Genomic DNA, 42,216 nt, shown 5'->3' on the forward strand with positions numbered 1-42,216 from the left:
CAACAATGTGAGGAGCTATCAAGAAAAATTGCATAAAAAGTTCGACTTTTTGTGTCTAAAATATTGACATCGATCCATATTTAAATTGTTTCTTCAATACTATTACTTCATTCACAAGCTGGTTTAAGGAAGATTTTCCTCCATTTTATTACGGAAAAGGGGATATACATTTAAAATTAAGTAGGTACAGAGAGACTTTTTACTTGAATCTATAGGATTGCGAATCTAGGCATAAGCACCTGTAGTTACCAATTTATTTTCTGTGATATTTTTATCTATTTTTGATATAATAACTGCTTGTACCCATAAAATAATTAATATAATTCCAATAATAGTTAATAGAAATGTTTTTAGTACATAAACAGAACCAACTCTAAAGTATGACATGTGGCTTGAATCTTTCATTGGGCAACCTCCTTCCTATTTAGAAAATTTCAAATGAACAATTTTATTATTAAAGCAATTTTTAAAGGCTGGAATTAGAGCTGGAGTGCCTATCCAGTGTCATCTATCTTTATGGTAATTGAAACAATTGCATTCTTCAATAAATTTAATTTTACTATTATAACTTTTCATTTTTTTTCCGTTTGTTATGCCCCAGTTAAATTTAACTCCAAGTTTGCTTGCAGTATCATGATACTTGCTCATTTTGACAATCATAGGCGTATAATATAATTTTATAACTGAGATAATTATTACAACGATATTTTTAGCTCCACCATCATATAAATATATTACGATGTGTGGATTGACTTTTTATTTCTAATTATAGCTTTCGTTGCAATACTTATGAGTGGCTTGTAAAAAAGAATACCTATATTTTTCACATGCTCCTATATATTATACTTTTTTATTGTTATAATATTTAAAAACAGATTTATTATAGAAGGCATGTTTGAAACTGTAATTTTTATAATAAGTGTTTTATCATTAATATGGGGGTGGAAGGCTTTAAAAAATCAGGATATATAAATTTTATCTTAGGGAGGAAAGCGTTTTGAAGAAACCAATAAGAGTAAATATATTTTTTCTTATACTTATTTTATTGCAAATTTACGGTGGATATTTATTAAAACCAATTGCTAAAGTTATCAAATTTAATACGGCAAGTCTTTTATTAACAACTCAAATCCTGTTTTTAATAGTGCCAGTTATAATTTATTTAATAGTAACCAGACAATCTATAAAGGAAACACTTAGATTTAATAGATTAAAAATAAGAAGCGCTTCTTTAATTGTTGTAATGGGATTTTTATTTATACCTGTAGCGATGTTCCTTTCTCAAATAACAAGTTTTTTCTTTTACAATAATGTTCAAGATGTCTTTAAGAAACTTCAAAATTTACCTTTGGGATTGATGATTGGACTAGTAGCTCTTACACCAGCTTTGTGTGAAGAAATTACAATGAGGGGTGTAGTGCTTTCAGGATATAATGGCAGCAAAATTTGGAAAGCAGCTCTCATAAATGGATTTCTTTTTGGTATACTTCATCTTAATCCGCCACAATTTTTATATGCTTTTGTTTTAGGAGTGATGCTTGCTTATGTAGTGAGAATTACAAATTCTATTTTTGCATCAATGATTATACACTTTATATTTAATGGGACTAACACTGCAATGAGTTGGGTAGTTATGAGGATGTCTTCTGATGTACTTAAGAAAAGCCAGCAAAATGCAAATAATGTGACTGTGAAAATTATGTCAGTAGTATTTTTAGGTGTGATTTCTGCTATAGCTGTAGTTGCAATAATAACTTTAATGAAAGAACTTATTAAAGATAACAAAGGGAATAATATAAATTTAAGATTAGAAGGTTCATCAGAAGTAATGCTAGTTAAGGATAAAATTATAGCAGCAGTGCCTATTATAATTTCAGTAGTAATATACTTTTTACTTGTGATGAAGAAAATATAAAGCAAAGTAACAATGCCTTGTCGCATTAAAAAAGCCCTATAAATCTAAGATTTATTAGGACTTTTTTAAATCATTCCTTCAGCATTGCTACTTCGCTTCCACGGTAGTACAAGGAAAAAAATCATCCTTCATTGTGCATTGTGAACTGTGAGTTAACAAAAGTGACTTAAGTAATTTTATTAATTACTTATAGTACTATGAATAAACTATATTATTTAATAAAATATAGATATAAAGTTTCCTAAGGGGGTAACAAAATGGTAGAAGTAATAGGAATCACTAAGCAATTCAAGAAAGTTAAGGCTGTAGATGAAGTGAGCTTTAATGTAAATAATGGAGAAATAGTTGGACTTTTAGGTGAAAATGGAGCTGGTAAAACAACTACTTTAAGAATGCTTGCTACAATGCTGAAAATTTCATCGGGAAAGGCCATTGTAAATGGATATGATATTGCAAAAGAACCCGATAAGGCAAGAGGTGAGATTGGCATACTTTTTGGAGGAGATGTAGGACTTTATGATAGGCTTACTGCAAGAGAAAACATGATGTATTTTGCAAAGCTTAATGGAATGTCAGATGAAGAAGCTAAAAGTAGTATAGAAAATCTTGCAGGTCAATTGGAAATGGAAGAATATATAGATAAAAGAGTTGGAAAGTTCTCAAGAGGAATGAAGCAAAAAGTGTCTATAGCTAGGTCTATTGTTCACAATCCATCTGTTGTATTATTTGATGAACCAACTACAGGCTTAGACGTAAGTGCTGCAAGGATAGTTCAAGATTTTATTTTAAACTGCAAAAAGGAAAATAAAGCTGTAATTTTTTCTAGTCACAGTATGGCTGAGGTTGAAAAACTTTGTGACAGAGTAATTATAATACATAAAGGAAAATTAATAGAACAAGGAACTATAGATGATTTAAAGCGAAGATATAATAACAGTGACCTTGAAGAAGTATTTGTAAGTCTTATAAATAGAGGTGAAAGATATGAAGGTTAATACAACGATTTTGGTTTTTAAAAAAGAAATTACGGATATGTTCAGAGATAGAAAAACAATAATAATGAGTGTACTTATTCCAATTATATTATTACCACTTTTATCCCTCCTATTAGGTACATTTACCAATAGAGAGAAAAATATAAAAAATAATGTTAAAGTAGCTATAGTAGATAAGGGAAACAGCAATTTTGGAAGGTTATTAAAAGCTCAAAAGAATATAAAGATAGTTCAATCCAGTAATATTAAAAAAGATATAAAAGATGGGAAAATATTAGTTGCGGTTACTATTCCAAGTGATTTTGATGAAAAACTAGAGAGTGATTTAAATACAAAAGTAACTTTAAGCTATGATAATTCAAGTACAGATGCGCAGGTAGCCTCTGACGTTGTAAATTCTTATGTTGATGCTTATTCAAAGCAAATAGTGGCTTCAAGACTTTCAAAGAAAGATATAAATCCACAAATACTTACACCTATTAATATAGTAAAAGATGAAACACAAAAGGACGGTGGAATTGCTGCTCTATATGTAACTATGCTTATACCACTTTTGTTAATGCTTTATAGTGCGACAAGCACAATTGCACCTTCTGTAGATTTGGGTGCAGGGGAAAAAGAAAGAGGAACACTTGAACCACTTCTTACTACCAAAGCAAGCAGAATGTCAATTTTATGGGGTAAACTTATAGCAATCAGTACTATGGGAATAATAATGTCACTGGCATCACTTCTTGGAGTTTATATTACAATGAAGCAGAAAAATGGAATGTTTGGTGATGGTAAAGATTTAAGTTTATCGGCAGGAACCTTTATTCTTATAATGATTTTACCAGTACTTACAACAGTGGTTTTTGGAGCAATAGAGCTTGCACTCAGCATATATGCAAGATCCTTTAAAGAAGCTCAAACTTATTTAAGTCCTATAACTATTATAGCAATGGTTTTAGTTTATGCTGTTATGATGAAAGATCCTAAGAGTATAGAAACATTTTACTTTAGCATACCAATTACTAACGCAACCTGCCTTATGAAAGAATTTTTAGTTGGAATTCATAATTATACGCATATTGCAATAACCTTTGGATGGATGATAGTATATATAGTAGGAGCTCTTTTGTTTGCGAGATATATGTTTAGCAAAGAAGAGGTTATATTTAGATCCTAAAATTTGTTTCTAAAGAAGGGATTTTAATGGTTCTACTAAATGCAGTACAGGGCGTTTTAACTATTGTAATAATGATATCTATAGGATATGTGCTAACTGGAAAAGGATGGTTTAACGAAGAAATTTCAAAAAGTTTTGCAAAGCTTGTAACTAATGTATCATTGCCAGCTCTTATGCTTTCTGATATTATGGGAAATTTTACGAAAGACAAGCTTGTAAGTTTATCGAAGGGGCTTATAGCTCCTTTTTTGTCTATAGCCATATGCTACGTAATTGCAATTGCAGTATCAAAAATTTTTAAGGTTGAAAAGTCAAGGAAGGGGACGTTTCAGTCTATGTTTTTTAACTCAAATACTATATTTATTGGACTTCCAGTAAACATAGCATTGTTTGGAGGAAAGAGTGTTCCATATGTTCTCTTATATTACATAGCAAATACAACTTTTTTCTGGACACTTGGAGTTTACTGTATAAGCAAAGATGCTCCGGGAGAACATGGAAGCATACTCAGCAAATCTACTATAAAAAGAATTATATCTCCACCGCTTTTGGGATTTATAACTGCCGTGATTTTACTACTCTTAAGAATACAACTTCCATCCTTTATTATGAGCACATGTAAATATCTTGGAAATTTAACCACGCCTCTGTCAATGATCTTTATAGGAATAAGTATTCATTCAGTAAAACTTAAGGAATTAAAAATTGATAAAGATGTAATAGGCGTATTACTTGGAAGATTCTTAGTATGTCCACTTATAATGGTTATAATGGTTTTGCTAGTACCAGTTCCAACGCTGATGAAAGAAGTATTTATAATGCAATCTGCTATGCCGGTTATGACTAATGCTCCTATAATTGCCAAGGTTTATGGCGCAGATAGTAGATACGCAGCAGTTATGGTTACTTTAAGCACAGTTCTTTCAATGATTACAATACCAATATTTATGGTTATCATGTCGAAGTAACAATGCTTGACAATATTTTTTAGTGCGTCAGATTAATTTTGAAGATGGGCTATAATAAAAATGATAGCCCCTGAGGGTTTAAAGCTCAAGGGCAGTATTTAGACAAGTAAACAACCATGGTTATCTACTTGATTGCGAAATTGTTTTAAATGCAATTTCGTTTACTAAACGTGACAGCTAATAAAGAAGTTTCTTTTTCACTGCCACTTATAATATGTGCTATTTTTAATTTTTTATACATCAATTATTAACTAAATTTTTATATTGCAAGGTTTAGTTATCAAAAAACAAATCTTTAAAATCTATGCATCCATATCCTTGCTGCCACTTTGGGACATCTAATAATTTACATGAAGTTTTTATCATGGAAACTGCATCTTTATATTTCAAATCGGGATTTTTTTCAAAAAGCAGCGCGAGTATGCCAGTTGTAAATGCAGCAGCACATGAGGTTCCAGTATAAGTGGTATAAGCTTCCTTTAGTTCGCGAGGATATAATTTTATTCCGTTTCTTTCAGATACAAAGGAAGTATCACAATTAAGAGAAGTTAAATCCGTACATGCTGCACAAAGATCAGGTTTTTCAGGTTTTCCGCAAGGACCTGATGAAGAATAAGTATAAATTTTTTTTGGTATACTGGAAGTTACTCCAGATACAGTTACACAATTGCTTAAGGTTGATATTCCAATCATTGAATTTTTATCATTTTTATTGCTTCCAGAAGGAACTACGACAGCAAGGTTATTTTTATTTGCAAGGGTAAACAACCTTGAAAACATTGAATCAATAAATGAGTCTTGAAAAAAAGTTTCAAAAGGAAGACATATAATTCTAATATTATTTTCAGCACTTTCTTTTATTAGAATGTTTAAAGCTGCTAGTATTGATGATACATATGCTTTACCAGTTGCTTCAAAGGCTTTTATCATATATATTGAGCTTTCTGGTGCTATACCCATATATTTTCCTTTAGAACTTGAACCACTTGCAGCAATTAATCCGCTCATAAAAGTTCCATGACCGTTGTCATCATATGGGTAATTTAGCCCATTTATAAGGTCTAAAAATTTGTGTATTTTTGGAGTAGGATATTTTAAATCTTTATGAGGGTAAACACCAGTGTCTATAATTCCTATGCGTATTCCTCTACCTGTTAATTTTGAATTGTTTGCAAGGGTAGTTGAAACGTTGTTTGCTGAATGTACATTGTGGGCACATATACTTGCAAAGTTATCCAATGTTATATAATCAATCTCAGGATATTCAGTAAGTCTATTTATCATAAAAGAAGAAGCTGAAGCACAAATACAATTTAATGTATCTATAGTGTAATAAACAGTGCACTTATGGGATTTTAACCTTGAGGCAATTCTATTTATGAAATTTTTGCAATGTATAAGTATTCTAAAGCTTCTATGTTCATTTTTAACTGTTAGGTCGTAAAGATTTGGGTTGATTTTTCCTTTTAAAAAAAACATTATACACTCATTCCTTGTAAATAAAACTTTCAATAACAGTATATTATTTGTTAGAAGAAAATGTCCGTATTGTGTATAATAAAATTAAGTCACATTAGTAAAATAATATTAACTAATAAATTATATTTTAAGGAGAGGTAAGGATGAAATATTATGTTGTTGATGCTTTTGCTGATGAAGTATTCAAAGGAAACCCAGCAGGTGTATGTGTTTTAGATAATCCAATAGATGACAGCACAATGCAAAAAATTGCAGGAGAAAACAACTTATCAGAAACAGCTTTTGTAGTTAAAAATGGGAATAGTTATAATCTAAGATGGTTTACTCCAAGGGCTGAAATAGATTTATGTGGACACGCTACTTTGGGGACTTCTTATGTTATTTCTAATTATGTTGATATAGGAATTGAAAATATGACATTTAATACTGCAAGTGGAACACTTAAGGTTAAACGGAATGGCGATTTATACGAAATGGATCTCCCCTTGAGAGAACCAAAAAAAATGGAATTATCACATGAAATAATTTCGGAAGCTATTGGAGTCGGTCCTATTGAAATATATTTATCAAGAGATTTATTTGTAGTATTAGAAACGGAAAAGCAAGTAGAAGAATTAACCCCCAATTTTTCTAAAATGATAAAATTAGAAAACGGATTGGGTGTTATTGTTACAGCTAGAGGGATTGATGTAGATTTTGTATCTCGCTGTTTTTATCCAAAACTTGGTGTGAATGAAGACCCCGTAACTGGTTCAGCACATAGTAATTTAATACCATTTTGGTCACAAAGGCTAAATAAAGATGTAATGGTGGCTAAACAGTTGTCAGCACGTGGGGGAAAATTATACTGTAAAGTAGCTGGAGATAGAGTTAAAATAAGTGGAAAAGCTGTACCATATATGATGGGAAATATTAATATATAATTTATGTAATCTTATTTTGAACTTTTCAGCAGCATATATATATAGTGAAACTAGTTCCAAACTAAAAGAATTAAAAACAATATAACTTGTCATAATAATTATGAAGATAGGAAAACAAAAAGGAGAAAATTATTATGGGAAGAGCAGCTACGAGAGTTACTGATTTAAAAGATGCCTCACTAGATCAATTAAGAAATCTTGAAAAAAATTCAACAAATAAGTATTCACAAAATATTTTAAAAACCATTATTATGAGCTATTTAGGTGTACATATCTCTAAAATAGAAGAAATTGTAGGAGTTTGTAGGGCATCTATTTTGAGCTATATACACAAATGGAACGAATTTGGTCTTGAAGCAATTAAAGATTAACGTGGAGGTTCTATTAGTTCCTTCACTGATGAAATGCTTTCTTATATTGAAGATACTCTTATAAATAAAGATCCAAGAGAATTTGGCTTTAATGCTTCAACTTGGAGTATTGACAGAATGAGAGAACACATTCGAGATAAATATGGTCGACTTTACTCATATGAAAGAATGAGACAAATCATTAAGTCTCTTAATAATTCTTATAAACGTGCTGAATATCATCCTACTCTAGCAAATGCTGAAGCGCAAAAGTGCTTTAAAAAAAATCGCAAAATTGATAACCCTTGTAGAAAATTCTTCTGATAAAGTTATATATGTTTGTGATGAAACTGCCACGAAAGCCGAATCTACAAATAGAAAAACATGGAGTCCAGTAGGACATCCCCCTGTAATTGAGAGGAATGCTTCTTCTGTTGGCTTAAAGCTAATAGGTGCTACTGAAATAACCACAGATTTTCAATCTGTTATTGATGCATATCCGTATAAAGAGACCATAAATTCAGATAAATTTATCGAATTTCTACAACGCTTAATAGATATAAACGCAGGTAAGAAGGTCTTTGTTATTTTAGATAATGCAAAAATACATAAATCTAGTTCAATAGAAAATTTTGAACTTAGAAATATTGGGAAATTAGAATTAATATATCTTCCGCCATATTCTCCTGAGCTAAATCCTCAAGAAAATGTTTGGAATCTATACAAGGCCAGTATTTTCACTTATAAAGCTAAACATTCTATTGAGAATCTATATAAAGATACCCTATATTTCTATCAAAATTTTAATAAAAACATAGAAAATATTAAGAGGTTAGTGGCACCCCGTAAGTATTACTCATAATAGTTTTAGTTTGGATGTAGTTTCACTATAGTAAAACTAGCTCAACTACAAACTATATATGCACCATAATCCCTTGAAGATTATTATTTTGGAACATAAATAGTTTAAGTTTCGCAGTAGTTTCACTATACATACAGCTTGTAGAATGTGGTAAAATAACAATAATGATAAAATTTTTTAAAGTAGGAAGTGATTTAATTGCCTTTAATAGATTACAAATGTAAAAAATGTGGAAATGAATTTTTTGAAATAGTAACTAATGATAATGAAAAAATTGTATGCCCAAAATGTAAGGCTGAAGAAGTTGAAAGGCTTTATAAGGGAAAGTTTTACGGCAAAAATGGAGCTGGCTGCACTGGACATTGTTCAACTTGCGGAGGCTGCCACTAAAACAATAATTGGAGGTGATTACATACAAAACTTAAGTTGACTAGAATTTATTTATTATCATTTAAGCTTTATATAGAGTAGAGAGTACAGAGCACGGAGTACAGCAAAGGTTGATTTAATAATAGATAATTCGCAGTTCATAAATTACAATTGGGATTTTAGATGTATATATTGTAGATTTTTGGTAGCGTTAGTGGAGAAAAATCTACAATAACTGTACTCTGGTTTTAGATTTTTAATTTAAATACTATTATCCCAGCAATCATTAAAATCACGCCTATGTATTCATTAACCCCAAATGTTATTTTCTTAGAATCAAACATGCCAAAGGCATCTATTATAGCTGCTGAAGTTAGTTGAGCCACTAAAATAACAGAAATAGAGCAAGTTGGACCAAGAGTTGAAATTCCCTTCATTACTGTAAAGATTATTATTGCACCTAAAATTCCACCGGTTAGATAAAGTTTATTTACATTAAAAATATTTTTTATATGACCATTTCCAAATATTAAAGATACTATTAAAGTTATTACGAATGCGGAACCTTGAACCCAAGCATTTGTTTCCCATAGTCCTATTTTATCACTGAGTTTTGTATTAAACACGCCTTGAAAGGTCATACATATTCCTGCTACTATAGAAAATATTATACCAAGCATAAATTTCACCTCAGGAGTAGTTTAACCATATATAATAAAATTACGCTAAAAAGGTGCAGGAAATTTTCCTACACCTAAATTTTATTCTTAAAAATTAGAACTTTGCCTTTCGTGATTGAACTCATTTTTGCGTATGTATTCATTCTCAACTTCTAAATCTGAAAATCCTAAGTTTTTTCCAAGACTTAAAAAATCCTCTAAGAGAGTTATATAATGATCTTGTGATGAACAAATTACAAAATCATTAATATCTACATACAGGTCTAAAAACTGTTCTGTTATATTATAGTTAAATTTGGCTAGAGATGGATTAATATCATCAAAATTTTTATCAATACCTATACTAAGTATAAAATTTAAGCAGTCTATATATTCCTCAAGTATTATTTCTCTTTTAGCAGGTGATTTGTTGCTCCAATATTTAAAACATCTAGTTTCATCAGCCAATTTTCCCATTTGAACTTGTAATGCAAGAGATTTTTGAGAAAATAAAACCTCGTTTTTAAGATTGTGTTCTTCTATGATTTGTGCATCTAAATCCTTCTGTAAACGAAATAGTTTTTTAAAATCCATAGAAATGTGCCGCCTTTCTTTAACTTTGGTATATATATATTTTATATTAAAGTTAAAAATAAAGAAAGTTCCACTAAACGATTACATTAAAATTTATTAAAAAAATTTACTCAAAATTAATTATGTTATATAACAGAATCCAAAACTTAAATAAAAAAGGAAAATCACTAAGGATTTTCCTTTTTATTTATGTTATGATTTGTAAATGACATTGAATTAATAATCCTTTAAAGGATAGCTTTTAATTACAGATATTTTTTTATATCCTGTCAATTTGCATAATTTAAATCCCTGTATCTTAAAAAATGACGTTCCAACTGATTTCTCTAGTACATCAGCAGCAACTTGATCATTTTGCTGAAAAAAATTTTTTGTTTGATAATTACCATTTGCAATAGGAATATACAAATTGTAAAGATCTTCTGGATACTTACAGTGAAGTTTGAAACCATTATAGCTTAGTTTTTCGCATAAGTTTCTAATAATTCTTATTATGTACCCTTGTTGTTCTACTTTTAAAGCCACAGCTTTTTGGTCATTATCATACACAAGATTAGGTTCAACCTTTACCTTAAATTTTTTATATGGTTTTATTTGCTCAAGCATTATTTTATCTAATTTATCTAAATTAGGTTCATCCATGGTTTCTAGCATTATGTGAAGGTTTTGAAGTCTTTTATATAATTTATATTTTTTGCAGGCATAACGCTGTACATCTTCTATATTTGAATATGATTCTTTTGTAAATTCTGCGATTAGACAATATTTCATATTTACCCTCCACAAATTTAAATGTTTAACAATAGTTTTATTATATCATATAAATAAGTTTAGTGTTAGAATAATATTCTTATATTTTGCAATAATAAATTCGTAAGATAAAATTAAGGAGGGATCATTATGAATCATAATGACAGTATAGGTTGCACTGTAAGCGAATGTAAATTTCACTGTAAAGATGATAACTTTTGTACTTTAGAAAATATTATGGTTGTAAAGCATAACACAGAAGCACATGATGTTGAAGCTACAGATTGCGGAAGCTTTAAACATGAAGGACAACAATAATTAAAGAAACTGCGTATTTATTACGCGGTTTTTTTTAGTTATTAGAGTAACAATTTAATAAATTTATAAATATAAAATTTAAATCATATATTTGAAAATTTAGTGTCAAAATGTATTCTACTTATGTTATAATATTATTTGTAATTATTATAAATGAATTTAACAAAAAGTTTACATATATATAAAATAATTGGTAAGGATGGGTACGTTAATGGACAAGTTAGTTGTAAGAGGAGATAGAACTCTTAATGGAAGTATAGAAATTGGTGGAGCAAAGAATGCAGCTGTAGCTATATTACCTGCAGCTATAATGGCAAGTTCGGGAGTAAATATTATTGATAATATACCTGAGATAGAAGATGTTCAATGTTCAGAAAGAATAATAACAAGCTTAGGATGCAAAGTGAAAAGAAATGGAAATTCCGTTGAAATAGATAGTACAGAACTTAAAAGTACAGGTGCACAGACAGATGATTTTAGAAAAATGAGAGCTTCGTATTACTTTTTAGGGGCACTTTTGGGCAGATTTGGAAAAGCAAGAGTAGAACTTCCGGGTGGATGCCCTATAGGAGTTAGACCTATAGATCAGCACATAAAGGGATTTGAGGCTCTTGGTGCAAAGGTTAATATTAAACATGGTTCAATAGAGGCTATAGCTGATAAACTTATTGGAACAAATATATATTTCGATGTAGTGAGTGTTGGCGCAACTATAAATGTAATGTTAGCAGCAGTTTTAGCAGAAGGTACAACAATACTTGAAAATGCGGCTAAGGAACCTCATATAGTTGATTTGGCTAATTTTCTTAATACAATGGGTGCAAATGTAAAGGGAGCAGGCACTGATGTAATAAGAATAGTAGGTGTAAAGGAATTAAAAGGTTGTAATTACAGTGTTATTCCAGATCAAATAGAAGCTGCAACTTATATGATTGCTACTGCGGCTTGTGGTGGAAAAGTAATGATAAAAAATGTAATTACAAAGCATTTAGAGTCAGTTTCAGCTAAGTTAGTTGAAATGGGTGCAAAAGTTAAAGAAGGCGATGATTTTATAGAAATTGAATCGGATAGAAACCTTAAGGGTGTAAATATTAAAACATTACCTTATCCAGGGTTTCCAACAGATGCTCAGCAGCCAATGAGTACTCTTTTATGCACTGCTAAGGGAAGAAGCATAATAAATGAAAGTATATGGGAAAGTAGATTGAAGCATGTTGATGAGCTTAAGAAAATGGGAGCAAATATAAAAGTAGAAGGCAGAATTGCAATAATTGATGGTGTTGAAAAGCTAACTGGTGCAAGTGTAAAAGCTACTGATTTGAGAGCTGGTGCAGCAATGGTAATAGCAGCTCTTTCAGCAGATGGTGTTAGTGAAATATCATGTATAGAACATATAGATAGAGGATATCCTCATATTGAAGAGAAGTTTAGAAAATTAGGTGCGGATATAAAAAGGGTAAAGGCTTAATGTAAAGGAGTTAGTATGAAGTTTTGTTCGCTTTATAGTGGAAGTAGTGGAAATAGTATTTTTGTTGGTTCTGATAAATCAAGCATATTAGTTGATGCGGGATTATCCGGCAAAAGTATAGATAGTGCTATGTTATGTATTAATGAGGATCCTTCAAAAATTGACGGTATTTTTGTTACGCATGAACATTTGGATCATATAAAGGGAGTTGGAATTTTATCAAGAAAGTACAATATACCTATATATGCAAATGAACTTACCTGGAAGGCAATGATGGGAAACTTGGGTAAGATTAAAAACGAGAATGTGAAAATATTGCCATATAATGAGTGTGTAAGCATAAAAGATTTAGATATAATATCTTACAAAATACCTCATGATGCAGCTGCTCCATGTGGATATAAGGTTATAAATAAGAATAAATCTGTTTGTATAGCTACTGACTTAGGATATTTTTCAGATGAAGTAAAGAGTTCAATAAAGGATGCAGATGTAATACTTCTAGAAAGCAATCATGATGTTGAAATGTTGAAGTTTGGACCATATCCATATCCTTTAAAGTGCAGAATACTTAGCAATGTAGGACATTTATCTAATGAAGATTGTGGTAAGGCTATTGTAGATATAGTAGGATCAGGAAAACAAAAAAAGATTATTTTGGGACATTTAAGTAAAACTAATAATTATCCGGATTTAGCATATAAGACAGTTGAAAATGTATTAGTAGAAAGCGGTGTAAAAGTTAATAGTGATGTCTTTATTAGCATGGCAAAACGTGGGGAACCGAGTAATTATATGGAGATATAACCGATTTGTATTTATTTAAAGTAAAATGCAAGGAGAGGTTAATATGAAAAGGCTTATTGCTTTAGTTTTGGGGATTTCAATTGTTACTGCTTCGTCTATGACTTTTTCAGGCTGTGAAAAGAAGGATAAGTCAAGCATAAATACTACTGAAAAAATTAAGGAGTTAAAACTTTACAAAGAAAATAGCAATGTTGTAGATTTTAATTTGTATTTTGACTCTTCTAAAAATGAGCAGAAGGCTGAAGAGGCTAAAGAAGAAAGAATGATAAGCAAGAATGAGATAATTGGAGAGATAATAATTAATGAACTAATTAAAGGACCGGCTGTAAACAGTAAGCTAAAGCCAGTACTTCCAACAAACACGAAATTGCTTAGTTTTTCTATAAAAGATGGAATTGCTTATGTAAGTTTAAGCGATGAAGCTAAAGTTAAAATGACACCTGCTAAAGAAGAAGCTACTTTAAAAAGTATAGTTAAATCTTTAGGCCAATTGGAAGCTATAAAATCGGTCAAGATACTTATAGATAATAATGTTATTGACACTTTAGGTGGAAATTACGATATATCAAAGCCTATAAATAAGAATAGTCTTGAAAATTTGAAAAAAATTACAAAGTAGTATATTGTAATTAAAAATATATTATTTCTCATGTTGAAAATAGAGAAAAATATAGCTATAATATTATAGGTAAATATTTATTTAAAAGGAGAATAAGGAATTATGAGTCTATATAAAGATTGGACAGACATGATTGTAGACTATGTAAAGCATAGGGGAGAAGCAGCATTCTGGAAAGATTATGGTGAAATTGAAACTTCAATTTATACTAAGCTTCTAGCAAATCACAAAAAGGAATTAAAGGGCAAAGTAGAAGATTTAGCAAAAGAGTATAGTACATCTACAGTTTTTTATATGGGCTTCTTGGATGGTATAAATGATAGTTTAAAACAGCCTTTAGATCTTGAAAAAATTGAAGCTGATTCTGAAATAGAATTGGATATCGACTTTGAAAAGCTCTATTTTAATATGTTAGAAGCAAAAGCTGATTATTTATATAGTTTGCCTCAATGGGATGGTATTTTCTCACAAGAAAAGAGAAAAGAAATAAAGAAAAACTGGGGTGCTTCAAAAACTTATGTAAATAAGAACAAGGTAGGAAGAAATGATCCTTGTCCTTGTGGAAGCGGTAAAAAGTATAAAAACTGTTGTGGAAAAAAATAATACATAGTATTAAAACTCCTCGTCACTTAGATGGGGAGTTTTTGTATAAAGAAAAAACAGAGTAGAGAGTAAGAAGTAGAGAGTAGAGTGAAGGGTGATTTATCTTCCTTGTTTCAGGTAAATCTTTGAACTTATAAAATAGAAACAAATCATAAACTTAAGAAGATTAAACTTTATTTTACTTTTCATCTATGTTTTTTACTCTCATTAAAAGGAGTTAATAAAATGAATATAACGCTTATAACAGTTGGAAAACTTAAGGAGAAGTACTTAAAAGAAGCAATTGGGGAGTATTCAAAGCGTCTTAATAGGTACTGTAAGCTAGATATAATTGAACTTCAAGATGAAAAAACTCCAGATAATGCATCTGAGAAAGAGGAAAATTTGATTAAAGAAAAAGAGGGAGAAAAGATACTATCTGCAATTAAGGATAACATGTATGTTGTGGCCTTAGATTTGAATGGTAAAATGCTTTCCTCAGAGGAATTTTCAAACTTTATAGATGATTTAGGACTTTCAGGCAGCAGTAATATTGCTTTTGTTATTGGCGGCTCGCTTGGACTTTCAAAGTCGGTTTTAAATAGGGCAGATTATAAACTTTGCTTTTCAAAAATGACCTTTCCACATCAGCTCTTTAGGGTTATGCTTTTGGAGCAGATTTATAGAGGGTTTAGGATTAGTAGGGGTGAACCTTACCATAAATAACAGCGTCACTTTGGAAAATGAAATGGGTGAACTAAACATAAACATCATAAGCTTTTGTAAAAAAAAGTTACAATTTTTTTAGTTCAAACTATGAAACAAATCATAAATTTCATGATTTTCTGTATTTATTAAAAAATTACAGTTGTATTTGTCAAATTATAATATAAAAAATGTAATATTATAAAAGCTTATGAAAATCAATTTTGATTGTTTGCTTTTATAATGGATTATTATCTAGTTTCTAATCTATATTATAACCAATTATAGTTAGGTAATATGGAAAACTATTGAAAGAACTTTAATTTCAAATTATTTTTGATTTAAAGTTCTTTTTTATTATACTTTTTTAACCAAGATCTTACTAAAAACTATATTAATCGATATTTGAAGAAATTTAATTATAATTACAGAAGAGTTTCGTTAATTCTATACCGTTATTTATACAAGTAAATGTTAAAAATGTAAAAGTTAAATTTTGTAATTTATAAAATAAGAAGTTGGGTATTACATAGTTATATAGTTTGTCATATTAAGTTATAGTAATTGTATATAAAATATGGATAAATATATATTTAATATATATTATGTTAAAAATTAAGAAAAAATTAGGAATTTACATAAAACAATTAATTTATGATAGATAATTAGTAGAAATGGAAAATATTTAATGTTTTAATTTATGAGTATTTGAAGTAATATTAATACAAATAATGGGGAAGATGGAATTTGATGGCTGCAATTATTTTTAAGTTAAAAGATAATAAGTATAATATTATAGATCCCTACTATGGTGGAATTTGGGAATTTGAAGAGAAAGAACTTGAAATTTACTTGGAATTATTGAAACTCTTGGAAGAGAAAAATGTCAATGAAATATTAAAAGAAATTAATAGTGACAAATTAAAAGAAGTTATTAATTTTATTATAAAAGAGTCTATTCCCGTAGATACAACTTTTTTTCCAGAATTAATATTAAAAAAATTACATAAGTATAATATTGGCATAATTGTTCCTCCTGAAATAATATTGGAAGTAAGTCGTATGTGTAATTATAATTGTCCATGGTGTTATATACCATCTATGAAGCAAGAAGAAAAATTATTAGATGTTTCTGAAATAAGTAAAAAAATTATAGAACCATTTGTTTTACAAGGAGCGCGATGTTGGACTATAACAGGTGGAGAACCTTCATTAACAATTGACCGCACAATAAGCATAATTACTAAAATTAAAGAAACAACTAAAGACTTATTAAATAGGAAACCTAAAATAAGCCTTTTAACAAATGGATTTAAATTTTCTGAGTATGCAAATGATTATTATAATGCAGGAGTAAATACTGTTCAGATACAATTGTCTTCGCCAAAAGAAAAACAAGAATTACAGTTAAGAAATCCTAATAATAAAATAAATTCATATAAGTATGCTATTGATGGTATAAGAAGTGCAAAGAAACTTGGCATGTATACTGCTATAAATATGGTAATTGAACCTAAAGAAAATATAAATTCAATTTGTGAGATGATTGAGCTTGCAGATAAATTAGATGTTGATCTTTTGAGAATTACACCAGTAGTAACTTCGGGAAAAGCTAAGCAAAATAGTATAGATTTAAATATTAAAAACTATAAAAAGATTAAGGACATGGTAGATGATGGGAAAAAACGCTTAAAAAAAGATTCTAGAGTTAAGCTTTATTTGCCAGATTATGATTTGGAAAATGGAAGACCTATGCGCTGTGGTTTGGGATTTGTAGATTTTTATATTGATTACAGCGGTAAGGTGTATCCATGCAATAATTTAATTGATGAAAGTTTAGTATGCTCTGATGGTAAAAATAGTGACTATGTTGATATTTGGTATAATTCTAGTTGCTTTAAGATGTTTAGAAATTATAATGAGACTAATATAGGAGAAGAATGCGGGAAATGTGAATATAGAGGAATGTGTGTTGGAAATTGTATAGCTAGATGTTGGCAGAGATATGGCAAGTTTGATTTATTAAAAAAACCATATAAATGTTTTAAGGATTAAAAGGAGAATGATTAAAATGGCATTATCAATTTTTAAAAAAAACAATAATGAATTTCATATTGTTGATCCGTATTATGGTGGTATATGGAAAGCAAGTAGATATGAAATTGAATTGCTTTTAAATATAATTAAAGTTTTACAAACTAAAAATATAAATAACATTGATAACTTTCAAAATAGAGATCTTTATTTTAAATATAATGATGAAGAAATAAAAAATATGATTGATTTTATAAGAAATGAAAATATTTCCATGACTAGTACTTTTATTGCCGAATCAATATTAAAAAACATTGATACTTATCATGAGGGTATTATAACTACGCCAACTATTATTATGGAGGTTAACAGAATATGCAATTACAGGTGTCCATGGTGCTATCTGGAGTACATGGGCGAAAACAGAGGAAAATCATTAAATATTGAAGAGTATGAAAAAAAAATAATAGATCCTATGCTTCAATCGGGGACTAAAAATTGGGGATTAACAGGAGGAGAGCCTTCACTAACTTTAGATAAGACAACAGAATTAGCAAAGATCATAAATGATAAGACAATATCGATGTATGGTGTGCATCCATATATATTGTTGTTTACAAATGGTCATATGTTATCAAAATATGCTGAATATTATAAGAAATCTGGAATTACAGCTGTTCAGGTGAGCTTATCTTCTGCAGATCCAGAGCAAGAAAAAATTTTAAGAAGAGCACCGTTAGAAATAAATTCATATAATGAAGTTGTTAATGGAATAAAAGAATGCAAAAAAATAGGATTAAAAGTAATATTAAATTCTGTAATTACGTCTGATATTGGATATGGTTCTAATATTGAGAATATTCCATTATTATATGAACTAGTAAATGACTTAAACATAGATGAATTAGATATAAATTTAGCATGTCCATCTGGACAAGCTAAAAATAATAAAATAATATTTAGTAAGCAAGATTACAGTAGAATAACTACATTAATTAGCGAGTATTCTAAGAAAATTAAAATTGATAAAAAATATTATCCTCCAGCAGATGAATTGGAAAATAACAGAGATATTAGGTGTGGAGCTGGATTACTTGAATTTTATGTTGATTACAGAGGATACACTTATCCATGTAATAATTTAATTGATGAAAGATTAAGATGTAGTAATAATCCAGTTACAAAAGACAATATAAGTAATATATGGTTTGAGTCATCTGTATTATCTAATTTTAGAGATTATGAGTGCAATAATATTAATTCTGAATGTGCTAATTGTCACTATAGAGGATTTTGTATTGGTAGCTGTTTTGCAAGAATATGGCATCAATATGGTAAATTGAAAATGGATAAAAAGCCAACTAGCTGCTTTAAAGAATTAGCATAGATTATTATTAATAGATAGTTTATTTCCTTATCAAATAATAATTTGTATATATGTATATTTTTAATGTGCATTATAAATTTTATGATTAAGAATTAATAAATAAAAATTGGCATTAATTAATATTATATAATAATAAATTAATGTATATATAATATGCTAGGAGGTGATAGAATGAAGAGAATAAGGAAACAAAGTAAAAAAATGTCCGTGGTTTCATGTAAAGTAATTACGGGAGAAGAAATCACAATTTCCCCAAAGGTAAATAAAAATTAAATTTGTTGTTCAAAGGATATATAAATTTTTATATATCCTTTGACATTAGAGGTGCATGTTATGAAAATTGAATTTTTGCATGGAACTGAAAATGATTTAGATGATATTATCAAAATTGAATCTGAAGCATATAAAAAAATATCCAAAAACAATTTAAGTAAGAGAACATTTAAAGAAATTAAGATGTTTTATGAACAATGTCCAGATGGGTTTTTTGTTTCAAAATGCAATGATGAAAATGTAGGATTTATTTTTACAAGAAATTGGGGGACTATGGGATGGTCAGGACCTAGTGCTATTTATCCTGACTTTCAGAAAATGGGAATAGGAAAAAAATTATTAGATATGAGTTCAAATTTTTTAAATATAAATAAATGTAATTATTATGGATTTGAAACAATTCCACAAAATTTAAATATTTATACTAGATGCAATTCTATACCAACTACACCAACACTTATAATGAAAAAAAAATTAAAACTAGCTTCTTTAGAAAGTTCTAAAAAAGATCTAATAATTAGAAAAGCAAAATTTAAGAGTGATTATGAAAATATTTATAACTTTGCAGAAAAAATTATACATGGCATTGATTTAGCCAATGGAATTACGTTAGGAGAATTATATTTAAATTATAATGTGTTTTTGATAAATTATAATGATTATTTAAACGGTTTTTTTATAACCAAATTAAATGATAAAAATTCTCTATATATACCTATAATTATTTTGTCATTAAATCATGGGTTGAAATTCAAAGATTACATATCATTAATTGAAAGATATTTTTACGAAAATAAAATTTCGTCTTTGACTTATCCAATTAATTGCTCAAATATAAAATTGGTATTATTTATGAAGGAACATGGATATAAATCGGTGGCATATTCATTAAGAATGATTAATGACAAGTCAAAAGAATTTAACCCTAATAATGGAGTCTTTTTATATTTATGGGGTACTTAATATGTGGAGGAAGAATAAAATGAAAAATGAAATTATAAAAAATAAAGCATTCATGAAATTGTGGCTAGGAAGTACAGTCTCAAATTTAGGGGATTCTATGGATAATATTGTATTTATAATGTTAGCAATTAAATTAACTAATTCACCATCGGCTACTGGAATTTTAATGATGATAATATCATTACCAAATTTTATTTTTTCAATTCTAGGCGGAACAGTTGCAGACAATTATGAAAAGAAAAAAATTATGTTATATGCTAATTTAGGACAAGGGCTTGTTACATTAATAATACTTATATTAGTTATGTTTGACAAAATGACATTTTTAGCGTTATGTATTCTCCTGTTTATTGTAGAAAGTTTATCTAGATTTAATACTCCAGCATATATGGCATTACTTCCTAGCATAGTAGAAAAAAAGTTGTTTGTTAATGCAAGAGCGTTTTCTTTATCAACACAAAGTGTAATAGGAATGGTAGGACCATCTATTGCAGCTATACTAATTAATAATGGATACACTTTACCAATTGCATTTGATGCTTTTAGCTATATTTTTGCAGCATTTATGATAGGAATTACTTCTATAAAAGTTAGTATATTAAAAAAAACAAAAGTCAAAAATATTTTTACAAAAGAGTTTATGAATGATATTATAGACGGATTTAAGTACTTAAAATTAAATAAAAATTTATTAAGCATTTTTTCGTTGATTTTTTTTATTAATTTATTTTTAGGATTTTTTGATGTTGCATTACCTTTTTATGTAAAAATAAATTTAAGGTTACCTACTCAATATTATGGATATTTAAAAACTATGGCAATTGGAACATTTGTGTTTGCCAGTTTTATAATTACAAAGAGTACAATATTAAAACCAGGAAAAATAAGTGTATTATCAATTTTTCCAATGGGAATAAGTTTAATTGTTTTTGGTTTGTCTAAAAACTTTTTTATATCAAGTATATTCTGGATAGTTGCATCTATATTTAGATGCTTTATTGTTTTAATGTTAAATTCATTTTATGGTTTAATAGGAGATGATCAATATAGAGGAAGAATCATGGGAATGAGTACAATGTTATACGCTACGATAGTACCAATTTCTAATGGACTATCAGGAATAATGGTACAAAGTTTTACGGCATCAGTAATATTTATTTTATCAGGTTTTGGCTTATTATTAGTTGCAATAGTTTATCTATTTAATAGAAGTTTATTACAATATAAGATTAATTAAGTTGAGGAGGTTAATATGAACACTGAAGAAATAATGGATATTTCGCTTAAAATGTCTGGACTAAAAAAAATTCCTTGCGATTCAGAAATAATTGTTAGAGGAGATAACATAAATAGTATATTATTTGGGGTAGATGCAACTATTTCTGAATTATTAATGGCTAAACAATTATCAATTGATTGTGTTATAAGTCATCATCCCGTGGGAATAAGCTCAATACTAAATTTTTCTGGCATTTTGAATGCACAAATTGAATGTATGGTTAAAGCTGGTGTTCCAATAAATAAAGCCTGCAAATTATTAAAAGATAAGATAAATAAAATCAATTTTGAAAATGCAGCCATTAATTTTAGTAGAAATGCATCATCTGCAAAATTATTAAATATACCTTATATTAATATTCATACTCCAGCTGATATTATATCTGAAAAGATTGTTCAAAAACATTTGGATATGAAATTTAAATATAATTCAAAGGTGAGGCTCTACGAAATAATAGAATCATTACTTGAAATAGATGAATATAATAGATCACCTTTAAAACCTAGTATTAGAGTAGGTTCAAAAGATGATTTTGCAGGAAGAATATTAGTGTTAATGGCAGGCGGTACTATAGCTAGTGGAGAGGTTTTAAAAGCGTATTTTGATGCAGGAATAGGAACAATAATATGTATGTATTTACCAGATGATATTAGGATGGAAGTGGAAGAACAGAATATAGGAAATATAATTGAAGCCGGTCATATGGCAAGTGATTCTATTGGAATTAATAGGATAATAGACAAATTGGAAGAAGGTGGTGTTAAGGTAGTGAAAACATCAGGAATAATATAGCGTATTGATTTTATCATTTGCAATCCGTATCAACCACAATAATATTCATATATTATTATCATGAATAAATTTAATATATAAATAAGGAGCTTTAACTGCCTCAATAACAGGTGGTTAAAGCTTTTTTATTTACTAAAAAATAAAATTATTAGGAGGAAGTAAAAATGTCAATAAATAAAACAAAGGAAATGTCTAAGGAAGAAATTACAGAAAGTGAAGATCCAGTAGAAGAAAAAGAAAAATCTAATTTTCACAAGAAGGCAGTTGTATTTAATATAAGTGCAGAGGGTAAAAAAATCATTGATGAATTCAAGCAGTATCTTATAGAAAACAAGAAAGTTTCCAGCACTTTAAGGTCATACCTTTTTGATGTTAATAGTTTTATAGAATTTGTTGAAACTGATGGAACGGCATTTAATGGTAAATTTACTCTTCAAAATTATAAGGATTTTATAGAAATGCAAATAGATAAAAAATTTAAGATTAACACTATTAACAAAAGGATTAACAGCCTACAGCAGTTCAATATATTCCTATTATCAAAGGAGTATATGGACGGGGTGATTATAATTCTAAAGAAGGACAAGCTAACAGAAGAAAAGTAGAAATAAAAATAAAAGACTTAAAGCAATCAATTTAAATTTCAATTAACTATATATAAATAAATATAATATCAAAATACATAAATGATAGATGAATTAAGGTCTATCATTTTTTTATTTTGGAGGAAAAGAAAATGGACAATAAAGCAGATAACAAGACCTTAATTAGCAAATTTATTATGAAAGAAGTAGAGCAAATTTACATGAAATACAGTGCTATAGAAGAAGAGGAATTAAATATAGTTGCTGATTTCATAAAGTTGCTTGAAGAAAATAAAATAGATTTTGACCCTTATGTAGACTATAGAGCTATGAAGGCTATGTTAATTCAGAAGGAAAAGAAATTTTATACTGCTATAAAGATATATAGAAGAAGGGGAAAGATTAAATGTACATTATTCAAACAAAACAGGATTTAAATATACTAGAAAAATCAAAGGTCATGGAGGAAGAATTTATTAAATTACTTAAAGATAAATTTAACAGCTTATACGAGGATCTTTCAGAAGGAACACCTCTAAATGAATTTTCTCTTGAAGATAAAGGGTATATTGTAATATTGCATGAGGGTGACAACATAAGAAATTTATCAACGGTGGGATTAAATCCAAATGGGGGGCTTCTTTCTGCAATCCCCGAGTTTATAAATGAAATGATCCTTAATAAATTTAAGATATATGAAGTAATAGTAGTTTATAATAATGAATTCTGCATGACATTTTATATGTCAGATAAATTAATAAATGATGATGAAGTAAAGAAGTGGATAGAAGAATACAAGTAAAAGCTCTTAGCCTAAGTATATTGGTTAAGAGCTTTTTTTATATAAGAAATTATTGTTGTTATTAAGGAAGGTTTGATAAAGATAAGTATATTACAAGAGGAATAAATGCAAATATAAAAATGGAGATTCAATTATTAATATGATCATTAAAAATATATGTTTATTTTTATGAAAAATTTGATATAATATAAATAAGAAATGCAAAAAATAAAAATAGGGTGTTGGCGCACCCTATAGTATACAATATAGTTGCTTAGGCAACTGGCATCACTATTAAATTTGTAATTAAAAATAGTAGCTAACCATTGCGAACGGGGCTACTATTTTTTTGAGATTTTTTCTATAAGTAACACTATAAATGTTAATAGTGCTATTAAGAATATACCTGCTGTAAATAGTAACATTAGATTGTCGTTACTCATATATATCACCTCCCTTCATCAGGGATGAGTGATACCAGTAGCCCGCATTCAACTATAAATTGTACTAGAAAATTATATCATAGGATTTAATATAATTCTATAATAAAAATTGAAGTCATTGTTTAGTAACAATATAGAAAATAAATAATTAGTTCCTTTGGCTCATAGATATATTAAAAAATATAAGAAAATACTTATTCTTTGAAACTAACGCCGATAAGATAGTTACTGAGAACCGTATCATAAGTAAGGGGTGGCTACTGAAATTACATAATAAAACAATGTGAAGGAAATTAGAATACAATTTTAAAAATATATAGTGATTAGTGAATTATTCATTTATAAAATCAAGATAAGGAGATGTCCAATATGATTATATATCTAGTTAGACATGGTAAAGATGATGATAATTATCGTAGTGGCTGGAGTGATTTAGGATTAGTTGAAGAAGGCACAAATTAATCAAAGATATTAGCAGAGTATTTATATAAGAATAAAGAGAAATATAATATTGATACATTAATTAGCAGTGATTTTTAATATACAAAAATAAGAAGTCTGTAATATGGCAAGAAAAATCTTAAAGGATACTTCCATATCGATAATTACCAGTTGATAAATTCTAGAACTTACCTGCCTGGATGGAAAAAGATTTTTGTATCATATTTAAATTTGATGGTTTCATTATCACTGTCCCTTACTGTGTTACGTTGACGCACTATTTATTTTTTGTTAGTATTATATCACCAAGACAAAACATTAAATATTAAAATATTGTGTAAAAATATAGCAATATATCCAAGTAAGGATTTATATCACAGGTGAATATATGAAAAAGATTATGGATGAACAATTAATTTATGAAATACTTTCCGTTGTGGAAGAAATCCCAGAAGGGAAAGTGGCTACGTATGGACAAATTGCCAGCCTTATTGGTAGAGACAGAAATGCACGACTTGTAGGGAAGGTTCTTAGCCAAGCAGAACTTTATGGGAGATATCCATGTCATCGTGTGGTAAATCATGCTGGAAGGTTGGCACCGGGATGGCAAGAACAACGATTTCTGCTATTAGAAGAAGGTGTATCCTTTAAAGATTCGAATCATGTTGATATGAAGGAAAATCAGTGGGACTGTTACGATGCAGATTAAACATGAATGAAAGGAATTCTCAAAATAAAATGGTCAAGGAATGTATTTTCACCGCTAATGTTATTGATGGAAGAGAAGAATTTTAATGAAATATCAGTTATTGATATAACGCGTAAAGCTGGCGTCTCAAGAATCTCATACTATAGAAACTATAATTTAAAAGAAGAAATTATAACTGATTATATTGATGAAACATTACAGGATTTTTTACAAAAGCTGCAAAGTATCGAGTTCGATATATATAACAATATGCGTATGTTTTTTGAAAGTAACAGAAGAAACAAACAATTAATAATAAATTTAGTAAGATCAAATATGTGCAATCTATTATTTGAACGTTATAAAAACTATTTTCAGTAAATTAAGTAGTCATATAAGATAAAAAAGTTTATATTATAACCGTTACGGTGAGCCGCCTAATTCGCTTTATGTGGCTCATTTTTGTTTATGAATTAAGTATGAGGTTGTATGTAGAAATGTATTGATGTTATTATTGATGGATATAAAGAATGATTTTGAGAGGATGCTGACAGTGCAATATACTTATATTAAAGCTTATAAAGATAATGATAAAATGCGTAAAAGCCTTAATAAATTAACTGAAAAGACTTTTGGCTTTAATTTTGAAAACTGGTATTCAAATGGTTTTTGGGGAGATAAGTTCCATCCCACATTCTTTGGTAGATGGAGATAAGGTTATGTATAGAACAACGGGATTATAAAGCAATCTTTAGTAAGGCTGAGCTCGAAGACAAAATGAGTGATTTGAATGTTTTATATACTATTATATTAATTGGAGGAATGAGAAAATGGCAATAGAACAAATGAGTGATTTTTTTACTGCTCGTGTAGATGGATATGATGAGCATATGATTAAAAATGTGGAAGGATGTAAAGAAGGTTATGTTAAAATGGCAGAACTATTACCAAAAGAAGTTAATGAATTATTAGATTTAGGCTGTGGTACTGGATTAGAGCTTGATGAGATATTTAAAACTAAACCTTTTATTAATGTAACTGGTATAGATTTGACCCAAGCAATGCTGGATAAACTAAAACAAAAGCATCCTGATAAAAATTTGTCGTTAATAAATGCAAGTTATTTTGATTACGATTTTGGTATTTCTAAATATGAAGCAGCAGTATCCTTTCAAACTCTACACCATTTTTCACACGAAGACAAGCTTAAATTATACATAAAGATTTTTAATGCATTAAAAACTAATGGGCAATACATTGAATGTGATTATATGGTAGAAAGTCAGCAAGAGGAAGATTTTTATTATAGCGAAAATAAACGAATACGTAAAGAACAGAATATTCCTGATGGAGAATTTTATCATTATGATACGCCATGTACAATTGATAATCAAATTAAGCTGTTATCTGAAGCTGGTTTTAAAGCTGTGAAAATGAATTGTAGGATGGAGAATACTACAATTATTGTTGCTAAAAGGTAAAAGAGTATTTTGCTAAAAGTCCACGTTATACTTGGCTAGGGCCACATTTTTGTCTAAAAATACTGAATCATAAGTGATTATGCATTTACAAAATATGTTATAATAAAAAGTAAATAAGTTATAAGCGAAAGATAAATGGTAACTTTATGAGGTAATTTTAAATAATAAAATTAAGAACGGATCGATTTATAATACGTGGATTTTCAGAGCTACTTGAACGAGTTGGTATGAGAAGATAAGGGACATTCCTTCAAAATATATATTTCTTTACAGATAAAGAAGGTAATCCTATATGGAAAGATGCATATGAATATGCTATTTTGAGTTCTGAATTTACACAACGATAAATAGTAATTTGTTGGGGAGGGAGACATGAAAAAATTAGGATTAATTGGTGGAATGGGGCCAGAGTCCACAATTCCATACTATCATGACATTGTATATGGAGTCCAAAATAAAGTTGGGAAGAAGTTTTTCCCTAATCTGACTATTGAGAGTTTGAATGTTTTTGATGTCCTTAATATGTGTGAGAGGAAAGAATATGATGCACTTATAAATTATTTAGTGACGGCAATCAATAATTTGAGAGCCAGCGGTGCAGATTTTATAGCTTTATCGGCCAATACACCACACATTGTTTTTGATGAACTAAAAAAGCGTTCATCCATTCCACTTGTGAGTATTATTGAGGCTACTTGTGATGAAGCAAAGAGACGTAATATATCTAAGGTAGGGTTGTTAGGAACAATTGTCACTATGGATGGAGAGTTTTTTAAAAGACCGTTTGAAAATAATCATATAGAAGTAGTAACGCCAACTGATGAAGAAAAGAAGTTTGTTAATCAAAAGATTTCACAAGAGTTAGAGTTAGGAATTGTCAAGGAAGAAACTTTGTCAGCGTTTCTGAAAATTGTGCAGAGAATGAAAGATGAAAATGGAATACAGGCAATTGTTTTAGGTTGTACTGAATTGCCATTACTGTTCAAAGGAGTCAAAACACCGGTAGATTGTTTAGATACAATGCAGATACATATTCAAACTCTTGTTAATATGATTATAGAGGATTAAATCAAATTCCAAGTTGACTCAGTTCACAATTCACAATGCACAGTTCACAATGAATGATGATTTTTCTCAGCTATGCTTCGAAAAATCTAGAAATTTAATGTGCGCAAAGCGCTTAAAATATAGTGTTCAGCGCAGCTGACACTATTAAGTTCTAAGATTTACCTGAGAGTAACGAAAGGTAAATCTACCTTCATTGTGCATTGTGAACTGTGAATTGTGCATTGAGTTAAATTTCAGTTTTTCGGTGAGATTATGTTAATTTGAAAAAGAATAAGTTGATTATGGATAATAAAAAATAAAGGCAATTTTTGTTTGAACCCCACTATTTTTCGTGATGCAATAAAGAAAATCATTTAAGGGAGGGTGTATCATGAACAAACATAATATCTATACAATGAGTGTAGCAAGTATCTACCCCCTTTATGTTATGAAGGCGGAGAAAAAAGGACGTACGAAAACAGAAGTCGATGAAATCATCCATTGGTTGACAGGATATAGCAAGGAAGAGTTAGAAGCACAACTGAAAAAACAGATAGATTTTGAGACTTTCTTTGAGGAAGCTCCTAAGCTTAATCCTTTGCGTACTTTGATTAAAGGTGTGGTCTGCGGTGTCCGAGTGGAGGATATTGAAGAACCAACTATGCGGGAAATTCGCTATTTGGATAAGCTAATCGATGAGTTAGCAAAGGGAAAAGCGATGGATAAGATTTTGCGGAAATAATGATTAAAAACGAAGAAACACTGATTCCATATATAAAAGAATCACAATTGATCAATAAAAGCTAGAATTCCAGGATTATAAATAATACACTGTTCAATAGAAATTTAGGATTTTAAAGTTCTAAAAATGGCAGACATTATTCTGATAAAAGGTAATCCAACTGTAAATATTAATGCAGTAAAGAATATTAAACAAATGTTAGACAAATTTGCAGTAAGGGAATTAATAGGGTTTGAAAGATTCTGTCGAAAAAGTACAAAAATATTTTATAAATGAAAAAGAAGGGGAATCTCTAATGACAGGGGTTCTTCTTCTTTTATTTTGTTTATAATATACATTTAGAGTTCACTTATTAATGGTATTTTTATATCTATATCTTCCCGTACAGCCTTGGCTTGTTGGACTGTAGTAAGAAGATTGGCGAATGCCGACTGAAAATCTTGTAGTACATCAGAGTTTGACATTCCGGCATTTAAAGCATCTTTTAAAGCTTTGTTGATAAAACCATCTTTTATGATGTGTATAAAAAAATCAAAAATGCTTTACCTGGATCAGTATTATTGACAAGAGACTTAGCTTCTTTTGTAAGCTGCTGCTTATAACTAATATTGACTGCCTCAAATAATGCTTCTTTGCTGGGGAAATGGCGGTGCTTACTGTGAATGAAAAAAATAAAGATATCAAAAGCCCAAGAGAAATCTTCGAACTTGCACAATCTATGGTTTTAAGCAAAGACTTGAGCAGTTTTTCTGACTTATTTGCAACTGATGGTTTGCTTGAATTAACATTTCATACAAAAAAATCAATGAGGTTAGTTTAGGGGCGAGAGAATATCCGCGCTTATCTTGCGACAATGCCAGCTACACTTTTAAGACCAATAGGATATAAATCGATGACAATACATGAGACAAGTGATCCAGAAGTTATTAGAGCTGAGTATGACATGTATGGTAAAGTTATGGCACAACTCTAAATTAAATTTACATCGTATTGTTCGAGTAAAGCCATTATAGTATTATTGGGTGTAGTTTCTGTAATAATACTATGGAAATCTGTTATATTTGAAAAATTAAAAATTCCATCTAGATTGAACCTTTCATTTGGTGCTAGTAGAAATAATTCTTTAGATATTTTCATAATAGCTTTTTTAGTGCCAGCATCCTCAGATTCACAAGTACTAATACTTCCATCTCGAAGATCTATTCCGCCACATCCTATAAATGCTTTAGTGCAGCGATAAAGTTTTATTTGTTCGATAGAACGAGACCCTATATTTCCGCCTACGAGAGGATTGTAATCTCCGCCTATAAAAATAACATGTATATTCGAATTTAAATTAATCATTGATGAGATTTCAACCATATTTGTAATTAAAGTGATGTTTGTATTATTTTGTGTAATTAGTTTTGCAAGAAGATAGGAAATACTTGATGCATCTAAAAAAATAATATCATCTTTTTTTATTAGTTCATATGCCTTTTTTGCAATGATTTCTTTTAAATTTGTATTCTTTTCAACTCTTTTAAATAAACTTTCACCATTTACTATAGTACGTTTTATGTTAATAGCACCACCATAAGTTCGTTGTAGCAAGTTATTTTTTTCCAAAAATTGAAGATCCTTTCGAATCATACTTTCACTTACTTCAAATTGTGTGCTTAAATCTTTTACTAATACTTTCCCATCCCTCTCCAATATATCCAAGATATGTTTGTGTCTTTCTTCAATAAACATAGTTCCTCCAATTTATTCTTATTTACTTCTATTTTAGCAATCATAATATTAAAATGCAATTAAATTAATTGACAAATGAGAATAAATGGAATAAAATGATATTAAATAGGAACAAATTACACCGAATAAGAATAAGCCATATGCGGGGAGAAGGGAAATTTATGAATAAGGCAGTATTTTTTGATATTGATGGAACTTTAATAGACTGTTTAAATGGAATGACAGATATTACTCCTAGGGTAAAAAAGGCTATACGTGAATTGCAAGTAAAAGGAAATTATGTTTTTATTGCGACAGGCAGACCATATGCTTTTCTAAATGAAGCTTTACGTAATTTTGGATTTGATGGTTTTGTACTTACCAATGGAGCATATGTAAAAGTTAAAGATAAATGTATATATAAAGAATCTATTAAGAAAGAACTTGTAAAAGAATTAGTATATAATTTGGAAGAACTTAATATTGAATATATATTGCAGGGAGAAATATATTCATATATTAAAGATGAATATAAAAGGCTGCATTCATTTTATGATTCCTATAGTATACCTAAAAAATATTTAGAAGGTAATTACAATCTTGAAAAAGTAGATATATATAAAATCGAATTGTTATGTAATGATAAAAAGGGTGTGGATTATTGCTTATCCTTAGAAAATCGTAACTTCGATTATATTCATAATGTAGATGCAGGTTCCTTTGAATTATATTTAAAAACAAATTCAAAAGCATCAGGAGTTTTAAAAGTACTAGACTTTTTAGATATTCCTTTAGAAAATAGTTATGCTTTTGGTGACGGGAAAAATGACATAGAAATGCTATCTACAGTAGGCTGTGGAATAGCAATGGGAAATGCTAATGATTATGTAAAGGGTTATGCTAAAAAGGTTACAGATACAGTACAAAATGATGGAGTAGCTTTAGAAATAGAAAAGTTTATTTTATAGGTAGAGAGCCAAAATCTATGATTTTGTGTGAACCACTTACCAAGCAAGCGCATGGGAATCGGGCTTTCCTTAAAACAATTATAAATTTGATTGTGGAATGTGGTGATTATATTGTTAAAACCTTTAAATATAGAAAAAGATAATATCATAAATAAAATCCATTGTGCCTCCATATCATCTAATTATTTAGAAAGGCATTTTGATGATAAATTATTAGAAAATATAGACAAAAAATTTAAAATTGCTGAAAAAGCTGTTAAAATGATACCAGAAAAAGGTGTTGTTATTTTAGATTCTGGAACTACTGTCCTACAAATTGCTAAGTTATTAAACCTTAAAAGTAATCTAGTTATTGTTACAAATTCATTAATTGTAGCACAAGCTTTAGAAAACACTAAAAACCAGCTCATTGTAACTGGTGGAGAATTACGGAAAAAAAGTATGTCTTTTGTTGGTTATTTGGCAACTAAAGCTATTAAAAGTATACACGCCGATATAGCATTTATTGGTTGTGATGGATTTCATGTAGATGGTCCTTGCACTAGGTCATATAGAGAATTAGAAGTTAAACAAAGAATTTTTGAAAATTCTAAAGAAGTTGTTTTAGTAACTGATAGCTCAAAATTTAGTATGGATGGTTTATATAGATTTGCTACTTTTGATCAAATTAATAATTTAATAACTGACATAAATGTTACAGAGGAGCAACTTCAATTACTTCCATCAAATATTGAAGTTAGTATAGTATAGTGGCTAGATTTTTAACGGTGTGCATGTAAACATTCGAGGAAAAACCTTCAGAATTTTTAATTTTTGAAGGTTTTTACTATAGATAGACAACTTGAAACTTTAAAATTACAATCTCCAAATTTATCCTGATAAACTGGAAGTTGATTCAGAGCACAGAGTACAAAGTACAGAGTACAGTGAAGGTGGATTTACCTTTCGTTTCTCTCAGGTAAATCTTAGAACTTAATAGTGTCAGCTACGCTGAGCACTATATTTTAAGCGCTTTGCGTGCATTAAGTTTAAGATTTTTTGTAGCGACAGCGGAGAAAAATCATCCTTCACTGTACTCTGTCCTCTGTACTTTGTACTCTGAGTTAAATTCCAGTTTGTAGGGATAAATTTGGTATTGGCAATTTAAATATTTCAGCTTGTTTATCTATATAAAGATAATTACAAGGTTGAAGTTATCAGCAGGAAAAATAGATTTAGAGATAGAAAAGTTTATTTTGTAAATCAAAGCAATCGTATGATAAAATGTAATTAACATTTACCTTTTGGAGGTTATAGCTTTGGATATAAAAGAAAAAATTAAAAGACTGCCTTCTTCCCCAGGAGTATACCTTATGAAAGATTCTCTAGATACTATTATTTATGTAGGAAAATCCAAAAATCTAAGAAGCAGAGTTGGATCCTATTTTATAAATTCGAAAGCACATTCCCAAAAGGTAATAAAATTAGTGAAAAATCTTAAGGATTTTGATTATATTCTAACGGATACAGAATTTGAAGCATTACTTCTTGAATGCAAATTAATAAAAGAAATTAAGCCAATATATAATAGGCAAATGAAAAACCCAAAAGGCTATTGTTATATCAAAATAAAAATGAACGAGAAATATCCAGATTTTGAAATTGATAGAGAGCCTAACCGTTGTGACGGAAATCTTTATTTTGGACCTTATACTAATAAGAATACTGTAGAGAAAGCACTTTACGGTATAAAAGAGCATAGTAAAATTTTGTGTACTAATAGTTCTCGAAAGGCTTCAGGATGTCTGAGGTATTATAAGAATTCGTGTATTGGTATGTGCACAGCGAATCCTTCTTGCGAATATTATTTTACTTTGGTAGAAAAAGTTATAAAACTGCTTAGGGGCACTGATTTCACTATTCTTAAAGAAATGGAACAGAAAATGAATATTGCTGCTGCGAACTTTGATTTTGAAGGTGCAGCTAAATATAGGGATTATATAAGAGCAGTAAAGCATTTGGTAAGTACTGCGAAAATTATTAGCTTTATGGAAGCTAATAAAAATATTGTTTTGGTAGAGTTTTTTAATAACAAAGAAATTAAGTTTTTTTTAATAAGATATAGTAAACTGCTCTTCAGTGAAAGATATAAACTTAGCAATTTTAGTATTGATGAAATAAAGCATAAATTTAAAAATAATATCATTTCTTATTTCGGCAATGCTTTGAAAAATTCAGTTAATATTGGTAAGGATGAAATAGATGAAGTTCATATAATATATAATTATTTAAAAAGCAAAGGAAGTACATGTAAATATATAGCTATTCCAGAACAATGGATTAATGACATAGATGACTTAAGCTTGGACAGGACTGTTGATAAATTTTTTTAGGAGAATCTCCAGATGACTGGAGTTCTCCTTCATCTTTACCCTTACTTTTCTGTTTTGGATAGCAATTTTTTTATTTCTGTATCCACACTTGTTTCTATAACTAATCCTCCATCAATTACGAGCGGAGTTCCGTTCATAAATCCTGCTCTTGGGCTGCAAAAAAATGCTGTTGCGTATGCTATATCTTCTGGTTTTCCTATTCTTGCATCAGGAAGACCTTCTTTGGCAACTTCAATGAGAGCGTCACACATTGGAGTAGGAATAATACCAGGTTGTACTACGTTAACAGTAACTCCTGAACCGTCAAATTCTTTTGCTAAAGAATAGGCCATACCAACCAATCCATGTTTTGCAACAGCGTAGTTCATTTGACCTGCAAAACCATGATAACCTCCAACTGATGATATTAATACAATTCTACCGTACTTTCTTTTTCTCATTCTTTCTCCACAAGCTTTTACGCAATTAAAAGCTCCAAATAAATGAGTTTTAAGAACTGATTCAAATTCTTCTATAGGCATTTTAGTAGAATATCTTAAAGGAGTAGCATTTCCTGCATTAGATACTAATATGTCAATTTGTCCGTATTTAGAATAAACTTGATTAATGGCTGCGTTCACTGCTTCACTATTAGATACATCTACACTATATGATTCTGCTTGTCCACCTTTTTCTGCAATTTCTTTTTCAGCTTCTTTATTTCTAGCTTCATTTCTAGCAAGAATAACTACTTTTGCGCCTCTATCAGCTAGCTCACAACTAATAGCTTTTCCAATACCAGAATTGCCTCCTGTTACAATAGCAACTTGATTTAATAATTCTTTTTCCATTATATCTCTCTCCTTCTTTTAAACCTAGCCAGTCTTAAAATTAATCTATGCCTTTGGATAATTCCAAAAGTTTAGTTGACAATTCATTTAGTTTTTCACCTTCGCTAGCTAAATTTTCTGCTTGAACAGCTTGCGTTTTACCAGCATCTGAAAACTCATTGAAAACATTTAAAATATTATTTATATTTTCCTTTATTTTTACCAAGGTTTCATTTATTTGTGCAGTTGAATCTTTACTATTTGTAGCAAGCTTTCTTATCTCTCCAGCAATAACATTAAAACCTCTACCTTGTTCACCTGCTCTTGATGCTTCAATGGCTGCATTGAGACCTAATAGATTCGTGGTATCTGCAATGCTCTTTATGTATTTAATTATGTCATCCATATATTTAATGCCATCTTGCGTTTCATTAACTATACCGCTCATATTTTCACTGTTACTGGATAATTGTTGAGTAGTACTTGCTAATTCTTCGGAAAATTCCTGTAATTCAGTAACCATTTCCATTACTGTATTTTGTTTTTCCATTGATACAGCAAAGTTTATTGTTGCCACTACATTATTAGTATTAGGATTTATTACAGGAACACAATGACTTGCAATAGGAAAACCAAAAGCTTCTTTTGGATAATTTACAGATTGCTTTTTTCTCGATTTTACTGTCATATCTGTCATATCGCCTTTACTTAATTTTGTACCTTCTTCAATATTTAATTTAAAAGTTTTTGCTTGATGTACATCTACAAACTTTTCTTTATCAGTAATACCTATGGCTACATCGTCAGAAAATAATTTTGGTAATACACTGTTCATTATCTTTACTGCTGAGAAAAGTTCTTCATCACTAATGTTCATTTGAGACATCTCCTTTTTAAATATTACCATTGTAGTAATTATGTTATGTATATTCTTAATATATCAAATATTACTCTTAATGGCAAATGTGGATTAACTTGCTTGTTTTGCACGCTATATTATATTTGAAGTTGATGCCAAATAAGAGCACATAATAACCTCTGTTATATTAGATAATATTGATATAAAAGAAAAGAGGTGTTGTTGTGATTAAGGCTGTTATAAATCCTGATGCTTATCATGGAAAGAATAAAAAGTCAAATTTTTTTGAAGGTTGGTATTTTAAAATTGTGCAGCCCCATACGGGTAATACGTATTGTTTTATACCAGGAGTATTTATTTCAAGTGGTAAGGTTCCTTCACATAGCTTTATTCAAGTGATTAAAGGAAATGAGAATAACTTTAAATATTTAAAATTTAAAAAAGATGAGTTTAAAGCAAGTACATTTGAATTTAATTTAAAGGTGGAAGAAAGCTATTTTTCAATTAATCAAATAAATTTAAATATTAATCAGCAGCATGAAAAAATATTTGGTACATTATATTTTGAAAATATCATAAGATGGCCGGACAGTATTATTAATCCAGGCAGTATGGGATTCTATAATTATTTAGGTTTCATGCAGTGTTATAGTCAAGTCTGTGTTGTTGATGGACGTATAAGGGGAAAACTCTCTATTAATGGTGAAACAGTAGATTTTACTGGCGGAAAGCTATATATTGAAAAAAACTGGGGCAAATCATTTCCACATTCCTATATTTGGATTCAAGGAAATTCATTTCAAAAAGGAAATGGATCAATTACATGCTCTATAGGGGATATTCCACTTCCATTTCCACTCAGGAGCTTTACTGGTTTTCTGATAGGAATATATGTAAAGGGTAAGTTTTATAAGTTTACAAGTATAAATAGAAGTACTTTATCAATTAACTGTGAAAATGAAAAAATTGCTTTAGAAACTTATAATAAAGAATATTTTCTCAAAGTTGAAGGCAGTTATAAAAAAGAAAGTTTTATGAGTTTATACGCACCTAGTGATGGAAATATGATACCTATAGCAAATGAAACTCTTCATGGAAATTTAAGTGTTTCTGTTTATGATAATAAAAGAAATTGTATAATATTTAATGATAACTGCTCTTCTGCGGGCATTGAGTTGTCTGATAATTATATAAGCTTAGTTAATGAAATTAAAAGAAAACTGTAACTCTTTATGAATATGTAAATTAGGGAGGGCTCAGGATGCCCTCTTAAATTTGGCTTACTGCTTAATTTACGAAGAAAAACTGCGTAAAAGCCTTAAGTAATAATTTGCTTCTCTTGTTACGTGATCTGCAAGGAGAGGAGCCATTATTGCTTTGATTTTACAGTTTAATAAGCCCTCTGTAGCTTTGCTCTTAAAGTTTCTAAATTCAGTTACAAGAGCATAAATATCTTTGGTTATATTATCAAGATTATCAGGATTATTTGCAAGAGCATTGGTGGCGGCTTCAATATTATTAAACTTCTCAACAAAGCTGTTTGATGTACTAAACAAAGCAGTTTCAGATGGATCCAAGTATCCCCTTATGAACCCTGCATGATCTTCCATTATATCATTCCAGAAGGTTTCTTGCTTTATGATGCCTTGAGGACTTGTATCTTGTTCTTGTCTTTTCTGAAGCATATTAAGCATACTAACGTAAGCACGAGCTTCTCTTATTACATGATCAATATTTGAAGGGTAGGTATAGCTGAAGGCTTTACAGGATAGAATTTTATTAAGAAGGTCTGTTTGAAAGTTTATAACAAAGTTTACTAATGCAAGTATGGCATTATTTAGCACAGAAACGGAAGTTGTAATGTTAAAAAGTTCTCTATAGTAGTTTCTATATCCTAAATTTATTTCTTTTGTAGTTATAGCAGTGTTAATAGGAACGCCTGTTAAAGAACTAGTTGTCTTTTCGGCAGGCAGAGTAAATGGTGTTACAAGAGTAGAAGAATTCATGGCCTCTTTGCTTATTTTTCCCTGAGATAAGGCTATTGTTTTAGAAAGCAAGGCATCTAACTTTTTGTTTACTGCAATAATTTGCATTAAAATAGGAGCATATTTAGGTGGAAGTGAAGCTCCAGCAATAACATTATGTTCTTTTACGATTCTTAGAAAGAATAGGTTTAACTCAAGGGAAAGTCTTACATATTGTTCGTTTGATATCATATTTACCTCTTTTACATATATTGATTAAGATAAACCAAAACACATGATGAAACTTTATAAAAGTTTACCTATACATTCATAGTATGCATTATATAAATTATTGTTGCATATTTTCTCTCTTCATCATATATTGAGGCCAAACCATAGTAAGCTCTTTCTTCATAGTCATCTATATTTAAAGCTTCATTTGCTTTTTTTAATATTTATCAATTTGTATATCGTCGTTCATTTTTATTTATATAAAAAGTTTGATATAATCTATAAAGGACTAATTCAAAGTTATAATAAAGTACTAAAAATTTTGAGGAGAGGTTAAAGTATATAATGAAAAGAATAAATGAAATTTTTAGTGACTATGAAGAAAGTGGTAACATAAATACTGCCATTGTAGAATCGGTAGTCTTAAGAAAAAAAAGCAAACGTCTAGAGATGGAAATTAGTTCGGATAAATACATTGAGATAAAAGAATTTGAAAATCTTAATAGCTTTATAAGAAGAAGATTTGCCTTAAGAGATTCTATAATTGCTGTAAAGTATGCTGATGGGACGGATAAAAAGCCCATAGAGCGTGAACTTAAAAATATTGTACTTTTAATGTCAGATAAACATCCTGTTTTAAAAACAATACTAAATAACAGCGAATATGAAGTTGATAAAAATACTATAAATTTTAATTTCAAAATTGCTGTATCAGGTTTTTTGAAATCCATGAATTACGATAGAGAGCTAAATAAGGTTATAAAAACCCTTTATGGCACTACATATAACATAAATTTTGTTGATAAGGTAAGCAGTGAAGAATTAATGCTTCAAGAGGAAGAGCGTGAGCAGGAAATGCTTGCTATATCAAGAAAAATTCAGGCGGAGGGTGGAAATATCGCTAAAGCACCACATAAAGAAGTTTCCGTTAAAAGAGAAGATATAAAGGAAGAAGTAGTTAGTAAAAAGCCTAGTGATTTAGCGTTAATACTTGGAAGAAATCCTAAAATTAAGGAAAATGTAATAAAAATCACAGATATCACACCGGATGAGGGAAGGATATCTATACAAGGTGAAATATCTAATATAGAAGCAAAGGAATTAAAAAGCGGAAAAACATTGGTTTCTTTTGATTTATATGATGGTTCAAGTTCTATGACGTGCAAATCATTTCTGAAGCCTGGTGAAGATGGAGAGGTATTATCTAGACTTAAAAAAGCTAAAGGTGTCAGACTTGCGGGATCTGCTGGATATAGTAAGTTTTCTCAGGAAGTTGAGATAATTGCAAATACTATAATAGAAACAGAAGGCATTAGGAAGGCTAAGAGAAAGGATAATGCAGAGCTTAAGAGGGTAGAATTGCATATGCATACCCAGATGAGTCAGATGGATGCTATGACTAGTGCAACTGATCTCATAAAAAGAGCCATGAGCTGGGGCATGAAGTCCATTGCCATAACGGATCATGGAGTTGTGCAGGCATTTCCAGAAGCCCATAAGTTACTTGGAAGAGATAATCCTGATATGAAGATTATATATGGAGTAGAGGCTTATTTAGCACCAGATAAAAAGCCGTCTGTAACGAATGCTAAGGGACAGAGCATTGATACTATCTATTGTATACTTGATCTGGAAACTACGGGTTTTTCACCAGTGACTGAAAAAATTACTGAAATAGGAATCATGAAGTACAAAGATGGAAAGGTAATAGATAGCTTCAGCTGCTTTGTAAATCCTCAAAAGCCTATTCCTGCAAGGGTTGTGGAAATTACCAATATAACTGATGATATGGTAAAAGATGCAGAAACCATAGAACAGGCTTTTCCTAAAATGCTTGAGTTTATTGAAGGAAGTGTTTTGGTTGCTCATAATGCTGAATTTGATGTAGGTTTTTTAAAGCATAATGCAAAGGTACTAGGCTATGATTTTAATTTTTCATATGTAGATACCTTATCTTTAGCCCAAGATGTTTTTCCTCAGCTTAAGAGCTATAAACTTGGGAGAATCGCTAAAAACCTCGGCATAAAGGTGGAAGTTGCTCACAGAGCACTAGATGATGTAGATACTACGGTTAAGGTGTTTAATATAATGCTTGAAGAGCTAAAGAAAAGAGGCGCTGAGACTCTTCAAGACATAGATAAATATGCTTCTGATGAGGAAGCTAAGAAGCAAGAGTTTAAAAAAGTAAAGACTTACCATGCGATAATATTGGCAAAGGATTATGTTGGTTTAAAAAATTTATATAAGCTAGTATCCTATTCTCATTTACACTATTTTTACAAGAAACCCCGTATATTAAGGAGTCTTTATAAAAAGTATTCTGAGGGCTTAATCCTTGGCAGCGCCTGCAGTGAAGGAGAACTTTTTCAGGCAATACTTTTGGGAAAATCTGACGAGGAAATTGAAACTATTGCACAGGAATATGATTATTTGGAAATCCAGCCTTTAGGAAACGATGATTATTTAGTAAGGTCAGGGCAGGTACCTGATAGAGAAGCTATAAAGGGTATTAATAGAAAAATCATAGCTTTGGGAGAAAAACTAAATAAACCTGTAGTAGCCACAGGAGATGTTCATTTCATGGATCCAGAGGATGAGATATATAGGCGTATATTGGAAGCGGGGCAGGGCTTTAAAGACGCCGATAATCAAGCTCCGTTATATTTAAGAACTACCGAGGAAATGCTTCAGGAATTTTCTTATTTAGGAAAGGAAAAAGCTTATGAAGTGGTAGTTACTAATACTAATTTGGTATCAGATATGTGCCAGCAGATTAGTCCTATTTCACCAGAAAAATGTCCACCACATATAGATGGCTGTGAAGAGACAATAAAGAATATTGCTTACAGCAAGGCTCATGAGCTCTATGGAGATCCACTACCGGAAATTGTTCAGCAGAGACTAGATAAGGAACTTGAATCTATTATAAAAAATGGGTTCTCTGTAATGTATATCATAGCTCAAAAGTTAGTTTGGAAATCAAATGAAGATGGTTATCTGGTTGGTTCCAGAGGATCTGTTGGTTCCTCCTTTGTGGCAAATATGACTGGTATAACAGAAGTAAATTCACTGCCCCCTCATTATAGATGTTCTAAATGCAAGTATTCGGATTTTTCGGATTACGGCGTTAAAAATGGCTTTGATTTACCGGATAAGATATGTCCTGTTTGCGGAGAAAAGTTAGATAAAGATGGTATGGATATACCTTTTGAAACCTTTTTGGGCTTCAATGGTGATAAAGAACCAGATATAGACTTAAACTTCTCAGGAGAATATCAGGCAAAGGCTCATAGATATACAGAGGTTATCTTTGGAAAAGGCACAACCTTTAAAGCAGGAACCATAGGTACCATAGCAGAAAAGACAGCCTTTGGTTATGTAAAAAAGTATTATGAGGAGAGAAACGTTACGATAAACAAAGCTGAAATAACTAGAATTTCAAGGGGTTGTACAGGTATAAAGAGAACCACCGGACAGCATCCAGGAGGAATTATAGTTGTGCCAAAGGGCAGGGAAATCTTTGAATTTTGTCCTGTGCAGCATCCTGCGGATGATCCGAATTCAGATATTATAACAACACATTTTGATTATCACTCAATAGATCAGAATTTACTTAAGCTTGATATACTTGGTCACGATGATCCAACAGTTATAAGAATGCTGCAGGATATAACAGGAGTGAACCCTCATAAAATACCGCTGGATGATAAAGAGACAATGTCTTTATTTTCATCTACAAGAGCTTTAGGCGTAATGCCAGAACAGATAAATTCCAAGGTAGGAACTTTTGGTATCCCTGAATTTGGAACTAAATTCGTAAGAGGAATGCTTGTTGATACAATGCCAAAAACTTTTTCAGAATTGCTGTGTATATCAGGACTTTCACATGGTACTGATGTTTGGCTTGGAAATGCTAAAGATCTTATTGATCAGGGAATAGTTACCTTAAGTGAAGCAGTATGTACCAGAGATGATATTATGATTTACCTTATCAAGAAAGGTTTGCCGCCAAATACTGCCTTTAAAATAATGGAAACAGTACGTAAGGGAAAAGCACTAAAGGACCCACAGAAATGGGCAGAGTATGAAGCCTTAATGAGGGAGAATAATGTGCCAGAGTGGTATATAGATTCTTGCAAAAAGATAAAATACATGTTCCCTAAGGCTCATGCTGCGGCCTATGTAATGATGGCCTTTAGAATAGCTTGGTTTAAGGTTCACATACCTAAGGCCTATTATGCAGCATATTTTAGCATTAGAGCAAAGGCATTTGATGCAGAATTTATGATTTTTGGAAAAGAAAAGGTTAAAGAAAAGATGAAGGAAATTCAAATGATGGGCATGCAAGCTGGTCCTAAAGACAAGGATATGTACGATGATTTAGAAATAGTTTTGGAAATGTATGAGAGAGGCTTTAAGTTTCTTCCTATTGATTTATATAAATCTCATTCTACAAAGTTTTTGGTGGAAGAGGATGGTATAAGACCACCTGTAAATAGTATATCTGGTATGGGAAATGTTGCAGCAGAAGGTATATACAATGCAGCACACGAAAAGCCTGTAAACTCTATAGAAGATTTGAAGAAACGTGCTAAAATAGGAAATTCAGCTGTGGAGGCACTTAAAAAGTTTGGATGTTTAAAAGGTCTTCCTGAAAGCGATCAATTGAGCTTTTTTGATGGATTTTAATTATTGTATAAAGATAAACCATTTCAAGTTTTCAATGGTTTATCTATAGATAGACAGCTTGAAACTTTAAAATTGCAATCTCCAAATTTATCCTGATAAACTGGAATTTGTCGAGCACTATAGTGAAGGGTTTTACGGTGCTGTG

At 29.9% G+C, this 42,216-nt stretch carries 47 protein-coding genes; 35 read left to right on the plus strand and 12 right to left on the minus strand.

Annotated elements, in window-relative coordinates; genetic code table 11:
• Nucleotides 1–225: 225 nt before the first annotated feature.
• Nucleotides 226–405 (minus strand): hypothetical protein, encoded by a 180-nt coding sequence (locus tag LQK79_RS16830; protein WP_231017269.1) that lies wholly within the window; start codon nucleotides 403–405, stop codon nucleotides 226–228.
• A 99-nt stretch (nucleotides 406–504) separates the two neighbouring features.
• Nucleotides 505–660: a hypothetical protein gene (locus LQK79_RS16835; protein ID WP_231017270.1), complete on the minus strand. Its 156-nt coding sequence runs from the start codon at nucleotides 658–660 to the stop codon at nucleotides 505–507.
• 337 nt (nucleotides 661–997) lie between these two features.
• On the opposite strand from LQK79_RS16835, the gene LQK79_RS16840 reads away from it, so the two are divergent.
• From LQK79_RS16840 to LQK79_RS16855, 4 genes are all read left to right on the plus strand, one after another.
• Nucleotides 998–1,915: a CPBP family intramembrane glutamic endopeptidase gene (locus LQK79_RS16840; RefSeq protein WP_053243489.1), complete on the plus strand. Its 918-nt coding sequence runs from the start codon at nucleotides 998–1,000 to the stop codon at nucleotides 1,913–1,915.
• 257 nt (nucleotides 1,916–2,172) lie between these two features.
• Nucleotides 2,173–2,910: an ABC transporter ATP-binding protein gene (locus LQK79_RS16845; RefSeq protein WP_053242854.1), complete on the plus strand. Its 738-nt coding sequence runs from the start codon at nucleotides 2,173–2,175 to the stop codon at nucleotides 2,908–2,910.
• Complete coding sequence (locus tag LQK79_RS16850; protein ID WP_231017271.1) at nucleotides 2,900–4,078, plus strand: ABC transporter permease; 1,179 nt, start codon at nucleotides 2,900–2,902, stop codon at nucleotides 4,076–4,078. Before LQK79_RS16845 ends, LQK79_RS16850 begins: the two co-directional genes overlap by 11 nt.
• A gap of 26 nt (nucleotides 4,079–4,104) precedes the next feature.
• Complete coding sequence (locus LQK79_RS16855; protein WP_231017272.1) at nucleotides 4,105–5,046, plus strand: AEC family transporter; 942 nt, start codon at nucleotides 4,105–4,107, stop codon at nucleotides 5,044–5,046.
• Between the two features lie 273 nt (nucleotides 5,047–5,319).
• Here LQK79_RS16855 and LQK79_RS16860 read toward each other — a convergent pair whose 3' ends face one another.
• Nucleotides 5,320–6,525, minus strand: coding sequence for a S8 family serine peptidase (locus LQK79_RS16860; protein ID WP_231017273.1), 1,206 nt, complete (start codon nucleotides 6,523–6,525; stop codon nucleotides 5,320–5,322).
• Nucleotides 6,526–6,668: 143 nt separating this feature from the next.
• Between LQK79_RS16860 and LQK79_RS16865 the strand changes: the two genes are divergently transcribed.
• The 5 genes from LQK79_RS16865 (at nucleotide 6,669) to LQK79_RS16885 (ending at nucleotide 9,050) form a co-directional block, all read left to right on the plus strand.
• The gene (locus LQK79_RS16865) at nucleotides 6,669–7,448 is read left to right on the plus strand and encodes a PhzF family phenazine biosynthesis protein (protein ID WP_231017274.1); all 780 of its coding nucleotides are present in this window, start codon (nucleotides 6,669–6,671) and stop codon (nucleotides 7,446–7,448) included.
• 134 nt (nucleotides 7,449–7,582) lie between these two features.
• Nucleotides 7,583–7,819 carry a COG3415 family protein gene (locus LQK79_RS16870; protein ID WP_053242858.1) on the plus strand — a complete coding sequence of 79 codons (237 nt, stop codon included), beginning with the start codon at nucleotides 7,583–7,585 and terminating at the stop codon, nucleotides 7,817–7,819.
• Between the two features lie 33 nt (nucleotides 7,820–7,852).
• Nucleotides 7,853–8,122: a helix-turn-helix domain-containing protein gene (locus LQK79_RS16875; protein ID WP_231017275.1), complete on the plus strand. Its 270-nt coding sequence runs from the start codon at nucleotides 7,853–7,855 to the stop codon at nucleotides 8,120–8,122.
• Complete coding sequence (locus LQK79_RS16880; protein ID WP_231017276.1) at nucleotides 8,094–8,660, plus strand: IS630 family transposase; 567 nt, start codon at nucleotides 8,094–8,096, stop codon at nucleotides 8,658–8,660. The genes LQK79_RS16875 and LQK79_RS16880 overlap by 29 nt, the downstream gene beginning before the upstream one ends.
• 198 nt (nucleotides 8,661–8,858) lie before the next feature.
• The gene (locus LQK79_RS16885; protein WP_053242860.1) at nucleotides 8,859–9,050 is read left to right on the plus strand and encodes an FmdB family zinc ribbon protein; all 192 of its coding nucleotides are present in this window, start codon (nucleotides 8,859–8,861) and stop codon (nucleotides 9,048–9,050) included.
• Between the two features lie 227 nt (nucleotides 9,051–9,277).
• Here LQK79_RS16885 and LQK79_RS16890 read toward each other — a convergent pair whose 3' ends face one another.
• From LQK79_RS16890 to LQK79_RS16900, 3 genes are all read right to left on the minus strand, one after another.
• Entirely contained in the window at nucleotides 9,278–9,709 is a 432-nt protein-coding gene (locus LQK79_RS16890; RefSeq protein ID WP_053242861.1) for a DMT family transporter, read from the minus strand.
• 87 nt (nucleotides 9,710–9,796) lie between these two features.
• On the minus strand, nucleotides 9,797–10,282 hold the full coding sequence (locus LQK79_RS16895; RefSeq protein ID WP_053242862.1) for a dUTP diphosphatase: 486 nt from the start codon (nucleotides 10,280–10,282) through the stop codon (nucleotides 9,797–9,799).
• A 216-nt stretch (nucleotides 10,283–10,498) separates the two neighbouring features.
• On the minus strand, nucleotides 10,499–11,053 hold the full coding sequence (locus LQK79_RS16900) for a hypothetical protein (protein ID WP_053242863.1): 555 nt from the start codon (nucleotides 11,051–11,053) through the stop codon (nucleotides 10,499–10,501).
• Between the two features lie 129 nt (nucleotides 11,054–11,182).
• Between LQK79_RS16900 and LQK79_RS16905 the strand changes: the two genes are divergently transcribed.
• From LQK79_RS16905 to LQK79_RS16970, 14 genes are all read left to right on the plus strand, one after another.
• Nucleotides 11,183–11,350, plus strand: a complete 168-nt coding sequence (locus LQK79_RS16905) for a DUF1540 domain-containing protein (RefSeq protein ID WP_084757053.1) — start codon at nucleotides 11,183–11,185, stop codon at nucleotides 11,348–11,350.
• 211 nt (nucleotides 11,351–11,561) lie between these two features.
• Entirely contained in the window at nucleotides 11,562–12,818 is a 1,257-nt protein-coding gene (locus tag LQK79_RS16910) for a UDP-N-acetylglucosamine 1-carboxyvinyltransferase (protein WP_053242864.1), read from the plus strand.
• Between the two features lie 15 nt (nucleotides 12,819–12,833).
• Entirely contained in the window at nucleotides 12,834–13,625 is a 792-nt protein-coding gene (locus LQK79_RS16915; protein ID WP_053242865.1) for an MBL fold metallo-hydrolase, read from the plus strand.
• 43 nt (nucleotides 13,626–13,668) lie between these two features.
• Nucleotides 13,669–14,244: a GerMN domain-containing protein gene (locus LQK79_RS16920; RefSeq protein WP_053242866.1), complete on the plus strand. Its 576-nt coding sequence runs from the start codon at nucleotides 13,669–13,671 to the stop codon at nucleotides 14,242–14,244.
• 102 nt (nucleotides 14,245–14,346) lie between these two features.
• Nucleotides 14,347–14,847 carry an SEC-C metal-binding domain-containing protein gene (locus LQK79_RS16925; protein ID WP_231017277.1) on the plus strand — a complete coding sequence of 167 codons (501 nt, stop codon included), beginning with the start codon at nucleotides 14,347–14,349 and terminating at the stop codon, nucleotides 14,845–14,847.
• Nucleotides 14,848–15,072: 225 nt separating this feature from the next.
• Complete coding sequence (gene rlmH / locus LQK79_RS16930) at nucleotides 15,073–15,552, plus strand: 23S rRNA (pseudouridine(1915)-N(3))-methyltransferase RlmH (RefSeq protein WP_231017278.1); 480 nt, start codon at nucleotides 15,073–15,075, stop codon at nucleotides 15,550–15,552.
• 729 nt (nucleotides 15,553–16,281) lie between these two features.
• A complete protein-coding gene (locus tag LQK79_RS16935) occupies nucleotides 16,282–17,586 on the plus strand; it encodes a radical SAM/SPASM domain-containing protein (RefSeq protein WP_053242868.1) in 1,305 nt (434 codons plus the stop codon).
• 16 nt (nucleotides 17,587–17,602) lie between these two features.
• On the plus strand, nucleotides 17,603–18,952 hold the full coding sequence (locus LQK79_RS16940; protein WP_231017279.1) for a radical SAM/SPASM domain-containing protein: 1,350 nt from the start codon (nucleotides 17,603–17,605) through the stop codon (nucleotides 18,950–18,952).
• Between the two features lie 333 nt (nucleotides 18,953–19,285).
• Nucleotides 19,286–20,188 (plus strand): GNAT family N-acetyltransferase, encoded by a 903-nt coding sequence (locus tag LQK79_RS16945; RefSeq protein WP_231017280.1) that lies wholly within the window; start codon nucleotides 19,286–19,288, stop codon nucleotides 20,186–20,188.
• A 19-nt stretch (nucleotides 20,189–20,207) separates the two neighbouring features.
• Entirely contained in the window at nucleotides 20,208–21,425 is a 1,218-nt protein-coding gene (locus tag LQK79_RS16950) for an MFS transporter (RefSeq protein ID WP_231017281.1), read from the plus strand.
• Nucleotides 21,426–21,440: 15 nt separating this feature from the next.
• Nucleotides 21,441–22,259 (plus strand): Nif3-like dinuclear metal center hexameric protein, encoded by an 819-nt coding sequence (locus tag LQK79_RS16955; RefSeq protein WP_231017282.1) that lies wholly within the window; start codon nucleotides 21,441–21,443, stop codon nucleotides 22,257–22,259.
• 164 nt (nucleotides 22,260–22,423) lie between these two features.
• On the plus strand, nucleotides 22,424–22,864 hold the full coding sequence (locus LQK79_RS16960) for a site-specific integrase (protein WP_053243255.1): 441 nt from the start codon (nucleotides 22,424–22,426) through the stop codon (nucleotides 22,862–22,864).
• Nucleotides 22,865–22,995: 131 nt separating this feature from the next.
• Entirely contained in the window at nucleotides 22,996–23,280 is a 285-nt protein-coding gene (locus LQK79_RS16965) for a hypothetical protein (RefSeq protein ID WP_053243256.1), read from the plus strand.
• On the plus strand, nucleotides 23,250–23,645 hold the full coding sequence (locus LQK79_RS16970) for a hypothetical protein (protein WP_053243257.1): 396 nt from the start codon (nucleotides 23,250–23,252) through the stop codon (nucleotides 23,643–23,645). The genes LQK79_RS16965 and LQK79_RS16970 overlap by 31 nt, the downstream gene beginning before the upstream one ends.
• A 320-nt stretch (nucleotides 23,646–23,965) precedes the next feature.
• On the opposite strand, the gene LQK79_RS16975 is transcribed toward LQK79_RS16970, so the two are convergent.
• Nucleotides 23,966–24,067 carry a putative holin-like toxin gene (locus tag LQK79_RS16975; protein ID WP_231017283.1) on the minus strand — a complete coding sequence of 34 codons (102 nt, stop codon included), beginning with the start codon at nucleotides 24,065–24,067 and terminating at the stop codon, nucleotides 23,966–23,968.
• An 829-nt stretch (nucleotides 24,068–24,896) separates the two neighbouring features.
• Here LQK79_RS16975 and LQK79_RS16980 point away from each other — a divergent pair.
• The 6 genes from LQK79_RS16980 to LQK79_RS17005 all read left to right on the plus strand — a co-directional run bounded on the left by LQK79_RS16980 (nucleotide 24,897) and on the right by LQK79_RS17005 (nucleotide 28,466).
• Entirely contained in the window at nucleotides 24,897–25,217 is a 321-nt protein-coding gene (locus LQK79_RS16980) for an MGMT family protein (protein WP_231017284.1), read from the plus strand.
• 66 nt (nucleotides 25,218–25,283) lie between these two features.
• Nucleotides 25,284–25,577 carry a TetR/AcrR family transcriptional regulator gene (locus LQK79_RS16985; RefSeq protein ID WP_231017285.1) on the plus strand — a complete coding sequence of 98 codons (294 nt, stop codon included), beginning with the start codon at nucleotides 25,284–25,286 and terminating at the stop codon, nucleotides 25,575–25,577.
• Between the two features lie 136 nt (nucleotides 25,578–25,713).
• Complete coding sequence (locus tag LQK79_RS16990; RefSeq protein WP_231017286.1) at nucleotides 25,714–25,911, plus strand: hypothetical protein; 198 nt, start codon at nucleotides 25,714–25,716, stop codon at nucleotides 25,909–25,911.
• Nucleotides 25,912–26,026: 115 nt separating this feature from the next.
• Nucleotides 26,027–26,677, plus strand: a complete 651-nt coding sequence (locus LQK79_RS16995) for a class I SAM-dependent methyltransferase (RefSeq protein WP_231017287.1) — start codon at nucleotides 26,027–26,029, stop codon at nucleotides 26,675–26,677.
• A gap of 372 nt (nucleotides 26,678–27,049) precedes the next feature.
• The gene (locus LQK79_RS17000) at nucleotides 27,050–27,745 is read left to right on the plus strand and encodes an aspartate/glutamate racemase family protein (protein WP_231017288.1); all 696 of its coding nucleotides are present in this window, start codon (nucleotides 27,050–27,052) and stop codon (nucleotides 27,743–27,745) included.
• Nucleotides 27,746–28,115: 370 nt separating this feature from the next.
• Complete coding sequence (locus tag LQK79_RS17005; protein ID WP_053243556.1) at nucleotides 28,116–28,466, plus strand: DUF2200 domain-containing protein; 351 nt, start codon at nucleotides 28,116–28,118, stop codon at nucleotides 28,464–28,466.
• 338 nt (nucleotides 28,467–28,804) lie between these two features.
• Here the strand turns inward: LQK79_RS17005 and LQK79_RS21230 are convergent, their stop codons facing one another.
• The gene (locus tag LQK79_RS21230) at nucleotides 28,805–29,005 is read right to left on the minus strand and encodes an SbtR family transcriptional regulator (RefSeq protein WP_407928537.1); all 201 of its coding nucleotides are present in this window, start codon (nucleotides 29,003–29,005) and stop codon (nucleotides 28,805–28,807) included.
• 110 nt (nucleotides 29,006–29,115) lie between these two features.
• On the opposite strand from LQK79_RS21230, the gene LQK79_RS17010 reads away from it, so the two are divergent.
• Nucleotides 29,116–29,286 carry a hypothetical protein gene (locus LQK79_RS17010; RefSeq protein WP_231017289.1) on the plus strand — a complete coding sequence of 57 codons (171 nt, stop codon included), beginning with the start codon at nucleotides 29,116–29,118 and terminating at the stop codon, nucleotides 29,284–29,286.
• 149 nt (nucleotides 29,287–29,435) lie between these two features.
• Here the strand turns inward: LQK79_RS17010 and LQK79_RS17015 are convergent, their stop codons facing one another.
• The gene (locus LQK79_RS17015; RefSeq protein ID WP_231017290.1) at nucleotides 29,436–30,200 is read right to left on the minus strand and encodes a DeoR/GlpR family DNA-binding transcription regulator; all 765 of its coding nucleotides are present in this window, start codon (nucleotides 30,198–30,200) and stop codon (nucleotides 29,436–29,438) included.
• Nucleotides 30,201–30,361: 161 nt separating this feature from the next.
• Between LQK79_RS17015 and LQK79_RS17020 the strand changes: the two genes are divergently transcribed.
• The 3 genes from LQK79_RS17020 (at nucleotide 30,362) to LQK79_RS17030 (ending at nucleotide 33,519) form a co-directional block, all read left to right on the plus strand.
• A complete protein-coding gene (locus LQK79_RS17020; RefSeq protein WP_053243555.1) occupies nucleotides 30,362–31,147 on the plus strand; it encodes a Cof-type HAD-IIB family hydrolase in 786 nt (261 codons plus the stop codon).
• A 111-nt stretch (nucleotides 31,148–31,258) separates the two neighbouring features.
• Nucleotides 31,259–31,897, plus strand: coding sequence for a DeoR/GlpR family DNA-binding transcription regulator (locus tag LQK79_RS17025; protein ID WP_053243554.1), 639 nt, complete (start codon nucleotides 31,259–31,261; stop codon nucleotides 31,895–31,897).
• Nucleotides 31,898–32,445: 548 nt separating this feature from the next.
• On the plus strand, nucleotides 32,446–33,519 hold the full coding sequence (locus tag LQK79_RS17030) for a UvrB/UvrC motif-containing protein (RefSeq protein ID WP_053243176.1): 1,074 nt from the start codon (nucleotides 32,446–32,448) through the stop codon (nucleotides 33,517–33,519).
• A 41-nt stretch (nucleotides 33,520–33,560) separates the two neighbouring features.
• Here the strand turns inward: LQK79_RS17030 and LQK79_RS17035 are convergent, their stop codons facing one another.
• Nucleotides 33,561–34,349: an SDR family NAD(P)-dependent oxidoreductase gene (locus tag LQK79_RS17035; RefSeq protein WP_053243177.1), complete on the minus strand. Its 789-nt coding sequence runs from the start codon at nucleotides 34,347–34,349 to the stop codon at nucleotides 33,561–33,563.
• Between the two features lie 40 nt (nucleotides 34,350–34,389).
• Complete coding sequence (locus LQK79_RS21105) at nucleotides 34,390–35,205, minus strand: methyl-accepting chemotaxis protein (protein WP_331000765.1); 816 nt, start codon at nucleotides 35,203–35,205, stop codon at nucleotides 34,390–34,392.
• A 206-nt stretch (nucleotides 35,206–35,411) separates the two neighbouring features.
• Between LQK79_RS21105 and LQK79_RS21110 the strand changes: the two genes are divergently transcribed.
• On the plus strand, nucleotides 35,412–36,413 hold the full coding sequence (locus LQK79_RS21110; protein ID WP_053243179.1) for a tocopherol cyclase family protein: 1,002 nt from the start codon (nucleotides 35,412–35,414) through the stop codon (nucleotides 36,411–36,413).
• Nucleotides 36,414–36,479: 66 nt separating this feature from the next.
• Here LQK79_RS21110 and LQK79_RS17050 read toward each other — a convergent pair whose 3' ends face one another.
• Nucleotides 36,480–37,403: a DUF2935 domain-containing protein gene (locus LQK79_RS17050; RefSeq protein ID WP_053243180.1), complete on the minus strand. Its 924-nt coding sequence runs from the start codon at nucleotides 37,401–37,403 to the stop codon at nucleotides 36,480–36,482.
• A gap of 324 nt (nucleotides 37,404–37,727) precedes the next feature.
• Between LQK79_RS17050 and polC the strand changes: the two genes are divergently transcribed.
• The gene (gene polC / locus LQK79_RS17055; protein ID WP_231017291.1) at nucleotides 37,728–42,071 is read left to right on the plus strand and encodes a DNA polymerase III subunit alpha; all 4,344 of its coding nucleotides are present in this window, start codon (nucleotides 37,728–37,730) and stop codon (nucleotides 42,069–42,071) included.
• The last annotated feature ends 145 nt before the right edge of the window (nucleotides 42,072–42,216 follow it).

It is taken from the genome of Clostridium guangxiense (assembly GCF_021043395.1).
GTDB classification, from domain to species: Bacteria; Bacillota; Clostridia; order Clostridiales; family Clostridiaceae; genus Clostridium_S; species Clostridium_S guangxiense.

Excerpts from the sequence above, each read along its gene's own strand:
- LQK79_RS16830 (WP_231017269.1), bottom strand. The coding sequence starts at position 405 with ATGAAAGATTCAAGCCACATGTCATACTTTAGAGTTGGTTCTGTTTAT.
- LQK79_RS16835 (WP_231017270.1), bottom strand. The coding sequence starts at position 660 with ATGATTGTCAAAATGAGCAAGTATCATGATACTGCAAGCAAACTTGGA.
- LQK79_RS16845 (WP_053242854.1), top strand. The coding sequence starts at position 2,173 with ATGGTAGAAGTAATAGGAATCACTAAGCAATTCAAGAAAGTTAAGGCT.
- LQK79_RS16850 (WP_231017271.1), top strand. The coding sequence starts at position 2,900 with ATGAAGGTTAATACAACGATTTTGGTTTTTAAAAAAGAAATTACGGAT.
- LQK79_RS16855 (WP_231017272.1), top strand. The coding sequence starts at position 4,105 with ATGGTTCTACTAAATGCAGTACAGGGCGTTTTAACTATTGTAATAATG.
- LQK79_RS16860 (WP_231017273.1), bottom strand. The coding sequence starts at position 6,525 with ATGTTTTTTTTAAAAGGAAAAATCAACCCAAATCTTTACGACCTAACA.
- LQK79_RS16865 (WP_231017274.1), top strand. The coding sequence starts at position 6,669 with ATGAAATATTATGTTGTTGATGCTTTTGCTGATGAAGTATTCAAAGGA.
- LQK79_RS16870 (WP_053242858.1), top strand. The coding sequence starts at position 7,583 with ATGGGAAGAGCAGCTACGAGAGTTACTGATTTAAAAGATGCCTCACTA.
- LQK79_RS16875 (WP_231017275.1), top strand. The coding sequence starts at position 7,853 with ATGCTTTCTTATATTGAAGATACTCTTATAAATAAAGATCCAAGAGAA.
- LQK79_RS16890 (WP_053242861.1), bottom strand. The coding sequence starts at position 9,709 with ATGCTTGGTATAATATTTTCTATAGTAGCAGGAATATGTATGACCTTT.
- LQK79_RS16895 (WP_053242862.1), bottom strand. The coding sequence starts at position 10,282 with ATGGATTTTAAAAAACTATTTCGTTTACAGAAGGATTTAGATGCACAA.
- LQK79_RS16900 (WP_053242863.1), bottom strand. The coding sequence starts at position 11,053 with ATGAAATATTGTCTAATCGCAGAATTTACAAAAGAATCATATTCAAAT.
- LQK79_RS16905 (WP_084757053.1), top strand. The coding sequence starts at position 11,183 with ATGAATCATAATGACAGTATAGGTTGCACTGTAAGCGAATGTAAATTT.
- LQK79_RS16910 (WP_053242864.1), top strand. The coding sequence starts at position 11,562 with ATGGACAAGTTAGTTGTAAGAGGAGATAGAACTCTTAATGGAAGTATA.
- LQK79_RS16915 (WP_053242865.1), top strand. The coding sequence starts at position 12,834 with ATGAAGTTTTGTTCGCTTTATAGTGGAAGTAGTGGAAATAGTATTTTT.
- LQK79_RS16920 (WP_053242866.1), top strand. The coding sequence starts at position 13,669 with ATGAAAAGGCTTATTGCTTTAGTTTTGGGGATTTCAATTGTTACTGCT.
- LQK79_RS16925 (WP_231017277.1), top strand. The coding sequence starts at position 14,347 with ATGAGTCTATATAAAGATTGGACAGACATGATTGTAGACTATGTAAAG.
- rlmH (WP_231017278.1), top strand. The coding sequence starts at position 15,073 with ATGAATATAACGCTTATAACAGTTGGAAAACTTAAGGAGAAGTACTTA.
- LQK79_RS16935 (WP_053242868.1), top strand. The coding sequence starts at position 16,282 with ATGGCTGCAATTATTTTTAAGTTAAAAGATAATAAGTATAATATTATA.
- LQK79_RS16940 (WP_231017279.1), top strand. The coding sequence starts at position 17,603 with ATGGCATTATCAATTTTTAAAAAAAACAATAATGAATTTCATATTGTT.
- LQK79_RS16945 (WP_231017280.1), top strand. The coding sequence starts at position 19,286 with ATGAAAATTGAATTTTTGCATGGAACTGAAAATGATTTAGATGATATT.
- LQK79_RS16950 (WP_231017281.1), top strand. The coding sequence starts at position 20,208 with ATGAAAAATGAAATTATAAAAAATAAAGCATTCATGAAATTGTGGCTA.
- LQK79_RS16955 (WP_231017282.1), top strand. The coding sequence starts at position 21,441 with ATGAACACTGAAGAAATAATGGATATTTCGCTTAAAATGTCTGGACTA.
- LQK79_RS16960 (WP_053243255.1), top strand. The coding sequence starts at position 22,424 with ATGTCAATAAATAAAACAAAGGAAATGTCTAAGGAAGAAATTACAGAA.
- LQK79_RS16965 (WP_053243256.1), top strand. The coding sequence starts at position 22,996 with ATGGACAATAAAGCAGATAACAAGACCTTAATTAGCAAATTTATTATG.
- LQK79_RS16970 (WP_053243257.1), top strand. The coding sequence starts at position 23,250 with ATGTACATTATTCAAACAAAACAGGATTTAAATATACTAGAAAAATCA.
- LQK79_RS16975 (WP_231017283.1), bottom strand. The coding sequence starts at position 24,067 with ATGAGTAACGACAATCTAATGTTACTATTTACAGCAGGTATATTCTTA.
- LQK79_RS16980 (WP_231017284.1), top strand. The coding sequence starts at position 24,897 with ATGAAAAAGATTATGGATGAACAATTAATTTATGAAATACTTTCCGTT.
- LQK79_RS16985 (WP_231017285.1), top strand. The coding sequence starts at position 25,284 with ATGGAAGAGAAGAATTTTAATGAAATATCAGTTATTGATATAACGCGT.
- LQK79_RS16990 (WP_231017286.1), top strand. The coding sequence starts at position 25,714 with ATGGATATAAAGAATGATTTTGAGAGGATGCTGACAGTGCAATATACT.
- LQK79_RS16995 (WP_231017287.1), top strand. The coding sequence starts at position 26,027 with ATGGCAATAGAACAAATGAGTGATTTTTTTACTGCTCGTGTAGATGGA.
- LQK79_RS17000 (WP_231017288.1), top strand. The coding sequence starts at position 27,050 with ATGAAAAAATTAGGATTAATTGGTGGAATGGGGCCAGAGTCCACAATT.
- LQK79_RS17005 (WP_053243556.1), top strand. The coding sequence starts at position 28,116 with ATGAACAAACATAATATCTATACAATGAGTGTAGCAAGTATCTACCCC.
- LQK79_RS17015 (WP_231017290.1), bottom strand. The coding sequence starts at position 30,200 with ATGTTTATTGAAGAAAGACACAAACATATCTTGGATATATTGGAGAGG.
- LQK79_RS17020 (WP_053243555.1), top strand. The coding sequence starts at position 30,362 with ATGAATAAGGCAGTATTTTTTGATATTGATGGAACTTTAATAGACTGT.
- LQK79_RS17035 (WP_053243177.1), bottom strand. The coding sequence starts at position 34,349 with ATGGAAAAAGAATTATTAAATCAAGTTGCTATTGTAACAGGAGGCAAT.
- LQK79_RS21105 (WP_331000765.1), bottom strand. The coding sequence starts at position 35,205 with ATGAACATTAGTGATGAAGAACTTTTCTCAGCAGTAAAGATAATGAAC.
- LQK79_RS17050 (WP_053243180.1), bottom strand. The coding sequence starts at position 37,403 with ATGATATCAAACGAACAATATGTAAGACTTTCCCTTGAGTTAAACCTA.
- polC (WP_231017291.1), top strand. The coding sequence starts at position 37,728 with ATGAAAAGAATAAATGAAATTTTTAGTGACTATGAAGAAAGTGGTAAC.